The sequence below is a fragment of the Microbulbifer flavimaris genome, from assembly GCF_001641755.2.
In the GTDB taxonomy this organism is placed as follows: domain Bacteria; phylum Pseudomonadota; class Gammaproteobacteria; order Pseudomonadales; family Cellvibrionaceae; genus Microbulbifer; species Microbulbifer flavimaris.
Genome location: NZ_LRFG02000001.1, coordinates 634,388 through 692,058 on the forward strand (window position 1 = coordinate 634,388; position 57,671 = coordinate 692,058).

The following is a 57,671-nucleotide window of genomic DNA, read 5'->3' on the forward strand; positions in this document are numbered from 1 at the left end:
GGGTTAGCATCGCGGCCCTTCACAATGTCCTGAGTCCTGAGCGCCGTGATTGAGTCCCTGGCCGTAACCGCCGCAAGTGAATCCTGGGCGGTTAGCGCACAAACCCTCGCAACTGAACTGTCCCTGCCATACCTGGGCGTTGTGTCAGCGGTCGCTGTTGATGATTATCCGCAGCTTCTCGAGGTCGGGGAGACCCTGAAACTCTGCACGACCGGGCGCAAGGCGCCGGGCCCGGTATGGGTGGATTTCGTTGGCGGAGCTGCGAGCCATCGGCGTAAATTCGGCGGCGGTAAAGGGCAGCAGATTGCCAAGGCAATTGGGATTCGCAGTGGAAGTTATCCGCGGGTAGTCGACGCGACAGCCGGGCTCGGGCGCGACGCTTTCGTGCTGGCGTCACTGGGCTGCGAGGTGCTGATGCTCGAGCGCAACCCGGTCGTGCGCGCATTGCTTGATGACGGGCTGCGACGCCTGCGGGAGGCTGCGGAGGCGGACCCGGAGCTGGCTCCCATTGCTGCGCGCCTCTCGCTGGATGAATCCCGGCTGCCGGCAGCGGAGTGGCTCCGGCAGCAGCCGCCGGAATCGATTCCGGTCGTCTACCTGGACCCGATGTTTCCACAGCGCGAGAAAAGCGCCAAGGTGAAAAAAGAGATGGTGGCATTCCACCGGTTGGTGGGGGCCGATGAGGATGCGGACGGGTTACTCGACCCGGCCTATGCGGCCTGTTACTACCGCACCGTTGTCAAACGACCGCGCCTCGCCCCATTCCTGGCGGGGCGGAAGCCGTCACTCTCACTGGAAGGAAAATCCGGCCGCTTTGATATCTATACACGGCATGGAATGTCTCGCCATGGACCATCCCGCAACGAAAGCCCCGCCAATCAGTGAAACGGCGGGGAAGGGGACCGATCGATAGGGCGGCGTAGGGGCGTCGGGAGAATCCTGCAGGGCCGCGGGTCAGCAGTTCACCGCGTTTACCGCCAGCCCACCGAGTGAGGTTTCCTTGTACTTGCTCTGCATATCGATGCCGGTCTGGCGCATGGTCTCAATGACGCTGTCGAGGGGAACGATATGGGCTCCGTCTCCCCGCAGGGCGAGGCGGGCGCCGTTAATGGCCTTGACCGCGCCCATGGTATTGCGCTCGATGCAGGGCACCTGTACCAGGCCACCGATCGGGTCGCAGGTGAGCCCGAGGTTGTGCTCCATGCCGATTTCAGCGGCGTTTTCGATCTGCTGATTGCTGCCGCCCTGTACTGCTGCGAGTCCGGCCGCGGCCATGGAGCAGGCGACCCCGATTTCCCCCTGGCAGCCCACCTCTGCGGCAGAAATAGAGGCATTGCGCTTGAACAGCATGCCGATGGCGCCGGCGGTGAGCAGGAATTTCACTACCTGCTCGCGCAGCTCGCCGTGTTCGGCGGGGTCATGGACAAAATTCACGTAGTAGGCAATTACGGCGGGAATCACACCGGCGGCACCATTGGTCGGCGCTGTAACGATACGTCCGCGGGCAGCGTTCTCCTCGTTGACGGCCAGTGCGTAGAGGCTCACCCAGTCCAGGATCGAGAGCCCCTGACGGCGCTCCTCCTGGGACTGTTTGCTCAGCTCCCGGTACATTTCTTCCGCCCGACGGCGGACTTTCAGCCCGCCGGGCAGGAGTCCCTGCTGGTGACAGCCGCGCTCGATGGAGGCTTCCATCACCTCCCAGATCTTCCACAGCTCGGATTTGATCTCTTCTTCAGCGCGGAATGCCTTTTCGTTGGCCATTGCCAGTTCGGCGATTGACCAGCCGTGCCGCTCGCAGAGATGCATGAGCTGTTCGCCGCTGGCAAACTCAAACGGCAGCACCGTAGCGATCTGATCCTTGTGCTCGAAGTCTTCCTCCGAGAGCACGAAGCCCCCGCCAATAGAGAAATAGCTGCGCTCGAAGAGCAGGTCAGCGCCGGCAAAGGCCCTGCAGGTCATGCCGTTAGCGTGCTGGGGCAGAAACTCTTCACAATGGAAGACCAGGTCGCGGTCGCGCATAAAGCCGATTTCGTGCACGCCGGCAAGGTTCAGCCGATGCTCTTCCTCGATGATCCGCTGCTTGTGGTCGATGGTATCCACGTCGACAGTGTCCGGCGCTTCACCCAGCAGCCCCATGAGCACCGCCATGTCGGTGCCGTGGCCGACGCCGGTCAGCGCGAGGGACCCGTACAGGTGCACTTCCACCCTGGTAACTTCGCCCAGTCGTGCCTGCGTTTGCAGATCCTGAACAAACTGGCGTGCCGCCACCATGGGCCCCACGGTGTGGGAACTGGATGGGCCGACCCCGATTTTGAACAGCTCGAAAACGCTGATACTCATAGGCAGCTGTGCTCCGCTATTGTGGCAACTTGGCAGTCATTCATGCGGGCAAATTCGCCGATGCGAGGCCCGCAATCAAGGGGATTGCCCCTATTCCACAGAATATTCTACCGTTGGCGTATTTGGCGGAGTTTGTGCATCTGATCGTCGCCACCCCGGGACAAACTATGGTGCATTCGCGACCAGAACGGCCCGTTTGGGCGCGGGGTGACCCTCAATGGTCTTTGCCGGGTCATCGGGGTCGAGGAAGTCCGCCAGAGACTCATAGCGCATCCAGTCGGTGCGCCGTTGCTCGTCGAGGCTGGTGGTGTCCATATCCACGGTGCGGGGATCCCTGAAACCGCACTTTTTCAGCCAGCTCTCCAGGGTGGCGCAACTGGGCAGGAACCAGACGTTGCGCATCTTGGCATAACGGCCTTCGGGTACCAGGCAGTCGCCCAGCCCGCCATCAATCACCAGTGTTTCCAGCACCAGTTGGCCCCCCGGGCGCAGGGTTTCCCGCAGTTCACGCAGGTGGTCCATGGGCGAGCGGCGGTGGTAGAGCACACCCATCGACAGTGTCGTGTCGAAGGCGCGCAGGTTGGCGGGCAGGGCCTCGATACCAAGAGGTAACAGATCTACCCGGCGATCCCATCCCAGGTATTTCTTCATCGCATAAAACTGCGCTACGTATTTCGCCGACGGATCGATGCCGATCACCTGTCGCGCGCCGGCCCCGAGCAGCCGCCAGCAGTGGTAACCATTTCCGCATCCCACATCCAGCACCAGGCGGTTTTCCAGCGGGGCCAGGTGGGGCGCGATGCGATCCCACTTCCAGTCGGAGCGCCATTCGGTATCTATCTGCAGGTCGAACAGTTTCCAGGGCCCTTTGCGCCAGGGGTGCAGGGCGCGCAGCGCACTCTCCAGTTGCGTGAGTTGTTCCGGTGTAATCTCCTCACCGGTGCCGGCGCTGACCTGCTGCGCCAGCTCCACAGAGGAGGGCGAGAGTGCCGGAAGGGCCTCCAGGGCCGCACGCCAGTCCGGCAGGTCGCCCCAGCGATGGGGGCTCAGTCCGGCGGACACCTGCCCGGGCAGAGTGGCGAGCCATCCGCGCAATGCGGGAATGTGCTGAAGGTCAGCGTAGAGGCGGGTGTAATCGATCATCAATGTGGGTTCTTCTGCTGACTGCTCGGCGATCGGTTCAATCGGCTGAACGTGCCTTGATGGCAATCATGGAGGCGAAATTGAAACACTGGAACCAGACATCGACACTGTTGAAGCCCACTCCCTTGAGGCGTTCCCGGTGGCAGTCCAGGGTTTCAGGGATCAGCACGTTTTCCAGTGATGTTCTCTTCTGGGCGATCTCCAGCTCGCTGTAGCCATTGGCGCGCTTGAAGGAGTGGTGCAGGTCGATCATCAGCTGCTCATGATCCGGATCGGTAAAGGCAACTTTTTCGGAGAGAATCAATACCCCACCGGGGCGCAGTCCATCGTGGATTTTACGCAGGATACTTTCCCGCTCCTCCACCGGGATGAACTGCAGGGTGAAATTGAGTACCACCACCGACGCATCCTCGATGGCCACATCCTGCAGGTTGCCGCAGATGAGGTTTACCGGGATCTGGCCGCTATCGGCAGCAAGCACCGCGCGGGCGCGCTCTGTCATGGCAGGGGAGTTGTCCACCGCGATGATCTCACAGCCAGCTGCGGGGATACGGTGGCGCATGGCCAACGTGGCCGCGCAGAGGGAGCTGCCCAGGTCGTAGCAGCGGCTCCCGGCCTGGGCATAGCGCTCTGCAAGGGTTCCGATCATCGCCACGATGGTGGTGTATCCCGGAACCGAGCGTTGGATCATGTCCGGGAATACTTCGACCACTGATTGATCGAAGCGAAACCCGGCCACATCGCCCAGCGGGTTTGCGTAAATGTTGTCGTGTTTACTCATTCGCTGTACCGCCACTCATCGCTCAGAGCTTCTCTTCCTCAAGGCCCAGTTCCAGTCCCGCCTCGCGGCCCTGGGTACCGGTAACCACCGCTGTGCTGGCCAGTTCGGGCTTGAGATAAGTGTTTCCGACTCGCTGCAGGTCATCGAGGGTCACCTCGGTGACACGACGGCGGAACTGCTCGCGGATTTCATGAGTGCGCCCGTATAGCTCGGAGTGGAATGCCTTCTTCGCTTCGCCGGCAGGGGATCCGGGTTTGTCGAGCCCGCCGACGACACCGAGGATTGCCTCTTCCACTTGCGACTCCTGGTGCTTGCCTTCCTGCAACCACTCCAGCGAGGCATCGAAATCCTTGAGCGTTTCCGCCATACGCGGATCGCGATAAGAGAAGAAGCGGAACACACCGATGTTGCTGTCATGGCCGGCGCCGCCGCCGTAGGCGCCACCCTGCTCGCGGATGGTGCGATGCAGGAAACCGTTGCGCAGGAAGCCGCCCAGCACGGCCAGGGGGGCGGCGTCCTCATGCACCATCGGTACCGTCGCGTAGGCTTTGGCGCAGAAGTTGACCTGGCTGTTGGCGAGCCATACCTGGTGGATACGGTGCGGATCAAACGGCGCGCTCGACATGGCTGCCTGCCCCTCCGCAGCGCTGACCAGTGGCATCAGGCCACTGCTGAATTCCGGCAGCTTGTCCTCTTCGCCAATGAGCAGGAAGCGACGTTCAGCACTGCGGATCTTGTCGTGAATTGCCTGGAGCTTCTGTGCCAGTTTTTCCAGCGCGTGCTGGTTGTCGAAACTGCGTGCCAGTGCCTTCAGCTGGCGAAGCCCCAGCAGGCCGCCGGTGGCGTGGCTTTCGAAGGCGGCGCGGTTGTATCCGGCGCTGGCGGCGGCCATCGCCAGGGCGTGGCCGCTGCCAACGACACCCTGCTCGCGACGAGCCAGGGTCTGCATCAGCAGTTCCTTGATGCGCGGCAACTCGTCAAAGCGAACCTCCTCGATGGTGGCCTGCATCAACTCAGTGAGGGCGGCCTGGTTCGGCGCCAGGGCCTTGCCGGAGAGCACGAAATGACCGCTGAGCTTGTGCAGGTCGTCTATGTCGGTGCGGCTGCTGCTGAAGCCGTGCAATGCCCCGGCAACGCGGGTCTGCCACTGTTGCACTTCCAGGTAGTCGCGGTCGCCGAGACCCAGTTCACTGAGCACCTGGCAGTAGTAGGGCAGCAGCTGTTTTTCTTCCTCGGTGAGGTCGGGCAGGGCACAGACCAGTTGCTGGTAAACCAGGCCGTTGGTACCGGCGCTGTAGCGGGTCAGTTTCTGTCGGCCCAGCTCAACGGTTTCGCCTTCCACTCTGGGCATTTCCGGCGGGATGTCCTCGACACCAACCTTGGGCAGGATGGAGGGATCGTCTTCCCGTTGCTGGCGGTCCAGCAGCGCTTTAGCAGTGTCGACGATCTGTTGTTTTTCCTCATCGCTGAGCCGCGATTTGACCTCCGCCAGGCGCGCTTTTTCTGCGGCAGAGCGCCGGTCGGCCAGTTCGTCGTCTGGCGACAGCACCAGCCGCACCCGGTGCTGGTTTTGCAGCAGCAGTTTGCGGGCGGTATCGGCGATAAAGCGCGGGTCCTTGATCTGTTCGCGCAGCTTTTCCAGGGTGGCGTCGATGTTCAGCAGGCCAATGGCGTCGCCGCGGTGGGTTGCACCGGTCAGCGCCGTCAGGATCAGCTGCAGACCGAACGGGAAGCCATCGCCGGTAATTTCGCGCTGCTGCAATTCCAGCTGGTGCAGGCTGGCTGCCACCTGTTCATAGGGGATGCCATTTTCGGCCACATCCTCGAGTACTGCGAGCACCTGTTTCTCGAACTCGTCTGCGCGATCCCGCTCACTGCCCTCGATGCCACAGACGAACACCAGCTCGCGTTGCGAGTCGTCCAGTCCCACCAGTGGCGAGGGAGCGGTCCCCAGGTCGGTGGTCTCGAGCAGTTTCATCAGGGGTGAGGCGCTGTTGTCGAGCAGCACTCCGGCAAGCAGGTGGGCCGTAAGTGCCTCTTCCAGGTCGGTAACATCGCCCAGCAACCAGCCAAGCACAATGTGGGTCTTTTCTTTCAGGCCCTCTTCGTCGCTGAGCGGGTAGTGTTCCTCTACGGCAACCGGGGACAGGTAGCGCTTCTCCCGGCCAACGGCAATGGTCTTGTTGAGCGGGTCGAAGCTGTGCAGTGCCTGTTCTTCAAACGCCGCCTGGTGGTCTGCTGCCGATATGTCCCCATAGGTCATGAAGATGGCATTGCTGGGGTGGTAGTGGGTGCGATAAAAGTTCAGCAGTTGCTCGTAAGTAAGCTCTGGGATATCCGCCGGTTCACCGCCGGAGTTATGGTGGTAGGTGGTGGTCGGGAACAGGTATTTGCTCAGGGTCTGCCAGAGCTGGGAGCTCACGGAGCTCATGGCGCCCTTCATTTCGTTGTAGACAACGCCCTTGTAGACCAGCTCGCTGTCGGGGTTTTCACTTTCGGCGAACTCGAGACGATGCCCTTCCTGGGCGAAGTCTAGCGGGTCCAGCTTGGCGAAAAACACCGCGTCCAGGTACACGTCCAGCAGATTGGCGAAGTCCTTGCGGTTCTGGCTGGCAAACGGGTAGGCAGTCCAGTCAGAACTGGTGAAGGCATTCATGAAAGTGTTGAGTGAACGCCGTATCATCATGAAGAACGGGTCGCGCACCGGATACTTGTCGCTGCCACACAGTGCAGTGTGTTCGAGAATATGGGCTACCCCGGTGGAATCCTGGGGCACGGTGCGCAGGGCGACCAGAAACACGTTCTCCGGGTTGTCAGCGGCAATGTGCAGGTGCTGGGCGCCGGTCTTGCGATGGCGATACTCGAAGACCTCCACGCCGAGGGATTCGATTTCAGCACTGGTAACCAGTTCGAAGGCGGGATGTTCGTTACTCAAGAGACAGCTCCGTGTGACTTTTTCTGCCGGGCGGCGCCTTTTCTGTCGTCGCCATACCCGGTCGGGTGCATTATTCGGTGCCGGGATAACCCCCGGGAGTCCGTTGCAGGGGCGCTATTCTACCGTCGGGAGGCGGCGCAAAAACAGTGTTGACATGGGGGCCGCGGGAGCGAAAACTGCGTCGCAAGCCGGCAGGGTAAATGTAGACGAACACGGAGAGAGAGGTTGACCTGGTTGGATATGGCCAGCTTGGCTGGTTTTTTAGTTACCTGGGCCGGTTACACGGTCTTTGCGCGTAAACGCGCCAAGGTTGCCTGGTGCCTGGCATCCTCGCTGCAGTGGTATCGGGTCGAATGGATGCTGCGTATGCTGGAGCGCGATATGCGCATGCCCGACACCGCGATCATCGGTAACCTGGAGCGTGTGATCGGCTTTTTTGCCTCCACCAGCATCCTGATCCTCGCCGGTCTTGTCACGGCTATGACCGCCAATAAAGCTGCGATAGAAGTGCTGAGCACGCTGCCTTTTGCAGAGCCGACCTCCGTAGCGCAGTTTGAGCTCAAGGTGCTGTTGCTGATCTTCATCTTTATTTTTGCCTTCTTCAACTTCACTTGGTCCCTGCGCCAGTACTCGTTCGCCAATGTCCTGATCGGTGCTGCGCCGGCCCCGGACTCGGAAGAGATGGACCAGGATGAGCGGCGCCGTTTTGCCATCAGTACTGCCAAGGTGATCGATCAGGCCGGGCACAGTTACAACTACGGCCTGCGCTCCTATTACTTCGCCATGGCCGTGATGGGGTGGTTTATTCACCCGCTGCTGTTTATTGCCGGCTATGTGACGGTGGCAATTGTCCTGTATCTGCGCGAATTCCGCTCCCGTACCCTGCAGTCGATCCTGGCCGCGGAGGGCAAAACCCTGAACCCGCCACGGGCCAGCTCGAATGGATAGCCGGCAGATACTGGAGGCATTTGACGAGGTGGCCAAACGGCGCGGTTGGAGCCGACTGCACACGCCCAAGAACCTGTCCATGGCACTTTCGGTTGAGGTGGCGGAGCTCATGCGCCATCTGCAGTGGCGTTCCGACGAAGAGATCCTGCAGTTGTTTGCCTCGGCCGAGGGCTGTACCGCCATTGCAGAGCTGGCGGATATCCAGATGTACCTGCTCAAGCTGGCCGATACGCTGGGTGTGGATATGGAGCAGGCGCTGGCTGAGAAAATCACCGAGAATCGCCGCCGCTGCGCGGCAGCTGAGGACCCGGGCGAAGAGGGCCCCGGGGGACCATCCGGGCGCTCATGAAAGATCGCAACTTCGACGACCTGGCGCACCGGTTTCGCAACCGTATCTACGGCGGCCTGAAGGGCGAAGTCCGGCTGGCGGTGCTCAACCGGGACCTGGCGCCGTTGCTCGGTGAAGGGACGCCGCGCCTGAGGGTGCTGGACGCCGGAGGTGGGCAGGGCCAGTTTGCCCTGGACATGGCCGGGGCGGGGCACCAGGTGACGATCGTCGATATTTCTGCGGCCATGCTCGATCAGGCGCGGGAACGGGCACGAGAGCGGGGCCTGCAGGGCAGGGTGGAGCTGCTCCACCGCTCGTTCCAGGCGCTCGCAGAGAGTGACTCCTGTGGCAGATATGATCTGGTGCTGTGCCACGCGGTGCTGGAGTGGCTGGCGGAGCCACAGGCGGCGATCGGTGCTCTGCGACGGTTATTGGCCCCCGGTGGCCATCTGTCGCTCACCTTTTACAATCGCCGCGCGCTGGAGTTTCGCCTGCTGCAGCGGGGCAGCTTTCGCCAGCTGGATCGAAACGTGGAATCCGGTCACTGGGGTGGGCATCCGGGCAGCCTGACACCACAGAACCCACTGCAATTGGAGTGGGTGCAGGACTGGCTCACCCAGCATGATCTGGCAATTGTCAGTCACAGCGGTATTCGCTGCTTCCATGATTACATGACCCCCACGATTCGCGAGAAGCTACCCGCCAGTGCCATTGTTGAGAAGGAGCTGGAGTACAGCCGCGTAGAGCCCTATCGCCAGCTGGCCCGCTACGTGCACCTGCTCTGTCGCAGCTGATTGGATTTGCGGTGTGGATCAGCGGTTCCGGAGGAGAAATTCTTTGGCCGCATTGATACGGGCCGCCAGGTAGTCATTTCCGCCGCGATCCGGATGCAGCTTCTGAATCAGCCTGCGGTGGGCGGCGATGATCTCATCCCGGGTCGCCCCTTCATTGATATCCAGGATCTTGCAGGCCTCCGCCGTGGTCATCGGCTGGTTCTGCTGCTGGGCATCGCTGTCATGTCTGCCACCCTCGCGATCCTGGCCGCTTTCCTGCTGCTCTTGCTTCTGCCGTTGCCGGGCCTGTGCCCGCTGGGCGATCAGTGGGGCGATCCAGGGGAGGTGACGGCCGAGCCAGCGCAGGGTGGTGCCGAGCACAGGCAGTACCAGCGCCACGGCAGCGCCGACCCAGTGCAGGCGGCCGGTAATTGCCAGCAGCACTGCCAGCAGGGCCACGGCGATCAGGGACCATTGCAGCAGCAGTTTGCGGCGCTGGTGGGGCGGGGTCGCCTCGAACTTGCGCCAGGCAACCAGCGCGAATATGCCGAGAGCAATCAGCAGGATAATTCTGGCCACAGGTTCGGCTTCCTTCTTTGTACACCCGGGCCGTAGGTTATCAGATGTCGACGCGGAAACCGACGGCAATCACGTCGCCGGAAAAAATGCGCCCGATTCTGTTGCTGTCGTCGATGGTGTTTTCCGTGTAGAGGGTCACCCGCTCGTTCCACTGGTATTGGAAGCCCAGGTAGTACTTGCGCAGCCGGAAGGAGTTGGCATCGATCAGGGCCGCCTCAAACTGCGCGTCGTCCGAGCGCAGGTAATTGTGCCCGCCGTAAACCGAGTAACAGTCTTTGGCTCCCCATGTATAGGTAATGATTGACTCGGAACCCTTGGCATTGAAAAAGTTGTCAATGGAGTCTACCAATCCAGGCGGTGCCAGCTGGTTATTATGTGAATGCTGGTAAACGAGGGCGCCGTAAAACCCCTGCTGGTAAGGGCCCTTGCCATAGTTGACACCGGCAACCCAGGCCCAGGCATTGCTGCTGGCGGTGATATGGAAGTCGCTGATAACCAGTTCCGGATTGAGGGGATCGCTGATGTCGAAAACACGGCCGCGTGTACTTTCAATGTCCAGCTTCATCCGGTTATAGGCCGTACCGAATTGCAGGCCGTCGCCCACGTTGGCCCGGTAGGTCATAGAGATGCTGTGGCCAAGCCCGAACTCGCAATCCCCGTCCGGGCAGACAATTTCGGTATTTTCGGGCTCGAGACCCTCGATGCCCAGGTCCACGCCGACGACATTCAGCTCCAGGCTCTGGGTGTGGGCCTGATACTGTAGCCCCAGCTGGAATTCACCGCCGAAGAGATCCCAGCGCCGGCGCCAGCTGATGGCGCTGTCGGCGCGCCCGGTGCCGAGGACGCCGCCGTCGGTGTTCAGTGAATAGGCGCCGCTGGCCAGCCCACCGGAAATTTCATACCAGTCAGTCCAGCCGGCCACGTCGTAGTAGACGGCCCATTGCTTGCCCAGGACGAAGTCGCCCCAGCAGTCGTGCTTGGCGAAGCCGTGACCCTGACGCAGGAACAGGGACAGGTCCCGGTCGCCGAAGGAGGCCTGCTGGTTACCCTGGATCAATAGCGGTGAGGCGGAGGAGATGGCCCGGACACCCCACTCGAGGTTGAAGCCGGTATCCCAGTCTCCGTAAGCGGGCACGTTGAGGCCCAGCCGGAGTCTCGACGCGCCATCGCGCATTTCTGTGTCTCCTCCAGCGTTCACCTGGTTGGCGCTGAAGTAGCCAGACATGTAGAGCGTCACTTCGCCGGATTCATAAATCGGCACAGCGCTGACCTGTGGCGCTGCCGCAATCAGAACTCCAGCCAGGCAGATTCTTAATCTTGCGTGCATTCCCTTGTCCACAATTGCTCTCGTGCTCGGCCTGTGCACGATTTTCCAAGTTGATTTTGGAATTAAAGGTAGACCAAGCCACTGGAAAACGTGTTCACAGGCGATACACTTGCGCCACTTGGCACTGTATTTTGAACCGCAAGCATCGAGGGGGCGTAACAAAGAATGTCGAGTTCGAATCACACGCGGCAATTGTTTGGTTTGACGGTGCGACAGAATGCCCACACAGACATGCGTCGCCTGCGACGGGAAGCCGGGGAGCCCAGTCTCCACGGGAATAAATTCTGGAAAAGTTCCTGCCTGACGATGGACTACCTGAAGAAGCACCCGTTGAAACCGGGGGCGAGGGTACTGGATCTGGGTTGTGGCTGGGGGCTGGGTGGTATCTTCTGTGCCAAACGGTTCGGCGCCCGGGTCACCGGCCTGGATGCGGACCCCAGTGTATTTCCGTTTGTGCACTACCATGCGCAGCTGAATGGCGTATCGGTGGAGACCTGGCGTTGTCGCTATGAACGGGTGAGCAGTGACGATCTGTCCCGTTTTGACGCAGTAATCGGTACCGATATTTGTTTCTGGGACAAGCTGGAGGCGCCACTCTACAATTTGACACGCCGCGCCCTGAAAGCGGGGGTGGGCCGTATCCTGCTGGCAGATCCCGGCCGATCGCCCTTCCGGCGGCTGGCGGAACGTGCGGAAGAAAAGCTGGGAGCAGAGTATCGGGAGTGGGAGGTACGCCAGCCAATGAAGGCCAGTGGATGTCTGATGATTGCCGGCGAGACCGGCGCTAGAGGTTAACAATGCAATACGACAAGTTTCAAATGCCCTGCGCGGACCAGATTTTGCCGGGGCGTCCGGAGCCCATGGACATCACCAATGAACATTTCGTCAATGGCAATCCGCTCAAGGGCCCGTTCCCCGAGGGCATGAAGGCAGCCATCTTCGGCATGGGTTGTTTCTGGGGTGCGGAACGGCTGTTCTGGGAGATGGACGGCGTTTACTCCACTGCCGCCGGGTACTCGGACGGGTGCACGGAAAACCCCAATTACGACGAAGTGTGCAGTGGGCGCACCGGTCACGCGGAGGTAGTGCTGGTGGTTTACGATCCGGCAAAGATCAGTTACGACGACCTCCTGCAGGCATTCTGGGAGAATCACGACCCCACCCAGGGGATGCGCCAGGGCAATGACCTGGGCACCCAGTACCGGTCCTGCATTTTCTGCTTCGATGAAGAGCAGTTGGCTCAGGCCAAGAAAAGCAAAGAGGCTTTCCAGCAGGCCCTGACGGAAAAAGGGCTTGGCGAAATCACCACAGAAATCGCCATGTCCAACCCTTTTTACTATGCCGAGGACTATCACCAGCAATATCTGGCGAAAAACCCGGAGGGCTATTGTGGACTGGCGGGGACCGGTGCCTGCCTGATGCGGTGACAGCGCAAGGCTATCGGCGCGATCGAAGCCCCTGATGCCTCGTTAGACTGGGGCACAGAAGAGTTGATCGATATAAAAAAGCGCGCAGCCTGATTATTGGGCTGCGCGCTTTTTTGTTTGGTGATCGCGAGAGGGGAGCCTACGGCAGGTTATCCGATTCGGCCGGCACAGCGGTGTCGGTCGGCGCCACTTGCTCGGCAAACGGATAGAGGACGTGGGCGCACCAGTCGCTCCAGCTTCCGGGGTAGAGCAGTCCGTCCCGGCGGCCAATCCGGTGCTGAACAAACAGGTTTACACAGGCGGTAACGCCAGAGCCGCAGTAGTGAACCAGCGGTTCCTCGCTGGGCAGGTCGCGCCAGAGGTGCTTGAGTTCTTCGACAGTCTTGAGGCTGCCATCCTCATTGGTGGCAGATTGCCAGGGCTTGTTGACGGCCCCGGGAATATGTCCGGCAATCGGGTCGATCGCCTCCTGGTGACCGGCAAACCGGGCGGGCTCGCGCGCATCCACCAGGCGCCAGGGCGGATTGCCCACCCGGCCATAGACAGAGTCATAGTGCACGGTTGCCATCTCACCGGCCCGGGCAGTGAAATCTCCGGCCCGCGCGGGAAAGTGACCGGCGCCGGATTCCAGCGGCAGGCCGGCACGCTGCCAGGCGGAGAAACCACCGTCGAGTACTGACACTGACTCGTGGCCAAAGTAGCGCAGTAGCCACCAGGCCCGGGCAGCGAAGGCGAGGCGCTGATCGTCATAGACCACCACGTGCGTCTTTTCATCGATGCCCATACGGCGGGCAAAAGCCTGGAAGTGTTCAGGCGAGGGCAGGGGGTGGCGTCCACCGAAGCGCTGCACTGGTCCGGACAGGTCATCATCAAGACCGGCGTAGAGTGCGCCGGGAATATGGCCGGCGGCAAACTGTCGGCTTCCCGCCTCAGGTTCGGCCAGGTCAAAGCGGCAATCCAATAGCACAGGCGGCCGGGCACCTCGAGTGCCAGACGAACGCAGAGCATCGGCCAACTCTGCCACTGAAATCACTGGGTCTCTCGTCATGGGGCGCTGGGCTCCCGTCGCTCTTTTAGTCTTTAGGTGACCCAAATTAAGCGGATTTAGTGCCGGTGTCCAGCGTGGATCGACGGAGGGGAAGGCTGTCTGGGGAGTCGTGTGGCGGGGGCGGGGCGGCCGGTATGCTGTTGTTTCAGCGGCATGACTGCACAGGGGGGGCACACAGCGGGTTGGAGATATCGGCAATGGCTCTCTGCGGACAGATACCATTCCCCGCCGTACTCTTGACCAGCGCTCAAGGTGCGGCATGCGTTCGCTACTCTTCAAGGCCGGAGGGCCAGTGGAGTCCTGCTAGGCCCGATCCGGGCGCCCTGTATCGAGTTGTGCGCCATGGTATCCGCAGGGGGTGCAATACCGCGAGAATAATGGCAAGCCGCCCACAGCAGCTCCGGACCGGCAAGACCATGCAGTGACAGCAAGATTCATGGCCGGGTATCTCAATCCCCTCTCAGAGTGATATCAAACATGTACTTGAAGGAAAGCTGGACGCGGAAGTCATTTGAGCGGAAGCTGTCGCGAGCGTTCTCCCGTTGGGCGTAGATGAGTTCCGGGCCCAGAAGCACGTTGTCTGTCGGGTGGTAGATCAGGTTCACCGAGGCGTATTCACCTTTCTCGAAAGCAGAGTCTAGCTGTCCATCGGTGGTATTGATTTTTAGGGATGAATACCCCACCGATGAAGTCCACTGCTTGTTCCAGTTGACGTCCAGGTAAGCCATCAGGCCTAGCATCGGCAATGCTTCGCCGGTGATGGGGGTAACTGGGTTGTCGAAGTTGTTAACGATGCCAATGTCGGCAGGAGCATCGTTCATATAGTTCTGGACTCCTTCGCCATAAACGACGGCCAGGTGCAGAACCGTGTAATCCATTTTGATGTTGGATGTGACGTTGATTCCCCATCCGGTTTCCTCGCCGCTCAGATCGAATTCATCGACCAGAATATCTTCCCACTCAATGCGGCGCACAATACCTGCCAGCTGCAAATGCCCCCAGGGCGCTTCAGCGCGGTACTGCATGGAGAGATCCGGGTAGCGGAAATGGCCACGTATTCCCTCCAGCTCGATCCGCTCATCGTAAGGGCTCAAGTCACGGCTGGCTCCCGGCCGCTCAAGAGCGAGTGCAAAGTGTGAGCCTCCATCGCGCCATGGTGTCCAGCGTAACTGAATATTGCGGAAAAAGACGATTCCGTTAGGGCCCCAGTACTCGATGGTATTGGGAAAGGTGCTGGCGTCCATGAACAGGCTGTCTGACTGGCCCGCGCCAAATTGGCAGAATTCAGCCCAGGCGTACCTCAGGTGAAACGCGGTTTCGCCTGCATCCGGCCCGAATCCAAACATGTCGTACTCAAAACGCGTTTTGATTTCCCCACATGGGGTCTGCGAGATGCCCTCAAAGCCGATACGGCTCTGGCGAACCCCCGTGTAATACTTTCCATCGGGCTCATATTCGCCATCAAAAGAGGGCAGTTGTGTGGGCCTTACTACATCGAAGGACTGCGGGTTGTTTGTATATTTCTGGTAGCCCATATCCAGCACGATATTGGAGTAGAAGCTGAGTTCCGGTGCGCTGAAAAAAACCGATTCGGTAGCATCGCCAGCCACGGTGGCAATGGGCATCGCGACTGTGAAGAGAGTGGTGAAAAGAGATGGGCGTATGGGCGGCGACATCAAATTGCTTATGCGCGGCTGCTTTTTCCTGGTTGCAGAGATGAGCATGGATACATCCTTGTAGTCGCGCTCTCGCATTCGACTTTCACATCAGGGCGGTGCAGTCTTTCACGGCACTGTAACCAACCATTGCATTGACTGCGCGGGCAGTAGCGAACAAGTTTAGCTTCGTAAGTGCAACATAGGTGCCTACTGGTGCTGAGCGGCGCCCATTCCAATTAATGGATGGCAGAGCCGACTGAATCGATCCGGTCAGTGTCACGCAAGAGTTGGCCATTGCGGCAGGCAGCCGCGGAGGCAGACATTCCCAGCCGGGCGGCCGAGACATGTAGACGGCTCCGGCGAAGGCAGGTGGAGGCCTATTGGAGCGCCGAACCACCTCGGGCAAATCATCGTCGGGATTTGGGGGAGCCTCCGGCAATATGACAGGCGACATACTGGCACCGGCCGGCCGCAGGCGCTGCGAGATTGAAGGGGTAGCCCGATAAGACTGGTGGCTGCGCACTGCGGCTGTTGGACGTTCGCAAAGTCTCGGCGAGCTCTGCTACTGAAACCACTGTATCTCTCGTCATGGGCACCTGTTTCCCGTCACTTTTTTTAGTCTTTACCTGACCCAAATGAAGCGGATTTGGTGCCGGTGTCCAGTGCGGATCGACGGAGGGGAAGGCTGTCCGGGTAGTCGTGCGGCGGAGGTGGGGCGGCCGGTTTGCCCGGCCGCCTGAGTGCTACTGCTTCATTGGCATGACCGCATAGGGGTTGCCGCCCAGGGCGTTGGAGATATCGGCAATTGCCTTCTGCGCACGGACGCTGTTGCCGGCTTCATCCAGGGGCGGAGAGATGACGGCAATGCCGAAGTTGCCCGGGGAAACCGCGATGATGCCGCCACCAACGCCACTCTTGCCGGGGAGGCCGGTGCGCCACAGCCACTTGCCGGAATCATCATAGAGGCCCGCCGTGGCCATGACCGCAAGCAGCTTGGGCACATTGTCTGGTTTCAAGACGGTCTTCTTCGACACCGGGTTCACGCCGCCATTGGCGAGGGTGCCAGCCATGGTGGCGAGATCCTTGGCGTTGACGCTGATAGAGCATTGCTCCGTGTAGATGTCAGTGGCCTGCATCGGGTTATCCTCAATGTAGTTGTAAGCGTACATGAGCATGCCGATGGCCTGGTTGCGCTGGTTGGTGTCCGACTCGGACTTGAAAACCTCTTCATTGACGGACAGCTTGCGACCGGCAAAGTCGGAGTAGTAAGACAGGATGCTGTTAAAGATATCGTCGCGGCTGTTGCCCTTGACCATGCTGGTGGCAGCAATAGCGCCAGGGTTCACCAGCGGATTCATCTCCGGCCCGCCAAATGCCTGCTTGGACATCTCGATCGAGACGATGGAGTTGAAGCGCATACCGGTGGCATCCGCGCCAATGGTGTTGAAGATTTTGTCCGGGCCAGACTCTTCCATGACCTTGGCGGCGGTAAAGACCTTGGAGATGGACTGAATCGAGACCTCGGACTTCACATCCCCGGCGGTGTAAACCTTGCCATCCGGCGTCACCAGTGCGATGCCGTAAATATTGGAATCCACCTCCGCCAGCACGGGAATGTAATCCGCGTTCGCCCCCTCTTTTAGGCCCTTGTATTTCTCGTAGGCGCGATCCAGGGCCGCCTGAATCTGCTTGGGTTCCATGGCGGTCGCGGGGATGCAGAGTAACCCGGCGAAAACAAAGGCCAGCAGCTTCAGGCTAATCAAGCCATGCAGCCTTGAAAGGAACAACCGTGGGTGAATCATCTCAATCTCCTCTCAGGGTCATATCAAACATGTATTTAATGGAAAACTGGACACGGAAATCGTGGGAGCGGAAGCCGTCCCGCGCGTTCTCACGCTCGGCGTACTGTAGTTCCGGGCCGAGGAAGACCTTGTCAGTCGGGTGATACAGCAGGTTGACCAGCGCGTACTCGCCTTTCTCAAAGGCCTCGTCCAGCTGGCCGTCAGTGGTGTTGATGTCGAGGCTGGAATAGCCGATGGTGGAGGTCCATTGTTTGTTCCAGTTCACATCGAGGAAGGCGCTCAGCCCAAGCATTGGTAGCGCCTCACCGGTAATGGGTGTCACGGGGTTGTCCGGCTGCAGTACCGCACCGATGTCCGCCGGTGCGTCATTCATGTAGTTCTGTACACCCTCGCCGTAGACCACTCCCAGCTTCGCCACGGTGTAGCCCATCTTGATGTTGGAGGTGACATTGATACCCCAGCCGGTCTCGTCGCCACTGAGATCGAATTCGTCGTCGAGAATGTCCTCCCACTCGATCCGGCGGACAATACCGGCCACCTGCAGGTAGCCCCAGTCGGCGCCAGCGCGGTAGTGTGCAGCGATATCCGGCCAGCGCAGGTGTGGGCGGATGTTCTGCAGTTCGATGCGGTCTTCATAGGGGGTGAAATCGCGGCTGGCGCCCGGCCGCTCTATCGAAATCGCGAAGCTCGAATCGTCCTCCTGCCACGGCGTCCAGCGCAGCTGTACGTTGCGGAAGAACACCATGCCGCTCGGCCCCCAGTACTCAACGGAGTTGGGGAAGATGTCCGGGTCCATGAACACGCTCCACGTCTGGCCCGCACCCACCTGGCAGAACTCGCCCCAGGCATGGCGGAGGCGGAACGTGGTCTGGCCGGCGTCGTCACCGACGCCAAACATTTCGTACTCGAAATGGGTTTTCACTTCTCCGCAGGGCGTCTGCGATGTGCCCTTGAAACCCATGCGGCTCTGGCGCACACCCTGGAACCACTTGCCATCGGGCTCGTATTCCTCCTCGAAAGCTGGCAGTCGTGTCGGTCGGACGACATCGAACCAGTCGGGATCGTTGGTGTATTTCTGGTAACCGGCATCCAGCATGATATTCGTGTAGAGGTTGACCTCGGGAGGACTGAAGTAACCAGGCGTGCCATCATCACCGGCCAGGCCGACGAGCGGCATCGCGGTTGCGATAAGTGCTGTGATTGCAGTGGGACCTTTACGCGAAGGAGCCAGGTAGCTTCTGCGCGAATGCTTTGGCTTGGTTGCAGAGACGAGCATGGGTACATCCTTGTAATCGAGCTTTCGCTTGCGACTTTCAGTGAAATGCGGCGCTGCTTTTCCCTGCGGCGCCCCCTGATGTCGCAGTGACTTTGCGGGCAATAGCGTGACAAGTGTAGATCTGTAATTGGTGCGTATGTCCCAAAAAGGGCTGGCCGGCGCTCTGTTCAAAATTTTTGAAGGTGGAGCTGACAAAATTGCATGGGCCAGATAGCGGGAAGGTGCCGGGCAGGGGGGGCAAGGGGGAAGGCGCAGGCGCTTAAGCGGCTCTCACTGCATATAACGCCAGGGCACATATGGTGCCCTGGCGCAAAAAATATAATGGCTTCAGGGCGTTTTTTCCCTGGCGGGCGAGGGCACAGATTCCTGGCCCCCCTTGATCACAGGCGGTGGTGAATGTCGCGGGGTGGCTTCGTGCTCCGCTTCACCCTGTGCTTCAGTTGCCTCACCGGCCTGTAGCGCCAGCTCTTCTTTTCGACAGGCAAAGGTCTGTTCCGAGACCTGTGCGGCGGGGTCGTCGAGGAACTTCGCGGCGGCCTCCTCGGCGCAGTTACTTGCGGAAATCACATCGTGTGCCAGCTGTGGGAAAAGCAGCCACTGATGATTGGGCAACGCGGCGCGGGCTTTTTCCGCATCCTCCGCATCGAGCACCGGGTCCAGCGCACCGTGAAGAATCAGCGTTGGGACCTCGGCAGCGATGGCCTCGGCTTCCAGGGGGCCAGCGGGCGGGATGGCCCAGATACGGCATTGCAGTTGCATCAGTTCGAGATCCGCGCGCACCGCACTGCCGAGAATGCCGGTGTCGTCCGCTTTGCGGCGTGCCTCCTCGAAGTCGACAAAGGGAGCCTCCTCGAAGCAGAAATGGCTGATGCCTGCTGCGTCACCAAAATACGGATCGAGAATGATCGCCATGAAATGATTCACTGCGTCCCGCGCCGGTGCGGGATCGCCCTTTTCCAGCCCCTCGATAACCGCCGGCAATTCCGGGTAGAAGCCCTCGTCGTAAAGCGCCTGGAACAACACACGCAACAGCCGCTGGCCGGTCATGGCAAAGGGGAATTCTCCATCGGCATAGGGATGCTCGATGGGCACGGTTACCGGCGCCTCATCCAGCTTCTCCACCAGGCTTTCCAGTCGCTGGCGCAGGTTTGGATAGCGGCTGGCGCAGAGCTTGTCTTCGCTGCAGAAGTTGAGACCGCGGAAATAGGCGGATTGGGAATCCTCAGCCAGTTGCTGGATGTAGGGGATGTCGGGAAATACGGCACTGTTCAGCACCAGCGCTCGTACGGAATCGGGAAAGTCCCGGGCCAGCGTCAGGGCATAGCGGGAAGCGTAAGAGACACCGTACAGGTTCATCTGCTCCACCCCGAGCGCCTTGCGCAGTGCCTCGATGTCTTGCGCGACGGCGCTGCTGTTGTAGTGGGCAAGATCCGCTTTCTCGCTCAGGCGGCTGTAGCAGCGTTCGAGGCTGTGACTGAAAACCCGGGCCTCTTCATCGGCCGTCAGGGGCCTCTGGAATGCGGTCGTCGCATCCTCGATAAACTCGGTACAGGCAAGCCTGGGTTCCGCCATGCCGGTACCACGGGGGTCAATCACGATCAGGTCACGTCCGTTTTCCACGGTCATGGTGGCGTAGTTGATCCACAGCCACTCACTGGCATTTTCCGGTTCCAGGCCCATGCTCGCGCCGGGGCCGCCCGCGCCGAGGTGTAAAAGCGGGAACTTGTCGGGATTTTGGTCGTTGGCCATAAAGCGCACCACCGGGAAGCGGATTTTACGCCCCTGGGGTTTCTCGTGATTCTCTGGCACTTCCATCATGAAGCACTGGGTAATCGGCCAGCTGTTGTCGGCCTCGAACCAGCAGGGCCGCGCCTGCAGCTGTGACTCGGGGTCAGCATCCCCGTCCGCCGGCTCACCGCGGTTACAGGCCGCCAGAACGGGCAGGGTGATGACCAGGAGCAGGGCTTTCAATGGAAGCGGATAATTCACTACGGGATTCCGTGTCCGGCGCGGTTGCGCGCTGTTAACCATGGTTGCCAAACCGGGCGATGGGAGCCGACAGGTTCCATCGCAATGCGGCGAGGCGTATGGATAAAGTTACCAGGATCGCAATGGCGACCACTATCTCGCCCGGCAGTGTACCGCTGGCGTCGAGCAATACCAGTGCCGCGGCGCCGCTCAGGGCGGCAGTGGCGTAGATCTCCCGGCGCAACAGCAGCGGAATGTCCCCGGCGAGAAGATCGCGGATCAGGCCTCCGAAAGTGCCGGTCATGACACCCATCACGATAGCGATGGCAGCGGAATGGCCCAAACCGAGCACCTTCTGGGTGCCGATGACCACAAACACTGCGAGCCCCATGGCGTCGGCGATCTTCAGCAGGCGCATGGGCACCTGCAGATAGCGAATCAGGTAAAAGCTCACCACCCCGGTCGCCGAGGCGAGCCAGAGATAATGGGTGTCCTGCAGCCAGAAGACCGGCACGTTGAGAATCATGTCCCGCAGTGTGCCGCCACCGGTGGCTGTGACGCAGGCCAGAACCACCGCCCCGAACAGGTCCATCTGCTTGTGGCCCGCTGCCAGGACGCCGGAGAAGGCGAAGACCACAATGCCGATCAGGTCGCACCAGAAAAGCAGCTGTTCCATAGGAGCCTGCGGGATCTCGATTTAGGGGTAGGGAGTGTTGGATCGCTGATGGTAGAGGGGGAACCGGCGCCTGTCACCTGCAGGCGCCGGAGGGGCAGGCGGGCCGCTCCACGCGGCCGGCTGCCCGCTGTCGGCGTTTGTTTAGAAGAACGCCTGCAGGCCGGTCTGCGCGCGGCCGAGGATCAGGGCGTGTACGTCGTGGGTGCCCTCATAGGTGTTTACCGCTTCCAGGTTCATTACATGGCGGATCACGTGGAACTCGTCGGCGATACCGTTACCGCCGTGCATGTCGCGGGCGACACGGGCGATATCCAGGGCCTTGCCACAGTTGTTGCGCTTGACCAGGGAAATCATGGTGGGATCGAAGTCTTTCGCCTCGTCCATGATACGCCCGACCCGGAGGGACGCCTGCAGGCCCAGGGTGATCTCTGTCTGCATGTCAGCGAGCTTTTTCTGGAACAGCTGCGTCTGTGCCAGCGGGCGATCGAACTGTTTGCGGTCGAGACCGTACTGGCGCGCGGCGTGCCAGCAGAACTCCGCGGCGCCGATGGCACCCCAGGAAATGCCGTAACGGGCGCGGTTCAGGCAGCCGAACGGCCCACGCAGGCCGCCGATATCGGGGAACTTGTTCTCTTCCGGCACGAATACGTTATCCATGACGATTTCGCCGGTGATGGAGGCACGCAGGGAGAACTTGCCCTCAATCTTGGGCGCGCTCAGGCCTTCCATGCCCTTGTCGAGGATGAAGCCGCGGATGATGCCTTCGTCGTCTTTTGCCCAGACCACGAATACATCAGCGATCGGGCTGTTGGTGATCCACATCTTGGCACCGCTGAGGCGGTAGCCGCCGTCCACCTTCTTGGCGCGGGTCTTCATGCCGCCGGGATCGGAACCGGCATCCGGCTCAGTCAGGCCAAAACAGCCGACCCACTCACCGGTAGCCAGCTTGGGCAGGTATTTCTCTTTCTGCGCTTCGCTGCCGTAGGCAGAGATGGGGTACATGACCAGGCTGGACTGGACGCTCATGGCGGAGCGGTAGCCGGAATCCACGCGTTCTACCTCGCGGGCAACCAGGCCATAGGAAACGTAATTGAGGCCGGCGCAACCGTAGCCTTCGATGGTGGAACCCAGCAGTCCCAGCTCGCCCATTTCGCTCATGATTTCGCGGTGGAACACTTCGTGCCGGTTGGCCTCGAGAATGCGCGGCATAAGCTGCGACTGACAGTATTCACGCGCGGTATCACGGACCATGCGCTCTTCGTCGCTGAGCTGCTGATCCAGCAGCAGGATGTCGTCCCAGTGGGCGAGGGGTTGATGCTTGCTCATTATTCGTCTCGTCTACCTTTGCTGTCAGTGGCAACCGGGGCCTGGGCCCGGGCAATGCATGGTAATCAGTTGCGTCGCGGTGCCAAAGTGCCGCCGGGGTCTCCCGGAGGGATCGGCAGCTGTGGCGTCAAAGTGATCCTGAAATTTGTGATCACTATTTCCGGCGCCGCCATGATACCGAAGTCCGGGCAGAAGGGCACTCCCTCTGTGTCCGTCAGCAGAATGTTCTTTGCTTTGCGTTAACGACGGTTAATTTCCTTGAAGCAATGGGCTTGTGCCCAATACTTTCACAACAACCTTCTTCTTTTTGCCGTCAACGATTTATCCGGTGGTGCCCTTGTCTGCTCTGCGAGCACTGGTCATTGTTCTGCCGCTGCTGGCCGCCTGCGCGGCCCGGCCGCTGCCCCCGGGGTTGCCGCAGGCAGCCCTGGGCTTGCCTGACCAGTTTTCCACATCTGGTCAGGCGACGCCGGATCAGCGTTGGTGGCAGAGCTTCCAGGACCCGCAGATGGATGGCCTGGTGCAGCGGGCCCTGACCGACAGTCCGGACCTGCGGGCGGCGCTATGGCGGCTGGAGCAGGCCGCCGCGGTAGCGCGCGGCGCCAGGTCGGGTCTGTGGCCACAGTTGACAGGCGGCCTGGAGCATACCGAGCAGCGCCGTTCCCGGGACAGCGGCTTTGATTTTTCCGGTGGCGAAAACGAGGGCGGCAGCTGGAGCGGCAGGCTCGCCGCCAGCTATGAAATCGATCTGTGGGGCCGGGTCCGATTCGGCGCGCGCGCCGCAGAGGCGGCCCGCCTGGCCAGCGAGGAGAGTCTGCAGGTGGCCGCGCTCAGCCTTGCCTCCGAGGTCGCCACCACCTGGCTGCAACTGCGCGAACAGTGGGGCCAGCGGGATCTTTTGCATCAACAGCTGGATATCAATCGCAAGACACTGCGTGTACTGGAGCTGCGCTTTGGCGGTGGTATCAGTGCCGCTGCGGACGTATTGCAGCAACGCCAGCTGGTAGAGCAGTCAGAGCAGGAGTTGGTGGAGACTGAATTCAATATCGAGACGCTCAAGGTCCAGCTGGCCACGCTGATCGGTACAACCCCTGCGGTGTTGGACGGCTTGGTCGAGCCGATTTCCGGGTTGCCGTTGTTGCCGGCGCTGCCGAATACCGGGGTTCCGTCCCATCTGCTGCTGCGACGGCCGGATGTGCTGGAGGCCCAGCGCAACCTGCTGGAGGGGCACTACCTGGCGGAGCAGGCGTGGGCCGAGCGCCTGCCAGTGATCAGCCTGTCCGGCTTCTACAGCGGCGGTGGTCCCTCGATCAGCGATATCACCAAGGACTGGCTGCTGACCCTGACCGCCGCAGCCGAGGGGGTGATCTTTGACGGCGGCAGCCTGTCCTCAGAGCGGCAGCGTCAGGAGGCCGCCGAGCAGGAGCGCTGGGCACAGCTGGAGAGCACGGTGCTGACCGCCCTGTCCGAGGTGGAGCGTGCGCTGATCCAGGAGCAAGCCGTGCGCGAGCGTTTGCGATTCCTGCGGGAGCGGGCGCGACTGTCGGACCTGGTTGTCGAGCGCCAGCGGCGGGCCTACACACGCGGGACGGTGGATTTCCTCAATGTACTCACCGCCACCAATGAGCAACAGAGCCTCGAGCGGCAGGTACTGGCAGCCCAACGGGAATTGATCGAGAACCGGGTGGTGCTCTACCGGGCGCTGTCAGGCGGTATTCCCGGTGAGAACCTGCCGGCTGCGCAGCCGGTTGAACTGGAGCGCTATCGGCAGGAGGGCAGCTGATGCTGAAGCGGCTCAACTGGAACTTTGCGCTGCCGGTTGGGCTGCTGGTGGCGGCGGTGCTGATTGCCGGCTGGTTACTGCGGGAAAAGCCCACCATGACACGCGGTGAACGGGCGCCTCCGGCCCCCCTGGTGGAAGTAGTCACAGCCCAGCGGGGCCAGTACCCGGTGACGGTCGAGGCGCTGGGTCGGGTGCGTCCGCGCGAAACCGTGGATCTGGAGCCGCAGGTTGAGGGGCGGGTGGAATGGCTGGATTACGACCTGGACCAGGGTGCAACGGTCCCGGCGGGCCGACTCCTGGCCCGGATCGAACGGGAACCCTATGAGCTGGCACTGAGGACCGCGCGCAGCACCCTGGCTGAACGACGCGCGGAACTGCAACAGGAGCGCGGCCAGCAGCTGGTGGCAAAGGAGGAGTACGAGCTGCTGGGCAGATCGCTGCCTGAGGCGGACCGCGCCCTGGTGTTGCGGGAGCCACAACTGGCGGCGGCCGAGGCTCGGGTCGATGCCGCCGAAGCTTCGGTGCGGCTCGCGGAGCGGGATCTGCGCCTGACCGAAGTCCGGGCGCCGTTCAATGCGCTGTTGGTTGATCGCAGTGTCGATATCGGGGACCGGGTAGGACCGGGCAGCGTGCTCTACCGGTTGGCCGGCGCGGATCTGTTCCAGGTGGAAGTGGAGATTCCTGCGGTCCAGCTCTCGCGCCTGCGCAGGGACGGGGCGGAGGTGCGTATCCGTGGCAGCCAGTGGCCAGAGGGCAGCTACCGGCGCGGGCAGTTCGTGCGCTTGATTCCCGTCCTCGAGGAGCAGGGCCGACTCGCGCGGGTGCTGGTCGAGTTGGAGGACCCGCTGTCCCAGGAGCTGGTGTCCGAGCCCAGGCTGCTGCTCAACGACCTGGCCCGGGTGATCATCGTCAGCCCGTCCGAGCGGGAGCGAGTCCGTATTCCGCTGACTGCCCTCCAGGACGGTGAGCAGGTCTGGGTGGTGCGGGATGGCAGGATTGGGGTGCAACCGGTCGAGCTGGCCTATCTGAGCGGTGATTACGCCGTATTGGAAGCCGGCCTCAACGGCGGTGAGCAGCTAATCACGACACGCCTGACCGCAGTCACCGACGGAATGCGGGTACGCGTGAGCGAGGCTCCAACCGGTGGAGCCGCGTACGAAGGTAATGCCGCGCCCGATGGTAATGCGGCGCCCGGGGTACAGCGGGGCAGCCCGGCCACCGGAGATGGTGAGGAGGCTTCTCCTCCCGCAGCGGCCGACGATGCCTCTCCTCCAGAGGCTGGAGAGCGCGGATGAGCGGGCTGGACACCGGCAAAAAGCTGCCGCGGGAACCGGTCAACCTTCACGGCGGGCCGATCGCGTGGATGGCGCACAATCACGTTACCGCCAACCTGCTGATGCTGGTGCTGATTCTCGGCGGCCTGGTTTTCGCAACGCTGGTAAAAAAAGAAGTGTTTCCGGATTTCAGCCTGGACATGGTCACGGTGCAGATTTCCTACCCCGGTGCCAGTCCCGAGGAGGTGGAGAGAGGGGTGCTGGTGGCTGCGGAGCAGGCGGTGCAGGGCATTCCCGGCATCCGGGAGATGCGCGGCACCGCCAACGAGGGCAGTGCCACCCTCAGCCTCGAACTGGACGAGGATGCCGAGGGCAATAAGGTTTACCAAGACATCCAGCAGGCCATCGACCGTGTCACAACATTCCCTGATGATATTGAACGACCCCAGGTGAGCCTCGCTGATCACCAGCGCGATGTCCTCGACCTGGTGGTTCATGGTGATATCGATATTCACGCCCTGCGCGGAATCACCATGCTGCTTTATGAGCAACTGGAGGCGCATCCCGAGATTACCGCGCTGGAGACCTATGGTGTGCGCGACTTCGAGGTGGCCGTGGAGGTCAAGGGCGAGAGCTTGCGCCGCTATGGGCTGTCCCTGCCGCAGGTGGCGCAACTGGTCCGGGACGCAGCAGTGGATGTACCGGCTGGCGCGGTGAAAACCGAGGCGGGCGAAATACTGGTGCGGGTGACCGAACGCCGCGACTGGGCGCGGGAGTTTGGTGAAGTCGTAGTGGTGCAGGCGGCGGGTGGCGGGATCGTGCGGCTCAAGGACATTGCGACTGTTCGGGATGCGTTGGTGGAAGAGCCGCGTAACATGAACTTCAACGGCCAGCCGGCCATGGGCATCGACGTGTTTCGTGTCGGTGACCAGACGCCGATGAGTGTCAGCCTGGCGACCCGGGAGGTACTGGCCGAGGTGGTGCCGACACTACCGGACGGTGTGGAGGTCAGTATTCGCGATGATGATTCAGAAATCTTCCGCGAGAGATTATCCCTGCTGCTGAAGAACGGCTTTATCGGCTTGATGCTGGTTTTTATTGTGCTCGGCGCCTTCCTCGAGCTGCGACTGGCATTCTGGGTAACGCTCGGTATTCCCACCAGTTTTCTCGGTGCGCTGCTGTTCCTGCCCGCGTTGGATATTTCCATCAATATGGTGAGCATGTTCGCTTTCATCATCGCGCTGGGGATCGTGGTCGATGATGCAATCATCGCCGGCGAAAATATTTATGAGTGGCGCCGCCTGGGTTACAGCAATCTGGAGGCCGCCATCGCCGGCGCGCGGCAGGTAGCGGTTCCCCTCACTTTTGCCATCCTCACCAATATTGTTGCCTTTGTGCCCCTGATGCACCTGCCCGGATTTATGGGCAAGATTTTCGGCATCATCCCCCTGGTGGTGGGATCTGTGTTCGTGATTTCGTGGGTGGAGGCGCTCTTTATTCTTCCCGCGCACCTGGCGTACTCGCGCCGGGGTTACCGCAATGCCCGGGCACGGCGCTTTGCAGCGCGACAGAAGATGATCGCCCGCAGCCTGGATCGTTTTGTGGAGAAGCGCTTCAAGCCGTTTCTGGACCTCTGTATTCGCCACCGCTACACCACGATCGCCCTGGCAGTGGCCATTCTCATGGTCGTGACCGGCTATGCAGCCAGCGGCCGCATGGGGTTTACCCTCTTGCCGCGGGTGGAGCGGGATTCGGGCCGGGTTCAGGTCACATTTCCCGCGGGCACGGCAGAGCGGCAACTGGAGCGTGCACGGAGCCAGATTACCGGGGCTGCGGACCGGGCGCTGGAGAAAATGGGCCGTGAGGGTGTTTTTCTGGGCATGCGCGGCCTGGTTCGCGATAACACGGTGCAGGTGGATGTCTACCTGGTGCCCGCAGACCAGCGACCGTTTACCACCGGGGAATTTGTTCGCACCTGGCGGCAGGAGGTGGGTGAGGTGCCAGGTGCCCTGAGTTCCAGTTTCGCCGCTGACCGCGGCGGTCCAGGCGCCGGCCCCGCACTCACAGTCGAGCTCCGACACACCGACACCCGCACGCTGGAAGAAGTGGCCCTGCGGCTTGCGTCAGCGCTGGCGGAGTTCCCCAATGTCAGCGATATCGATCCCGGCATCTCGCTTGGCAAGCAGCAGCTGGACCTCACGCTGACGGACACCGCCAAGAGCCTGGGCCTCACCGCCGAAGAAATCGGACGGCAGCTGCGAGCCTCGATCTATGGCGCCGAAGCAATGCGTCAGCAGCGGGGGCGGGACCAGGTTAAAGTCATGGTGCGGCTGCCGGAGGCGCAACGCGGATCGCTGGAGGATGTCTCCAGCATCATGGTGCAGGCGCCCGGCAATATCTGGCTGCCGTTACCGGACCTTGTGGTTATCGACCAGGGCCGGGCCTACTCGGGGATCAACCGCCGTGAAGGCCGACGAGTGATGACTGTCACCGCCAACGTCGAGCCCGCGGATCAAGCGACCCTGGTGATCAACGAATTGGACCGGAGTATGGTGCCGCAACTGAAGGCGGAATACGCGGGACTGGGGATCTCCTACGAGGGGCGCCAGGCCGAAGAGCGGGAGGGGCTGACGTCCCTGGGGCTCACCTTCACCCTGACCATGGCCGCACTCTACCTGCTGCTGGCCATTCCCCTGAAGAGCTACATACAGCCACTGACGGTGATGGTGGCGATTCCATTCGGGGTGATCGGCGCGCTGCTGGGCCACCTGATTATGGGTTACGGCCTGAGCATGATCAGCCTGCTGGGTATGGTGGCCCTGGCCGGTGTCGTGATCAACGATACCCTGGTGATGATCGAATACGGTAATCGCCTGCGGGAGCAGGGTGTTGAAGTCACTGATGCGATCAAGCAGGCCGCGGCGCGGCGCTTTCGCCCGATTATTCTCACCACGGTGACCACGTTTTGCGGGCTGACGCCGATGATCTTTGAGACCTCGGTACAGGCGCGATTCCTGATCCCCATGGCCATTTCCCTGGGCTATGGGATTCTCGCCGCGACCACGATCTCACTGCTGCTGGTGCCCTGTCTCTACCTGATGTTTGCCCGCGATATTCCGCTGTTGTTTGGCCTGCGCAACCGCAGCGGGCTCGCAAACAGCTGAAATCAACGGTTGCTAATCCCTACGCAACTCGTCCTTGATGGCGATGGGGTTGGGGAAATTCATCACCACGATGTAGGACGATACCAGGAAGGTGAGGATTGCGGTTGCCTGGATCAGGTGTGATGCGCCGCTGCCAATCAGTTGCTGGCTGGTGGCGAGGAACGCAATCAACAGGGAGAACTCGCTGATCTGGCCAAGGCGGAAACCGAGATCCCATGCCAGCACTTTCTGCCCGCTCTGGCTGCCCAGTAAAAAGCGGAAAACCAGTGGCTTCACCACCAGGACCGCGGCCGCGGTAATGAGCGCCGGCAGGGCGATTTCGGGCACCATCGAGAGCTTGAACTGGGCGCCAATACTGAAGAAAAACAGGATGAGGAAAAAGTCCCTCAGCGGCTTCAGGCTGAGCGCGATGTACTGAGAGATACGGCTGGTGGCCAGGGTAATACCGGCGATGAAAGCACCGATCTCCCGCGACAGGCCGAGAATTTCCGCCAGTTCCGCAAGCCCCATACACCATCCCAGTGCCAGCAGAAAAATATATTCGTGGAAGCGGTCGAAGCGGGTAAACAGCGGCAGCAAAACATATTTCACGGCCACCCAGGCCACCAGGACCAGCAGGGGCAGGGCGGCAAACGAAATACCCAGCTGGGCAAAATCCACCTGGCCGGTGCTGCCGCTCAAAAGAATCATCAGGCAGGCGATGGCGACGAAATCCTGGAACAGCAGTAAGCCCACCATCAACTCGCCCAGGTGTTTGTGGTGCAGCACCGTGGTAGGCAGCAACTTGATGCCGATGATGGTACTGGAAAACATCATCGCCATGCCGATCACCCAGGATTCCACAGTGGTAAAGCCGAACAGGCGACCGAGACCGTAGCCCAGCCCCAGGAATACGGCGCAGCTGACAATGCCGACGAATGTGGCCTTGCGGATAACCGACATCAGTGCCTGGGGCTGCATGTCGAGCCCCAGCAGGAACAGCAGGAAAATAATGCCCACGGTGGACATGTCTGCGAGCAGCTGCACATTGTTCACCACCCCGAATACGGAGGGGCCAAGCAACACGCCGAGGGCAATATAGGCCACCAGCAGAGGCTGCCGGCCATAGAGCGCCAGGGTGGCAAGCAGGGCGGCGCCACTGAAAATCAGGAAGAAAGATTGAAAGAGTGAGGTCTCCGCCACAGCACATCCTTGTTCGCCGGCTTTATTCCATTATCCATACATGATGGCACGGCTGGAACCACCCCGGCAGGCGCGATGGTTCCTTTTGGTTGCATGGACGGCGCGCTCAGAGGTTGAACCAGCGCAGGTCTTCGGCTTGGGGCGAGAGGATCGGTTGCGCACAGACTTCTCCCCTGGGCGCCGCGAGGATGTCACGGGCCTGATGGATAAAGTCCGCCAGCCGCGTCGGTACCGGTTCCGGTGGTTGGACCCGGGAGCCCTCCAGTGACAGTGCCAGCGGAGGCTCCGCGTGTTCACCCTGGTAGCGCCAGACGCCTGCAGCGGCGTCGTACTGGTAGTAGGGCAGCAAGCGGTGGCCCTGTTCGGCGATCAACTCCACCGCCTCGATGAGGTAATCCACCGTTTCCATATCGAGGAAATAGTTGAAGTTCAGGCGCACCCAGCCGGGCTTGAGCAGGCTCTCGCCCTCGGCCACCACCGTTTCCAGCGCTTCGCTCTGCTCCGGTGTCAGGTGTAACAGGGCATGCCCGTAAGGACCGGCACAGGAGCAGCCGCCGCGCACCTGGATGCCGAAAAGATCATTCAGCAGTGCGACGATGAAGCCGTGGTGCAGGGGCTTTCCATTCTTGAGGATATGCAGTGAGACAATGCTGACCCGCTCTGCTTCGGTGCCGCCCAGTATTTCGATATTGGGGTTGTCCCGCCAGCGGGCGAAGGCACGCTGGAGCCAGTCTGCCTCCCGCCGCTCGATTTCCTCGGCACCAACGGTGTCCTTGAGCTGGAACACCAGCCCGGCCCGTACAGACTCTACGATGGCCGGGGTACCGGCCTCTTCACGCCGTTCCCCGGCTGGCAGGTAGGTGTGCTTTTCCGGCCCGACCCAGGAGACGGTACCACCACCGGGCACCGCCGGTTGGTCGGTCGGTAGCAGCTCGCGGTCGATCACCAGCACACCGGGGGTGCCGGGACCGCCGACAAACTTGTGCGGCGAGATGAACAGGGCATCGATACGGGTGCCATCGCCGTCGCCAGCGGCATCGACACGCACGTAGGGGCCCGCTGCCGCGTAATCCCAGCAGGAAAGGGCGCCGTGGCGGTGCAACAGTGCGGTGACCGCCGCGACATCGGTACGTATGCCAGTGACATTGGAGGCGGCAGAGAAGCTGCCCACTTTCAACGGCCGCTCCCGGTACCGCAGAAGCGCGGCCTCCAGTGCCTTCAGGTCCACGCCGCCGCCCGGGCATTGCGGGATGGTCACCACCTGGGCCAGTGACTCCCGCCACGGCAGGTCATTGGAATGATGCTCGTAGGGGCCGATGAATACTACCGGGCGAAGGTGTTCCGGTATTTCCTGCGCAATTCCCTGGAAACGCTCGGTGGCGGGCTTCCGCAGCCCCAGGCTGTCCACCAGGCGGTTGATGGCCGCCGTCGCGCCGGAGCCACAGAAGATAACCGCATGCCCATCATCTGCGTTCACGGATCGCCGCACCGAGGCCCGGGCCTGCTCGCGAAAGGCGGTGGTCTGTCGCCCGGTAGCGGATGTTTCGGTATGGGTATTTGCGTACCAGGGGAGCACCTGGTTGCGGATGGCATCTTCGATAAACGTCAGCCCGCGGCCTGAGGCGGTGTAATCCGCGTAAATGAGAGGGCGGGTCCCGAACGGGGTGGAAAGGGGCATGCGCTCGCCGATCACGGCATCGCGGATACGGGCCAGAAGTGCTTCGCAGTCGGCCATGGTTACCTCTAACTCAGTTGAGGTCGCTGTGCCCGAAAGCGCGCGACCGATTATTGTAAGGCGATCGCGCTTGCATAAACGGTCAGGCGCGTCACCAGTTTATTCTTTGTCTCCCGACGGGATGGGAAGCTCGGTCGTGCTCTTGATCTGCTCCATGGCGAAATTGGACACGATATCGCTGATGCCCACGTGCCGGATCAACTCTTTGTAGAAGCGGTCGTACGCTGCGATATCACTGACCACGACCCGGAGCAGGTAGTCGTAGTCACCGGCCATGCGGTAACAGTCCACCACTTCGGGAAGTTTATTGATATGACTCGCAAAGGCGTCCGCCCACTCGGGCGTGTGCTCGTCGGTTTTGACCTGGGCGAACACCGATACCGGCAACCCCAGGATTTCCGCGTTGAGCAGCGCAACCTTGCGGCGGATGATGCCGCTTTTCTCCAGCTTCTGCACCCGGCGCCAGCAAGGAGTCTTGGTTAACCCCACGCGGTCCGCCAGCTCCTCGATGGAGAGGCTAACATCTGATTGCAATATGGCAAGAAGTTGTCTATCGATCGCATCAAGTGAGGACATGATTCTAGAAGCCTCCCAAAAAAGCGGAGATAATATCTCCTGAAGATGCTTTCGCTGCGGTCCGTGGTAAAAAATACCCTGACCGTTTTGCGGTCTGCGCCGGTGTCCGAGGTAAGCGGGAATTGGTTGACTAAGACGCCAGCAGATGCGGTAACGATAGTCTCCAAAAAACGGGGATGGTAGTTGAATTTTTCGCCACACCCGCAGGGCGCGGGTGCGGCGGGCCGCAGGGCTCAGGCGGCGTCTTTGGGCGGGAAGCGGGGCTCGAACAGGCCCAGTTCGATGGCCTGGCGCACCTTGGCCATCAGGTCGATTTCGGTCAGTTGCTGCAGCTGCTGCAGGTCGTTCAGCACATAGTAGATGGGCTGCACGATGTCGATCCGGTAGGGGGTGCGAAGCGCATCGAGAGCATCGAACTCGAAGCGCTCTGGTTCATTGCTGAGGGCAAAGAGGGTCTCTTTCGGGGAGGACAAAATACCGCCACCGTAGATCCGCAGTCCTTCATCTGTCTGCAGTAGGCCGAACTCGACAGTGAACCAGTACAGCCGCGCCAGGTAGGCACGTTCCTTTGGCGATGCTGCGAGGCCCAGCTCGCCATACTTCTGGGTGAAATTGGCAAAGGCGGGATTGGTCAGCATGGCGCAGTGACCAAAAATCTCGTGGAAAATGTCCGGCTCCTGCAGGTAGTCGAACTCTTCCGGCGTGCGGATGAAAGTGGCGACCGGGAATTTACGGTCTGCCAGCAGGCCGAAGAAGGTCTCAAAACCGATCAGGGCTGGCACGCGAGCGACTTCCCAGCCGGTCTCCCGGCGCAGCACATCACTGATCTCGTGCAGCTGGGGAATGCGCTCGCTGGGCAGGTCCAGCAGTTCGAGACCGCGCAGATACTCGTCGCAGGCACGTCCGGGAACCACCTCGCGCTGCCGCTCGATCAGCCGCTTCCAAGTGTCGTGTTCCACGTCACTGTAGTGAATGATGCCATTGGCGTCCGGCTCGCGGGCGGTGTACTTGCTGCCTTTCTTGCCGCTGCTTTTGCTCTCACTTTTCATTCCGCTGCTCCTCTGAGGTCCCGATGTCCGACTACGGGAAGGCTCAAGTCTTCTTATTTGTTTGGACATCTATTCTTAGGCGCTGGTGCACTGAACCGGGAGAGTGAGAGCCCGCAGATTGTGTTGGGATAGGGGCCGCGGCTACACTTTCCGTAAATAAAACTTTACAGGTGCACCGTGCGGATCGAAATTACCTGTGCCAATCGTGTCGGTATCCTTCAGGAAATTATGCACATATTCACGGATTTTAGAGTGAATGTGGTTTCTGGAGAGCTGGGTGGAGACAGTGGCGATAAGGTTTACCTCCATATCCCCGGGCTGCTTCTGGCCCAATACCGGGCGATTGAGCAGGCCCTGCTGGGCGTTACCGGCATCCGCCGGGTGCGCCGTATCGGGCTAATTCCCTCGGAGCGGCGCCACTTTGAGCTGGATACCCTGTTGCGACATGTGGCCGACCCTGTCCTCTCGGTCGATCGGGAGGGGCGGATCGTGGCGGGGAATCTCGCTGCGGCGCGGGCATTTGGTGTCAGCCTGGATCGCGTCCCCGGGCTGCAATTGCAGCGCTTCCTGCCCGACTTGCAGCTCGGCGAGTTGTTGCGGGACCTGACTGCGCCGCGCTACGGCGTCCCCGTCTCCGTTCGGGGGCGAGCCTTTCTGCTGGAATGGACGCCGATACCGGTGGAGGACAGCCCCGGCGCCATCGATTCCCTGGCAGGTGCGGTCATTACCCTGACTGAGGACAGAGCCAATAGCGAGGCGGAAACCCTGAGCGAGCTCTCGATCCTGTGGGACTTCGGCAAGCGGAGAGATCCCTGTCTGCAGCTGCAGGAGATGGCGCCCCTCCAGGCCCCTGTGCTGATCAGCGGGGAGCCCGGTACCGGCAAGACAACTTTTGCCGGGGCTGTGCACTTTCTCTCGCCGCTGGCGGCCGAGGGCCGCTGTGTACGCTGGCAGTGTACGGCGGGTTCGACCCCGTCCGCCGACAGGCTGCCGACTCGAGGGACCCTGATACTCGATGACCTGAATGCTTTGCGGGATACGGATGTGGGCCCGCTGTTACGACTGCTGCGGGGGCGCTCACAGGAACTGCGACTGGTGGGCACCTGTCGCGATCCCGGAAGCCTGCCGCCGGGCCTGGCACAGCTGTTCTCTTCGCTCACCTTGCACCTGCCGCCACTGCGCCAACTCCGGCAGTCACTACCGCGCTTTGCCCGGGCGGTGCTGGGTGAACTGGAGGCGGGACCTCGCGAGCTGTCGGAGGACTGCCTGCCCCTGTTGAGGCAGCACGACTGGCCGGGGAACCTGGGCGAGCTGCGGGATCACCTGGCCGCCGCCGCCAATCGCTGTCGACGCAGGCAAGCGGACACGCCCGGTGAAAGGGCGGCAAGCCTGATTGAACTGGAGGATCTGCCCGGACTTGAGCCTGTGTCTCGGACACCCTGGCGGGACTGGGGGGAGGGCATGACCTATCGGGAAATTATGCGGGGGGTAGAGAGGCAGCTACTGCAGGAGATGCTGGGCCGCTATCCCAGCACCCGTGAGCTGGGAGCGCGCCTGGGACTCTCCCACACCGCGGTGGCCAATAAGCTGCGCGAGCACGGTCTGGCCGGGCGGGGCAAATGAATTGCCCTGGCCCGCGTCGGGAGCGGACGATCGGCCGCCCTTTGCTGTCAGCGGTCGATGCGGCCGATCAGCATGTCCTTGAACATCACGAAATCGCCCCACAGGCTGTAAAACGGATGTTTGAATGTCGCCGGCCGGTTGTGCTCGAAAAAGAAATGTCCCACCCAGGCGAATCCGTATCCGGCAAAGGGTACCGCGACCAGCCACATCAGATTGCCACTGACAATGGCTGTGATCACCAGCGCGATCACCAGGGCTGTGCCGGCAAAATGCAGCCGGCGGCAGGTGAGGTTGCGGTGTTCGTTCAGGTAGAAGGGATAGAACTCCCGAAAGGATTCAAACTTGTTCTCTCTGGATTCGCTGGTCGCGGCCATGTTTCCGGTCCTGTTGTTGTTATCGGGTGGCGTTATCGGAGGCGGTATCAGTTTACGGCCAATCCCGGGAGTGTCAAAAGCCGCTCTCAATTCGCCTTCAAGCGAACCTGCCGGTACGCGCGGACATGGCCCGAAATTTAGTCTGAACAGGCTCGGGGGGAATCTGGTAGTCTGCGGGCCAGAATAATAGAGATGCCAAGCAAGAGGAGTGTATGTCTGGCCCCCTTTCCCATCTGAAAGTACTGGATCTCAGCCGCATTCTGGCCGGCCCCTGGGCGGGCCAGGTGTTTGCCGACTTCGGTGCGGAAGTCATAAAAGTAGAGCGCCCCGAAAAAGGTGATGACACCCGTCACTGGGGCCCTCCCTACCTGAAGGATTCTGAAGGTAACGATACCGTCGATGCCGCCTACTACCTGAGTGCCAACCGCGGCAAGAAATCCATCACCGTCGATATTACCCGGCCGGAGGGGCAGGAGCTGATCCGCTCGCTGGCGCGGGAATGCGATATTGTGCTGGAGAATTACAAGGTTGGCGGGCTGGCCAAGTACGGCCTGGACTACGACTCCATCAAAACCATCAACCCCGGCATTATCTACTGCTCCATCACTGGATTCGGACAGACAGGCCCGTACTGCAATCGGGCCGGCTACGATGCCATGATCCAGGGCATGGGTGGCCTGATGAGTATTACCGGCGTGCCGGAGGGGCAGCCCGGTGCCGGACCGCAGAAAGTGGGCGTGGCGGTGGCGGACCTGATGACCGGCATGTACGCAGTCTCTTCGGTGCTGGCGGCGGTTGTGCACAGGGATCATACGGGAGTCGGGCAGTATATTGACCTGGCGCTGCTGGACACTCAGGTGGCCTGGCTGGCCAACCAGGCCCAGAATTATCTGACCTCCGGCAAGAGCCCGGAGCGCCAGGGCACAGGTCACCCCAATATCGTGCCCTACCAGGCGGTGCCGTCGAAAGATGGATACTTCATGCTGGCGGTGGGTAATGATGAGCAATTCAAGCGCTTCTGTGCCATTGCCGGTCTCGACGATCTGCCTGAGCAAGCGGCCTTTGCGACGAATTCCGCCCGGGTCATGGCCCGTGAGCAGCTGGTTCCCCTGATAGAGTCGGCAACCCGGGAGCACGAGTCCGACTGGTGGCTGGAGCGACTCAGCGAGGCTCATGTTCCCTGCGGCCCAATCAATAACCTGGACCAGGTGTTTGCCGATCCCCAGGTGCAGGCCCGCGGCATGGTGATCGAGCAGGAACACCCGGTTGCCGGCAAGGTCCGCACGGTGCGCAATCCCGCGCTGTTCTCGGCGTCGCCGCTCGAGTATGAGCAGGGGCCGCCGGTTCTGGGTGAGCACACGGAACCGGTATTGCGTGACACCCTGGGCAAATCTGCAGAGGAGATTGCAGCACTGAGGGAGTCGGGGGTCGTCTAGAGTTTTTCTGGCGAATCGTGGGCGGTGTGGCGAGTACTGTCACCGACCATTCCGGTGCCGTTTCATGGCTGCGCTGTCAAAGCGTGAACGCGTGGTGCCGGTCGCTGGCTGTTTCCCCTTGCCCTGCAACCTGTGGCCGTGAGGTTTCGGCACCGAATTGATCGCGCGCCCCACTAGACTGGGTGAGGGCGCAAGTAGGCAGCGCGGAGCCGGAACCAAATGAGAAACCTGATCAAAAGCAGCGATGGCACTCTGTATATGCAGTTGTGGGAGAACCGCATTCGTGTCACTGATATCGAGTCCGGCAAGATCTTTGATGAGGTGCCATTGGTCGCGATCCGCAAGGGAAAGCGCCGCAGTAAAAGGGTGGCAATCGGCAGCCGCGCCTCGTCAGCCGCCAGCAGTGAAGTGGAGGTGATCAACCCGTTCTCTCATCCGCGCAGCCTGCTGGCACACTTCAAGGCTGCAGAGCTGTTGCTGGAGGGGATCTTTCAAAAGCTGAGTGGCGACGGGTTGTTCTCCTCCCCAGCCAATCTGGTGCTGCAGCCCATGGAGAAGAATCGTGGCGGGTTGACGGAGGTAGAGGTCAGCGCCTTTCAGGCGCTGGGTTTGAGTGCCGGTGCGCGGCGGGTCTATGTCTACCAGGGACCTCAGCTCACTCGCCACACGCTGGACCTGGATAAAGTTCGCGATGCCAGCGCCCCGGTCGCCGCCTCCGGAGCCGATGAACCCCGCAGCTGGACCCAGTGGATCTGGATTGCCATCTGGTTCATTCTCATTGCCGCGATGACCATTTTCCAGCAGTTCTGAGCGCGATGGCGTTGGGCCGCTGTTGCACTGTGTCCACTAGAGAAATTGTCGCGGTACGGTGCGTTCCCAGAGCTGGGTATAAACCCGGTATTCCCCCTCCCAGGCATCCAGCTCGGCGCGAATATAGAAGTTGTCCGCATCGGCTGTGAGTACGGTGCGGGTGGTGGTGCGCACCTTCCAGTCACCCCGTGCGAAGGTGCGTTCGGTACGGGTTTCTGCCTTTAACGAGTTGAAGTCGTTTTCCTGAAACGTGTACCAGTTCCAGGTCCGGCTGGCGAACTCGAGGTCGATTTCATCGATGCGAATCAGACCATCGTCCTTGATCACCTCCAGGGTCGAGATATCTTCCGCAAGATCCTGATGCACCAGCCAGTTGTTATGGGCTGGCTCCACATAATGCAATTGGACCGGTTCCGTGCCCTCGGCGGGGGCGAAGTGGATGTCGCTGTCCTCAGCGCGGCCCCGCCGCAGTGGCAGCACCAGGTTGCTGGTGTCGCAGTAGATCTCCAGTTTCACCGGCCTCGGTGGTGGCCAGGCCAGCGCCCAGTAGGAAGTGGAGACACTGATGCGCAAGCGGTGGCCGCGGGGAAACACCTGGGCGACATAGTTCATATCCACCTGGACACGGTACTTGCGCCCGGGCACCAGCTCCTCCGGCTTGTCGTGGCCGTGGCGGTGGGTGAGGTTGAAGAGGCCGTAGGTCACGCGGGTGGCCGCGCCGTCGGTGCCCACGTCGGAGAGGCGAACCGCGATCATCGCCACCGGCCGGTTCGACGTCAATTCGACCTCCAGGCGCGGAGAGCCGAGTATTTCCAGATCGTCGTCGAGCGGCGCGCTCTGGAATACCAGGGCGCCGCCATCTTCCTGGCGCTGGTCATGGGGCAGGTCGGGTGCGGCGGTGTAGGAACACCACTTGCCGGCAAAGAGCCCCACGCTGAGCGGCGATTGCACCGACAGTACATTTTCCATGACGCAGGGCGGTTCATTGCCGAACAGGATGCGATAGGGAGACAGCTCATAGACCCGCTCGACGATATTGTCTGAGGGCCAGCTGTCCTCTCCCACCCAGCGCCCGGGGCGCTGGTGGTAGTAAGTGGTCGGCGGCACACTGTCCTGCATCCAGGCCCGCAGCATGGGTTCGCTCATGATCCCCGTATCCCGGTCTTTCAACCAGTGATCCCACCAGCGCAGGGATTCCTGCAGGAAGCCGATCGCCGGGCCTGGGATACCTTGGTGCGGGTACTTGTGGCCCCAGGGGCCAATCAGGGCCAGGCGCGGCACCCGCAGGTGCTGGAGCAAGCGGAAAATAGCGTTGGTGTAACCGTCGGCCCAGCCGCCAACCAGCATCGCCGGACAGCGGATCGCATCGTACTGTTCGCTCACGGAACCGTGTTCCCAGTAACTGTCCCGGTATTGGTGGCGGAGCCAGATATCCAGCCAGAGTCCGCTCTCCCGCAGTCGCTCGAGCCACATTGCGCGCCACTTTTCTCCCACCAGTTGCGGATCCGGTGGGCAGGTGTTGATGGAAAACATGGTGGTGGCTTCGGACAGGTTGTCTGTCAGCAGGCAGCCACCCATGTAATGCATATTGTCCTTGTACAGGTCGTCCGTCGAGCAACAGGAGATGATCGCCTTCAGTTCCGCGGGCGCCCGGGCAGCCACCTGCAGGGCGTTGAAACCGCCCCAGGAGATACCTTGCATGCCGACACTGCCATTGCACCATCGCTGTCGGGCAATCCAGCGAATCGCCTCAACGCCGTCACTCAGTTCCTGCTCCCGGTACTGGTCCCGCATGATGCCGCTGGATTCGCCACTGCCGCGCAGATCCACCCGCACGTAGGCATAGCCGTGACCAGCCAGGTACGGATGCATGATGGAATCGCGAAAGCGGGTCTTGTCCCTTTTTCGATAGGGAATGTACTCCATGATTGCCGGGACCGGGTTGGTTACCGCATCCTCCGGCATCCAGATACGCGCGGCCAGCCAGCCACCATCCGGCAGTGGGATTTCAATATGCTCAATCGCCGTTACCCGGTTGGGGAGGTTGCTCACATGGCGCATGTAGAATCAGTACCGCACGCTCTTGAACTGGAAGGGCTCAAACCCGCGACCGTCGGAGAACTCGAAGTGCAGGGCGGCGGCCAGGTCCCGATAACTGGACAGCATCTCTTCCTGGCTTTGCCCGCCCAGACAGATATTGGCCACTTCGAAGCTGTAACTATCCTGGCTGGACAGGTCCGATAGGCGGGTTCCTTCATCCACAAGGATGGAAATCTTGCAGCCGGGGATGCTTTCCTGCAGAGCCTCAATTTCGCTGGCCGTCGGTATGCGGGTAACGGTGGTGTCCTCGTAGCGACGCAGCATAAATTTGGCAGCGCACTGGTAGTCACCGCGCATGTTGGAAAAGTCCGTGTGGCGGTTGAGGGGAATGTCCAGCGCCGCCTCGTGATTGGACACACCGTGCACCTTGATGAACTGGTCGCTGTGGGATTGGGAAATCCGTGTATTGATCTCGAGCACCTTGAAATCGTCGGTCTCCTCATCCCAGAAGAACTCGATACCAAAGGCGGAGTTATCGAAGCCGATCTGGCGCAACAGGGCTTCGCCGGCGTCGCAGATTTTCTGCTGGGCGTATTCCGGCCAAACCGATGGATATTCGTAGCGGGTGAAGCTCAGGTTGCGGCTGTCCTTGACGGTGTCCACGATACCGTGGACATAGTAATTGCCATTAACCACAGTGCCCTCGATACCGCACTGCTTGCCTTTCAACAACCCTTCGGCGATGCACCAGTTACCATCCACCTCACCGACTTCAGTGGGAACCGATACCCGTTCCAGGGCGGTATTGAGAAGCTCGCCCAAGCGTCTTACGTCACCGCGGATCACCTTGAGTGCCTGTATCAATTCCCGCTCATTCTCGATGCGGAACCCCAATTGCGACGAGTGGCTGACGACGGGCTTCAGCCAGAAGGGAAAGTCGATGGTGACCTGAGAGAGGGGATCTTTTGCAAAGGGGTCGATAGCGCAGAAATCCGGAATCCACTCGGGCAGTGCCTTTTTCTGTTCCAGGCGACTCCAGTATTTGTGTTCACACTTGAGCACTGCTTCCGGGCTCGCTGAGCGGAGGCCAAATTGCCGGCACAAAAACGGATGCAGCGCGCTGGAGGGGAAATCCCAGTGGTTGATAATCCCGGCGAGTTCGCCATTGCACTGGGCGACGGTCTGCTCCGCTTCCGAGAGCAGTTCTCTCATCGGCCGGTCTGGATACCAGACGATTTCGTCATCCGAGAAGAGTTTGCGCCACTGGTACTGCTCGGCTCCATGTACTGCGTTCAGGTACTCGCAGTGCAGGGGCGCGAGCCCGAATACGAAGAACTGCCTCGTCATGCCTTACTTCCCGGACGTGCTTTATGGTGGGCTCTCCAAGCAGTCTAGCAGTGGAGTGAGTTTCGCAAGCGGGGCTGGAGCGGCACTGCCGGATAAGAACATCCGGTGTCATTGCGTCGGGCGATAAGGGTGGGGCCTGGACGCCGGTGTCGGCTGCGGTCCGCAGGCAATACTGCCAATACCGGGTGTGGGTAAGGCATGGCACGTCGGGGATGCCGCCGTCCACGGCAGCAGTTCGCAACACGCCCTGCGGGGCCGGTTACTGTGGCTCGGTCCGGCCGGCCTGCAGGGATGGCAGTTCCTTGATGTAGACATCAGATTTGGCGTAGGGGATCTCGACCCTGTGTGCCGCCAGGCTCTTGTAGATTGCCAATAGAAGCTCGTGGCGGATCCGCCCCCGGTCCTCGGGGAGCTCGATCCAGACCAGCAATTCGAAGTCCAGGCTCGATGCGCCGAAGCCCCGCATGCGCACTCTTGGCTCCGGTGACGCGACCAGCTCCGTGTGCTCCAGGGCCACATTCAGGAGGATGTCGCAAACCTCGTCGACGTCAGAACCGTAGGCAACACCAACAGGGATGGTGACCCGGATCGCTGCACTCGGGCCACCGCTTTCATTGATGATCTTGCCATTGGCGATCAGGGAATTGGGGAGCGTGATTTCTACATCGTCGCGGGTCATCAGCCGGGTGCTGCGCAGGCCAATCTGGGTGACCCGGCCGCGCTCGCCGCTGTCTAGGTTGACGTAGTCACCGACCTTGTACGGAGCATCGGCGAGGATAAAAAAGCCGGAGAACAGGTTGGCCAGGGTGTCTTTGGCCGCGAAACCCACGGCGATACCGATAACTCCCGCAGAAGCCAGCCAGCCCAGGGGATTGATACCCCAAATCAGCAGCAGCGCATAACTGCCAAACAGGATGACCAGCAACTTGCAGGAGAGGTCGAGCAGGGGAATCGCCCGCTGGTCGATCAGGGAAAAGCGGGCGGACTTTTTACTGATCACCTGCAGCAGTGTCCCGCACTGCAGGAAAAGCATGCGTATCCAGCTGACCAGTATGACTGTGGACAATAGGCTCGAGACAACCCCGACACCGCCGTCGGCGGTCAGCAGCTTGTGGGCTGCGATCAGGCCCAGGCAGAGAATGGTGGTGAAGACCGGGCGCTGCAGCTGGACGAGTAGCGTTGCGCCGGGACCGGTACGGTCCGATGGCAGCCACCGCCGCAATTGCCTGAATACGACAAACCGGCAGATCAGGGCAATGATGAGAGTGATGAGCAGAATCGCTGCAGCCCCGAGGAGGGGATACTGCTGAAGCAAGTCCGCGATGGGTTGCAGGCGCTCAGGGAGAATCGCTTGCCATCCCCCGGCCTGTGCTTCCGCATTGTCGCTGTTCATCGAATGCCGAATTCCTTTTCAGCCGGCTCAAAAGCCGAGCGTACCACGAGAGTACTTCAGGCACGGGCCGGAGTAATGTCCGGCCCGCTGACCTGGTGTGACCTTAAAATGCCACGTTTTTCGGGGTGCGGGGGAATGGAATCACATCGCGGATGTTGCCCATGCCAGTGACATAGGAAACGATGCGATCAAAGCCCAGCCCGAAGCCGGCGTGGGGGACGGTGCCATAGCGGCGCAGGTCCCGGTACCAGTCCAGGTGCTCTTTGGGGATGTCCATCTCGTCCATCCGCGCATCCAGCTTGTCCAGCCGCTCTTCCCGCTGGGAGCCACCGATGATCTCGCCGATGCCCGGGGCCAGCACGTCCATGGCCGCTACGGTATTGCCGTCATCGTTCATGCGCATATAGAAGGCCTTGATGTCCTTCGGGTAGTTCATGACGATCACCGGCTTCTTGAAGTGTTTCTCGGCCAGATAGCGTTCGTGCTCGGACGCCAGGTCGATTCCCCAGGAAACCGGGAATTCGAATTTCTCCTTGCACTTCTCCAGGATCTCGATGGCCTCGGAGTAATTGATGCGGGCGAAGTCGTTGTCAATGATGTTCTCGAGACGGCTGATCGCCTCCTTATCGATGCGCTGGGCAAAGAACGCCATGTCATCCGGGCGCTCCTCCAGTACTGCCTTGAAGACGTACTTGAGCATCTTTTCGGAAAGGTTGGCGACATCCGCGAGATCGGCGAAAGCGATCTCCGGTTCCACCATCCAGAACTCCGCCAGGTGGCGGGTGGTATTGGAGTTCTCGGCGCGGAAGGTGGGGCCAAAGGTGTACACCTTGGACATGGCCAGGCAGTAGCTCTCGACGTTCAGCTGGCCGGATACGGTCAGGAAGGTTTCCTCACCGAAGAAATCCTTGTTGAAGTCGATTTCGCCCTTGTCAGTGCGCGGCAGGTTTTCGAGATCCAGGGTGCTTACCCGGAACATCTCGCCTGCACCCTCACAGTCCGAAGCAGTGATGATCGGCGTGTGCACATACAGGAAACCGTTTTCATGGAAGAAGCGGTGAATTGCCTGGGCGATGCAGTTGCGCACGCGGGCGACGGCACCACTGACATTGGTGCGCGGGCGCAGGTGGGCGTGCTCGCGCAGGTGCTCCATGGTGTGGCGCTTGGGGGACATGGGGTAGGTGTCCGGGTCCTCGACCCAGCCAACGACATGCACTTCACTGGCCAGCAGCTCGATGGCCTGGCCCTTGCCCTCGGATTGCTTCAGGGTGCCGACGATATCCACGGCACAGCCGGTGGTCAGTCTCAACACCTCGGTTTCATAGTTGCTGATATTGGCTTCGACGACCACCTGGATCGGGTCGAAGCAGCTGCCGTCGTGCACGGCGAGAAAGGACAGGCCGGCCTTGGAGTCGCGTCGGGTTCGGATCCAGCCCTGAATGCGGGCCTCAGAGCCCTCACGGCCGGAGGATTTCAAAAGGGAATCTACGGATTCAACTTGCATTGTTCTCGCTTACCTGAATTCACGGCGGATTGCTCAGTTTATACGCAAGCCGCTGTCGGTGAATGACGCGGGCATATTGACGTTTTGAGCAGCGGAAATCCAGCCCCGGAGAGCAGTCGAGAGGGGGTAAGAGCGGGGTCGGGGGTGCCCCGGTCAGAAAGGGAAGGGGATCCGGCCCCGGGGGGACCGGATCAGGTCCGGCTCAGGCCAGTCCGCGTCGGCGGAACAGGGGCTCTGGCTGGTCCACGGCAGCCTGATAGCTCTGGCTGAAGTCCCGCAGTGACTTCAGCAGTTCCTCCAGAGACTGATCCCCCTGGTAGGCAAAGGCGTTGAACCCGCAGCGGCTCAGGTAGCTGAGCTGGTCGCGCATAAAATTACCGATGGCACGCAGTTCACCGGCAAATCCGTAGCGCTCACGCAGCAGTCGGCCGGTGGTGAAGCCGCGCCCGTCCGCGAACGCGGGAAAGTGCACGGCTATCAGCGGCAACTCACAGGCAGCTTCACCGAGCAGGTCTGCGGTCTCATCGCTGTCGAGCCACACACCGATCTCGCTCTTGCGGTCGGTCAGCTCACCCCGCAGTTCCTGCCATACCGCCAGGGGCAGCATGAGCCTGCCGCTTGCCAGTGTGGCGGCGCTCAGGTCCGCTGCACTCTCATCACTGGGTATCAGGTGCCACTCGTTGTTCACCACCGCGCCGTCGAGGATCAGCTGTTGCGGGTTTTCCGGCTGCGGCGCCTGGGCTTTAGCTGGCTTTGGCATAGACTTTTTCCTTAAACGGCTGCAGGCCGATGCGGTGATAGGTGTCGACGAACAATTCGTCGGGGTGGCGCAGCTCCACGTACAGGTCCAGGATCCTGCCGATTACATCCGGAACCTCGGCGCGAGAGAAGCTGGGGCCCAGGACTTTGGCCAGGCTGGCGCTCTCGCTAGAGCTGCCGCCCAGCTGGATCTGGTAGAACTCCTCGCCTTTTTTGTCCACGCCGAGAATACCGATATGGCCCACATGGTGGTGACCGCAGGCATTCATGCAGCCGGAGATGTTGAGGTTCAGGTCGCCCAGGTCGTACAGGTAATCCATGTCGTCAAAGCGACGCTGGATGGCCTCGGCCACCGGGATGGACTTGGCGTTGGCCAGAGAGCAGTAGTCGCCCCCGGGGCAGCAGATCATATCGGTGAGCGTGCCGATATTGGGCGTGGCAAAGCCGTGCTTGCGTGCTGCCTGCCAGAGCGCTTTCAGGTTCCCCTGTTCCACATCTGCCAAGACAGCGTTCTGGTCGTGGGTGATGCGCGCTTCGCCAAAGCTGAACTCGTCGGCCAGGTCGGCGATCGCCTCCAGTTGCCGGTCGGTGACGTCGCCCGGCGGGACACCGGTCGGCTTGGTGGAGAGCTTGACCGCTCGGTAGCCGGGTACCCGGTGACGGAACGTGTTGCGCTCCAGCCAGCGGGCGAATGCTTTGTCTTCGCTGGCCTCGGCTGCCAGTGCGGCGTCGCTGTCAGTGCTGTCGAGCACCTTGTACTCCGGGGCGGTAAAAAAGGACTTGGCCCAGGTGAGCGCCTCCGGCGTCAGTCGGTCGACCCCGTCCCTGATCTGCTCCCACTCCCGCTCCACGCGTGCGGCAAACTCTTCCGCACCCAGCGCTTTCACCAGGATCTTGATTCGCGCCTTGTACTTGTTGTCGCGGCGTCCCAGCTGGTTGTAAACCCGAACGATGGCTTCCAGGTAGGACAGCAGGTCTTCCTCGGGCAGGAACTCGCGAATTCGCTCGGCGATGACGGGTGTACGGCCCTGGCCGCCACCAACGTAGATGGCGAAGCCGATCTCTCCGTCCTGCTCCACAATCTGCACGCCGATATCGTGCACGCGAATGGCGGCGCGATCGGCCTGGGCACCATTGACGGCGATTTTGAATTTGCGCGGCAGGAACGCGAATTCAGGGTGAAAGGTGGACCACTGGCGGATCAGTTCACAGTAGGGACGCGGGTCTGCGATTTCGTCCCGGGCCACGCCGGCGTAGGGGTCGGAGGTCGTGTTGCGGATACAGTTGCCGCTGGTCTGCACTGCATGCATTTCCACCTCGGCCAGCTCGGCGAGGATTGCCGGCACGTCTTCCAGTTGCGGCCAGTTGAACTGCAGGTTCTGCCGGGTGGTGAAATGGGCATAGCCCTTGTCGTAGTCGCGGCTGATGCGGGCCAGGCGGCGCAGTTGGGCGCTATTCAGCAAGCCGTAGGGGATCGCGACGCGCAGCATCGGGGCAAGGCGCTGGATGTAGAGGCCGTTCTGCAGGCGCAGGGGCAGAAATTCTTCCTCGCTGAGTTCACCGGCCAGGTAGCGGGCCGTCTGGTCGCGGAACTGTGCCACCCGCTCGCTGATGATGGTGCGGTCCCGGTCGTCGTATCGGTACATAACAGCTTGATTCCATTGCTTTTTGCGCGGATCCCCAGCGCCGGCTAATAGTGCTGCGGATTCTCCAGTGGCGCCTAACATACCAGTGGGCTTATGCAAAAAATAACAATATTTTTTGCTAAGTTAGAAACCAATGGTTATAAGAAAGTTGTGCGTGAGTGATAGGGGCGCTTGCGTGGTTTTGGGGGATTTGCTCTACTTGATTGACCGTTTCACGACGGCCAACTACACACCATAAGAATAATCGGCAATCGGAGTCTTTCGATGAATGAGAAGGTAGTTGTATCCACTGAAAGTGATAACGCGGCAGACGCCTTTGCCGCCGTGGCCCTGGTGGCCATTTTTGTCGTCACCTGTGTTTACTGGGTCGCCAGCCAGTAAGACAGACCGGCGCCCGGAGCAAAGTCGTCCCGGGCAAAGCCGTATCCAGGCTCTCCCCTCAGCCCATTCTCTCCAGCACGGTCCTCACAACCAGCACCAGTGTCAGCACGAACAGTGTGGTGAATATGAGGCCTGCGGCAATGTAGGCTTTGATACTGCCGCTTTTGAAATCCCGCTCCCGGTTTTTGTTGCTCTGCACACCGATGGCCGCAGCCAGTGTGCTGAACACCACATGTAAGAACCCGGGCCGGCCAGGTTCCTGCTCGCGCTGTTTATCGTTATTCATGCTCGCATCCCTGTGGCGATGCACCCTAAAAATGGTGGGGTGCAGCCATCTCTGTCTCTGATCTCAGTCTTCCAGGTTGGGCCGCAGCCACCGCGCCAGCTCATCCACGCCGAGCCCCTTGCGCTGCGCAAGGCTCTCCAGCTGGTCGCGGCCGATTTTACCCACGTTGAAGTACCTTGCCTCCGGGTGGGCGAAGTACCAGCCGCTGACCGATGCGGCCGGCATCATGGCAAAGTGGGAGGTCAGGTTGATGCCCGCGTTCTCCTCGGCCCCCAGGAGCTTGAACAGGGTGGCTTTTTCCGTGTGGTCCGGGCACGCCGGGTACCCGGGGGCAGGGCGGATGCCCTGGTATTTCTCCCGGATAAGGTCGTCGTTGGAAAGCGTCTCTTCCGGGGCATAGCCCCAGTAATCGGTGCGCACCTGCCTGTGCAGGTACTCGGCCAGGGATTCCGCCAGACGGTCCGCCAGCGCCTTCACCATGATGGCGTTGTAGTCGTCGTGTGCGGCCTCGTACTTTGCCGCCAGCTCGTCGGCACCAATACCGGTGGTGACTGCGAAGCCGCCGACATAGTCACCAATGCCAGAGTGCGCTGGTGCCACGAAGTCTGCCAGCGAGCGACACAGGCCATCACCGCCGAGTTTCTGTACCTGCTGGCGCATCTGGTGCAGGCGGGCAAGCTCTTCGGTGCGGCCTTCGTCTGCGTAGACGACGATATCGTCGCCCTCGCTGTTGGCGGGCCACAGGCCGATCACCGCCCGCGCCCTGAGCAGTTTCTTGTCGATGATCTCCTGCAGCATCAGCTGCGCGTTCTTGAACAGATCGGTGGCCGCTTCGCCGACCACATCATCATTGAGGATGGCGGGGTATTTGCCGGCCAAATCCCAGGAGATGAAGAATGGCGTCCAGTCGATGGTGTCCACCAGTTTCTCCAGGGGGAAGTCATCAATGACGGTGACCCCCACTTTGCGGGGCATCGGTGGCTCGTAATTCTGCCAGTCGAACTCGGGCGCTGCGGCAAAAGCTTCCTCGTAGCTGAGGCGTTTGTCATTGCGCCTGCGGTTCGCCGTGCGGTGACGGACCTTCTCGTATTCTTCCTGCAGGCTGGCGACAAATGCCGGGCGGTGATCGTCGGAAAGCAGGTTGCTGGCTACACCCACCGCCCGTGAGGCATCCGCCACGTACACTACCTGGTTGCGGCGATATTCCGGGTCGATTTTTACTGCGGTATGGGCCTTGGAAGTGGTCGCGCCGCCGATCAGCAGGGGGATATCGAAGCCCTGCCGCTCCATCTCCGCAGCCACATGAACCATCTCGTCCAGTGAGGGGGTGATAAGACCGGAGAGACCGATAATGTCGCAGTCGCGCTCTCTGGCCGTCTGCAGAATCTTTTCCGCCGGTACCATCACACCCAGGTCGATCACCTCGAAATTATTGCAGGCGAGAACCACGCCGACGATGTTCTTGCCGATGTCATGCACGTCACCCTTGACGGTGGCCATCAGGATGCGGCCATTGGGTTTGCTGTCGACGGTCTTCTCTGCCTCGATGTAGGGCTGCAGGTACGCCACCGCCTGCTTCATGACCCGCGCTGACTTGACCACCTGGGGCAGGAACATCTTGCCCTCTCCGAACAGGTCGCCCACCACGTTCATGCCATCCATCAGGGGCCCTTCGATCACGTCCAGCGGACGCGATGCCTGCTCACGGGCCTGCTCGGTGTCGTCCTCGATGTAGGTGGTGATGCCCTTGACCAGAGCGTGCTCCAGGCGCTTGTTGACCGGCCACTCGCGCCAGCTGAGATCTTCCTTGCGAGCCTGGCCGCCGCCGTCGCCGCGGTACTTGTCGGCGATTTCCAGCAGGCGCTCGGTACCGTCGAGGCGCTTGTTCAGAATCACATCCTCGACCCGCTCGCGCAGCTCATCCGGCAGGTCGTCGTAGACCGCCAGCTGGCCGGCGTTGACGATACCCATATTCAGCCCGGACTTGATGGCGTGGTAAAGGAAGACGGAATGAATGGCCTCCCGTACGGGATTGTTGCCGCGGAATGAGAAAGACACATTCGAGACGCCGCCACTCACCTGCGCTCCCGGCAGGTTCTCGCGGATCCAGCGGGTGGCCTCGATGAAGTCCACCGCGTAGTTGTTATGCTCATCGATACCGGTGGCGACCGCGAAGATATTCGGATCGAAAATGATATCGCTGGGGTTGAAGCCAACCTTGTCCACCAGAACGCGGTAGCTGCGCTCACAGATTTCACGCTTGCGGGCGAAGGTGTCCGCCTGGCCGTCCTCATCGAAAGCCATGACCACCACGGCCGCACCGTAGCGCAGGCACAAACGTGCCTTGTCGATGAAGTCCTCTTCACCCTCCTTGAGACTGATGGAGTTGACGATGGGTTTGCCCTGGATACATTGCAGGCCGGCCTCGATCACCTCCCACTTGGACGAGTCCACCATGAAAGGGACTTTGGCGATTTCCGGTTCAGTGGCGGCCAGGTTAAGGAAGCGGCGCATGGCGGCGACCGAGTCGAGCATCGCTTCGTCCATGTTGAAGTCGATCACCTGGGCACCGTCTTCCACCTGCTGGGCGGCGACTTCGAGGGCAGTGTCGTAGTCTTCCTCGAGGATCAGGCGCTTGAAGCGGGCCGAACCAGTGACGTTGCAGCGTTCGCCCACGTTGACGAACAGGGAGTTCTCATCGGCAACGAACGGTTCCAGGCCCGACAGGCGCAGGGCAGGTTTGATGTCCGGCGTTTTGCGCGGTGACACGTCGGCAACCGCGCGGGCGATGGCGTCAATGTGTTCCGGGGTAGTGCCACAGCAGCCGCCGAGAATATTGATAAAGCCGCTGCGGGCAAATTCCGCCACGATCGCTGCGGTCTCTTCCGGTGTCTCGTCGTATTCACCGAACTCGTTTGGCAGCCCCGCATTGGGGTGGGCAGAGACATGCTCGGCGCAGACACCGGAGAGCGCCTCAATGTAGGGGCGCAGCTCAGTGGCGCCCAGGGCGCAGTTCAGGCCGACACTCAGGGGCTTGGCGTGCGCGACGGAATAGTAAAAGGCCTCGGTGGTCTGGCCGGACAGGGTGCGGCCGGAGGCGTCGGTAATGGTGCCGGAAATCATGATCGGCAACTCGAAACCCAGCTCCTCGAACAACTGCTGCAGGGCGTAGATGGCAGCCTTGGCGTTCAGGGTATCGAAGATGGTCTCGATCAGGATCAGGTCACAGCCGCCCTCGACCAAAGCGCGTCCTGCCTCCACATAGTTGTCCACCAGCTGCTGGAAGGTCACATTGCGTGCCCCCGGATCGTTGACATCCGGAGAGATGCTGGCGGTGCGGGAGGTTGGGCCAACCACTCCCGCAACCCAGCGCGGTTTGTCCGGCGTTGCCGCTGCATCGGCCGCGCGACGTGCCACCTCGGCGGCGGCCCGGTTCAGTTCCGGTACCAGGTCCTCCAGGTCGTAGTCCGCCTGGGAGAGTCGGGTCGAGTTGAAGGTATTGGTCTCGATGATGTCGGCACCCGCCTCCAGGTATTCCCGATGCAGTCGCTCGATCAGTTCGGGCTTTGTGATGCTGAGGAGGTCGTTGTTGCCCTTCAGGTCGCTTGGAAAATCGCCAAAGCGGTCGCCGCGGTAATCCGCTTCCTGCAGTTTCTGCCGCTGAATCATGGTTCCCATACCACCATCCAGGATCAGGATACGGTCGGCGAGGGCGGCATGAAGCTGCTGGAGGCGTTCGCTGCGGGACTGCTGGGACATGGGCGATTCCTTAAGCCATTTATTGCTGTTCGTTTAATTCGAATGGTTGGGTTCGAGAGGGCGGCTATCTTATCACTCCACAGGGGTTCCGTGGGCTCAGTGAACTTCAGCCGCAAAGTCGTTGCAAAACGACAATACAGGTTTTTTGCAAAGGATTTAGCGTGATTTTCGTCCCAATAAAGCCCTTATTGGCGAAAATGCAGCTTTTGCCGTGCCCGTTCCACCTCCGGGCCTGGTTATCTTCCAGGAGTATGGGCAGCTGGGATAGGGGAGCATAGGGGAGGGTGGTTTAACTTGCCTGCAAGTCGGAGTAAAATACCCGACAAAGAAACTCGGTTATTTGAGAAGCGATATGTCTGAGCAGTCTTCCGAACTGAACGTCACCATCACTGAGTCCGCGCAGGAGTATCTGCGGGAGCTGCTGGAGAAGCAGGATTGCGAGGGGATCGCGATCCGCATGTTTGTGTCCAGCCCCGGCACTCCCAACGCTGAAACCTGCATTGCCTACTGCCGTCCCGGCGAGGAGCAGGAAGGCGACGTCGAAATGGAGCTCAACGGCTTCAAGGCGTACTTCGAGGGTCGCTCCGTGCCCTACCTCGATGAGGCCCGGGTCGACTACTCATCCGACAAGATGGGTGGCCAGCTGACCATTCGCGCACCCAATTCGCGCATGCCCAAGATTACCGATGACAGTCCCATCGAAGACCGCATCAATTATGTCCTCTACAACGAGATCAACCCGGGCCTCGCCGCCCACGGCGGCCAGGTGAGCCTGGTGGAGTTCACCGAAGACAACTACGCGGTATTGAAATTCGGCGGTGGTTGCCAGGGCTGCGGCATGGTCGACATGACCCTGAAAGAGGGCGTGGAGAAGACTTTGAAAGAGAAGGTACCGGAAGTGGCTGGGGTGAAGGACATCACGGACCATACCGATAAGTCCCAGGCGTATTACTGATCTTTCGAGATCAGGAATAGAAGGGCGAGCCAATGGCTCGCCTTTTTTATTGCCCATACGGCAAGGCGTTTTTGGCAGCTGCAGTGACAGTAGGGTGCTGGCCGTTGTATCGGACTTATGAGCGCCTCTGCTTGTGGACGTGCATGAAGTGACAGGCAAGCACCGGGGATGTCGAAGTCGGGGGTCATAGAATCTCGAACTCATTGCCCACGTGCCAGCAGTATCTCGGTGAAGACGATAAACAGGCTGGTGGCTGTGACGGTAAGCAGGAAATAGGGGATGTTGGCTGCTTCCTTTGGCGGTATTTCTTCCCGTATCGCGGTGATGATAATTCCCCCCACAACAAACAGGGTTGAAAACTTGAAGACCGGCCCGAGCTGATCTGAAAGGAAGGCCGCAAGCCAGCCCAGCATCAGGCACAGGGAAAAAATCCCACGGAAGTAGCGGCAATAGCGTCTGGGGTAATGCTTCCAGAGGTGGTAATTGATACCGATGAAATGCATCCCAAAGGCAAATGTCAGCCCAAAATAGCCGAGCAGCGAGGCGAACGGCCAGTCACCCAGGAGGAATCCGATCTGTGCGTTGTACAGACCGAAGACACTGGCGACCAACAGTGTGGTGCCAGACGGTTTCTGTCCCAAGCCCAGACGATCCTCAGCGAGATCTTTCTTGGCAACAAGCAGAAAAACCACGAATCCCGCCAGGGCAGCAAGGTAGACATGTAGCCCGGCAGGTAAGAGCGGATCGGTGCCTGAGTCCAGATCGATAGCCGACTGGATTTCGGCCAGCTTTGGTAGCAAAACTAAAAAAACATAGGAGATGCCCACTCCCGCGGAAACGCTCAAGATAGGGGGGTGTACCTTCTCCCGAAAAATCTTCCAGCGCGGGAGCGTCCATGTAACCAGGCACAGGAGAAGCACGCTCAGAAAGGATAAGTAATGATTCATGGGGTTGGAGCCTTCCCCGAATTATTCATCTTGGCCGGAGCCCTTGCGGATAAATTGGCGGGCCGCCCGATTGGCTATCAAAGCCCCTCGAAATACTCAAACTCGTCGATATGGTCCAGATACACACCGTCAAAGCCGGCGTCGATTATCCGGTCGACGTAGTCCCCGGTCTCACCAAACAGGATATCCCGCCACGGCTGCAGCCAGTAACGGACATGGTAGTTCCCGGGCGAGCCGGAAACTTCGTCCAGCAGCCAGTTGGGAGGGTTGCCGGGCCAGAAGCTCTGCCAGTAAAAGCGGTCGCTTTCCGCCTGGCCGAGGCTCAGGTAAGCCAGTAACAATCTCCGGCCGCCATTCGCCTTGAAACGCAGTTGCCGGATCTGCTCGTTGGTAAATGCCTCGCCGTTGAAGAAGAAATCCAGAATTACCACGTCGTAGTCTGTTTCTGCGATCCCATCGACGAACTCCTGTGCGGTTGAAAACAGCTGTGGGTTGGTCAAATGAAGGAAGTTGCGGGCGAAGTTCAGGTCCTCGATATCGGCACGATTGGTATTCGGGATTTCCGGGGGATAATCCGGAATGGTATCCAGCGTCACTTGCGGGGCTGCAAAGCCCAGGTAGCCGGCCTCTGCATTCAGCAGGATCGAATCGTCGACGTTGCGCTGGCTGCTGGCAAAGTCGGTTACGAAGACCCTCACGCCACCCTGGTCCCGGGCGATGTCGAGCAGTGCGCGCAGGCGGTCGGATTCTGTGTTTGGGGTGGGCTGGTCCGCTATCTCGAGGCCGAAGAAAACGCCCTGTTGGCCGATGCCGTCAAGGGCTGCCAGATACTCTGTTTCCACCGTGCCGCTGATCCGGCCACTGCCAGTGACGAGTTCCACACCGTTCTGGGGCACGACAATGAAATCCCGGTCCCGACCCTTGGCGTAGCGGCTGAGGTCCTGAACCAGCTCCCGCATCTCCAGGCGATAGTTGGTAACCGTGGACTCAGGCACGAAGCTTGGAACGTCATCCAGGTCACAGGCGAGCAGCAGCAGTGGTAACAGCAGAATGGTAATGCGCTGGAGCAAGATCCCTCCCTCAGGCTCTTCTGGAGCTTTCCCTGGCTGACTTCCAAGCCTAGCTGTTTCGTTGCTTGCGGTCACGCTTCTGAACCGCGAACTTGCCCGAGTTTTGGTTCGAAGTGGAAGCAGAGTGCCAATGAAAAAGGCGGACTGCCTGAGCTCCAGCTTTGCCCGGGCGGGCACTCAGCTAGCGGGCCTGCATTCGTTTCTTGGTGGTGCTGGTCGCCTGTGCAGAGGCGGGATCATCTGGCCAGTAGTGCTTCTGGTACTTGATCCGCAATTCCTTGCGCACCTCCTGATAGGTGTTGGCCCAGAAGCTGGCCAGGTCCCGGGTCACCTGTACCGGCCTCCGTGCGGGGGAGAGCAGGTGCACCATCAGTGGGTATTGTCCACTCAGAATGGCTGGTGTTTTTTGCTGTCCGAACATTTCCTGCAGGCGCACCGGCAGTATCGGGATCTCCTCCGAGTAGTCGATGGCGATCCGAGAACCGCTGGGCACGCTCAGGTGACTGGGTGCCAGCGCGTCGAGCTTCTGTTGCAGCGGCCAGTCCAGCTGCCCCTGCAGGATCCGCAACAGGTCCAGTTGTTTGAGCTGTTCCAGCCTGTTCATGCCGGCCAGGTGGGGCAGCAACCACTCCTCAAGGGTGCTGGCCAGTGCCTCACCAGACCAGTCGGGTATTGCCAGGTCGCCCAGCAGTTTCGGATAGTCCCCGGCAACTCTGTGAAGAAACTGTACCCGGTCCCGCAGTGCGTCTGCCTCCTTGCTCCAGGGGAGCGTTTGCAAGCCCTTCTGGAGGACGGCGTCCAGCAGGGCGCGGCTCAGCAGTGTCGGGGAGATGTCCCGGGCGGGCCGCTCTGCCAGCACGAGTTGTCCGAGGCGAGTGCGCTCACTGGCGACGGCCCTGCCTGCTGCATCGTCCCAGCGAACGGCGGTTTCCTGCACAATCAGCTCTGGGAATGCCCGCTCCAGGGCCTGTTCGGAAACGTGGGCTGCCAACTGAATGCGGGCATCGCGCCCCTGGCCATCGAGCTCAGCAATGACCAGGTAATCTTCCTGTGCCAGGTCGTCGTCGTGGCTGAAGTGTGCCCCGCGGCCTCCTGATAAAAGAAAACGGTGCTCCCGATCGCGGCGGCTTTTGGCGATGCGATCCGGATAGGCCAGGCCCAGCAGTACGCCAATCTGGTCCTGTTTGTCGATGGTGTCATTGCCCGCTGGCTGCGAGAGTTTTTCCACCTGTTTTTGCCAGGTCCTGGCCTGCTGACGTATGCGTTGCACGGCGCCGCGATCGAAGCTGGATGCCCTGAATCGGCCCTGGAGCAGATCGACGCGTTTTTGGATATCGCGATCCCAGCGGGCCTCACCACGAAAGATATCCCGTTCCGAGAGCAGGGCTGCCAGCAGACAGGCTTCTTCTGCCAGATTCCAGACGAGGCTGCGGATCATCATATGGGCCAGTCGAGGGTGGGTACCCAGCGCCAGCATGGCAGAGCCATGAGCCGTGATGCGGTGATCGCTGTCGATCGCACCTAGTTGCTCCAGTAAGTCCTGGGCCTGGGAGACGGCTCCGGGCGGGGGCAGGTCGAGCCAGCGCAATTCCTCCACTTGCCGTACGCCCCATTGCGCCAGCTCCAACATCAACGGCGCCAGGTCACTGAGCAGGATTTCCGGCGTATTTTTTGCCGGGAGTGCATCCTGCTGCGACTCACTCCAGAGACGCACGCTGACGCCTTCACTCACTCGGCCGGCGCGCCCGCTGCGCTGGGTAGCAGAGGCGCGGGAGATTTGCGCGGTTACCAGGCGGTTCATGCCGGTGTTCGGGTCGAAGCGGGACTCCCGCATCAAGCCGGAGTCGACGACGATGCGGATGCCCTCGATGGTAAGGCTGGTCTCGGCCACATTGGTGGCCAGGACGATCTTGCGCCTGCCAGGCGGTGCCGGGGCAATGGCGGCATCCTGCCTTTCCCTGGTGAGGTCGCTGTAGAGGGGGGCGATGATGATTTCATCCTGCGCCGCGAGCTGTTCCCGCAGTAGTGTCTCTACTTTCCTGATCTCACCGACGCCGGGAAGGAAAGCCAGCAGGCTACCACTCTCCCGCTCCATCCATGCGAGGACCTGACTGGTCATCAGTGCTGGCATCTGGCGGTCGTCTTGCGGCACCTGCCGGTGAGGCAGGTAATGGATGTGCACCGGATAGCTGCGCCCCTCGCTGGTCACGACGGGCGCGCTGCCCAGCAACCCCGCGACGGCATCCGTTTCCAGCGTCGCAGACATGATCAGGAGCTTGAGATCATCCCGAAGGTATTCCTGCGATTGCAGGCAAAGGGCCAGCGACAGGTCCCCCTGCAAGTTACGTTCATGGAATTCGTCAAAGATGACCAGCGCTGTATCGGCCAGCTCGGGATCTGATTGCAGCAGGCGGGTGAGAATGCCCTCCGTTACTACCAGAATACGAGTGTTGCCGCTGGCTTTGCGCTCGGCGCGAATCTGGTAGCCCACGGTCTGGCCAACCGACTCGCTCAGTAGCCCGGCCATGCGCACCGCGGCGCTTCGGGCTGCGAGCCGACGGGGCTCGAGCATGATGATTTTTCTGTCCTGCAGCCAGTCACAATCCAGCAGGGCCAGCGGCACCGCTGTGGTTTTACCGGCGCCGGGCGGGGCCTGCAGGACCACGTTACTGTGCGTGCTCAGCTTCTCAAGTAGCTCGGGGAGAACGTGGGTGATCGGTAGTTCTGACATGAGCGCGATTATAACGGCTCACGGCCAGAGATCAGATGCCAGAGTGAAGGCTGAGGAGCGGTGAAAAGCTGGTGGTGGATGCTAGACAGCCTGCGTTGAGGCGAGCTGCTGATGCAGCCACTGTTGAAACTGCGGCTTGGGCAGGGCCCCTGAGAGGCGTGCCAGCTCCCGACCGCGGTGGAAGATCATCAGCGTTGGGATGGAGCGTATCTGGTACTGGGCCGCGGCCTGCTGGTTGGCCTGGGTATCCACTTTCACGAAAACAGCATTTGTCGCCATTTCGCCGGAGACCTGACTGAAAACCGGTGCAAACTGCTGACAGGGTCCGCACCAGGTCGCCCAGAAGTCCACGACAACGGGCAGGTCAGATTTTTCGATGAAACGGCTGAAGTTCTGATCGGTGGCGTTGACAGGGTGGCCGCCCAGCAGCGGGCTCCGGCACTTGCCGCAAACGGGGCGATCACCCAGTCGGTGGCCCGGCACACGGTTTACGGCGTTACAGGCGGGGCAAACGATCTGCAGAGGGGCAGAGTCTGTCATCGTGGGATCTCGCTGGTTATACAGGGAGAAATATTGGTCCCGCAGCCGGGAATTTCAAGCTACGGGTACCCTAGCCTCATGTGGCGGGGCGGCGCAGTAGCCACACGTGCTGCTCTGCCGGAACCAGCCCCTTGAGTCCGTCGGGAATCGCTTTGCTTTCAAGCAGGCGGAGCTGGTAATGCTCCTGGTAGCGGCAATTTACTTCGTCATCGTCTATCGAAAACGGCGGACCCGCCATCAGGGCCTGATCGTAGACAAAGGTCACCAGAAGCTGAGGTGCATGCCGAGTCACGTCCACCAATTGCGATACATAGCGGTGGCGCATCTGTTGCGGTAGTGCGACCAGGGCGGCGCGATCGAAAGTGGCGTCCACTGGTCCCAGTATGTCTGAGCTCAGCTCAAAGATGTCACCACAGAAAATATCCAGGTTCGGGGCGCGATAGTGTTTCAGCTTCCCCAGGTCGGAGACCTCCGGGCTGACTCCGAGCTCTTCAAACAGTTGTTCTACCGCCAGCTGGCTCAACTCGGCGCCCGCCACCTGGAAGCCTCGCCCCAGCAGCCAGCCAATATCAAGGGTTTTGCCGCACAGCGGCAAGAAAAAACGGGAGCCCTTGTGCTGGCCGAGTAGTTCAAGGTTGCGAACCAGGGCTGGGTTGGCCCTGGGTTCGTGAAAGCCGATTTCATTGTCCTGCCAACGCCGGTGCCAGAATTCTGGATCCATATCTGTTCCGTTTCTGTTTATGGCTCTATTGCCCTGCCACGCTGCAGCCCTTGGGGGTTATTCCGTTACGGTAACGCCCTTCCAGAAAGCAACCATTCCCTTGATGTTGTCCGCCTTCTCCTTGGGAGCTGGATAAAACCAGGCGGCGTCTGCATTGGTCACACCGTCGACTTCGAGTGAATAGTAGTGAGCCTCGCCCTTCCATGAGCAGTGAGTGGAGGTGGTGCTCGGTCTGAAAAACTCTTTTCGCA

General features: G+C 60.8%; 46 protein-coding genes (2 of these 46 running past the window's edge). 14 read left to right on the plus strand and 32 right to left on the minus strand.

Annotated elements, in window-relative coordinates; genetic code table 11:
- Positions 1-7, plus strand: partial view of a SpoIIAA family protein gene (locus AWR36_RS02885; RefSeq protein ID WP_067080623.1) — the 3' portion only. 362 nt of this gene lie to the left of the window's left edge; only the last 7 of its 369 coding nucleotides appear in the window; its start codon lies beyond the left edge, outside the window; it ends in the stop codon at positions 5-7.
- A 38-nt stretch (positions 8-45) separates the two neighbouring features.
- Positions 46-885 carry a class I SAM-dependent methyltransferase gene (locus tag AWR36_RS02890; RefSeq protein WP_096866607.1) on the plus strand — a complete coding sequence of 280 codons (840 nt, stop codon included), beginning with the start codon at positions 46-48 and terminating at the stop codon, positions 883-885.
- A 69-nt stretch (positions 886-954) separates the two neighbouring features.
- Here AWR36_RS02890 and AWR36_RS02895 read toward each other — a convergent pair whose 3' ends face one another.
- The 4 genes from AWR36_RS02895 to AWR36_RS02910 form a co-directional block, all read right to left on the minus strand.
- Positions 955-2,340, minus strand: coding sequence for an L-serine ammonia-lyase (locus tag AWR36_RS02895; RefSeq protein WP_067080627.1), 1,386 nt, complete (start codon positions 2,338-2,340; stop codon positions 955-957).
- A gap of 165 nt (positions 2,341-2,505) precedes the next feature.
- Positions 2,506-3,483 (minus strand): tRNA 5-methoxyuridine(34)/uridine 5-oxyacetic acid(34) synthase CmoB, encoded by a 978-nt coding sequence (cmoB, locus tag AWR36_RS02900; protein ID WP_067080631.1) that lies wholly within the window; start codon positions 3,481-3,483, stop codon positions 2,506-2,508.
- A 37-nt stretch (positions 3,484-3,520) separates the two neighbouring features.
- The gene (gene cmoA, locus AWR36_RS02905; protein ID WP_067080634.1) at positions 3,521-4,264 is read right to left on the minus strand and encodes a carboxy-S-adenosyl-L-methionine synthase CmoA; all 744 of its coding nucleotides are present in this window, start codon (positions 4,262-4,264) and stop codon (positions 3,521-3,523) included.
- Between the two features lie 22 nt (positions 4,265-4,286).
- Entirely contained in the window at positions 4,287-7,199 is a 2,913-nt protein-coding gene (locus tag AWR36_RS02910) for an insulinase family protein (RefSeq protein ID WP_067080638.1), read from the minus strand.
- Between the two features lie 225 nt (positions 7,200-7,424).
- Here AWR36_RS02910 and AWR36_RS02915 point away from each other — a divergent pair, with 225 nt between their 5' ends.
- Genes AWR36_RS02915 through AWR36_RS02925 form a run of 3 tightly spaced genes read left to right on the plus strand, consistent with a single transcriptional unit; the run spans position 7,425 to position 9,269 of the window.
- Entirely contained in the window at positions 7,425-8,147 is a 723-nt protein-coding gene (locus AWR36_RS02915) for a DUF599 domain-containing protein (RefSeq protein WP_231745222.1), read from the plus strand.
- Positions 8,140-8,496, plus strand: coding sequence for a nucleotide pyrophosphohydrolase (locus tag AWR36_RS02920; protein WP_067080641.1), 357 nt, complete (start codon positions 8,140-8,142; stop codon positions 8,494-8,496). Before AWR36_RS02915 ends, AWR36_RS02920 begins: the two co-directional genes overlap by 8 nt.
- On the plus strand, positions 8,493-9,269 hold the full coding sequence (locus AWR36_RS02925) for a methyltransferase domain-containing protein (protein WP_067080645.1): 777 nt from the start codon (positions 8,493-8,495) through the stop codon (positions 9,267-9,269). The genes AWR36_RS02920 and AWR36_RS02925 overlap by 4 nt, the downstream gene beginning before the upstream one ends.
- A gap of 18 nt (positions 9,270-9,287) precedes the next feature.
- On the opposite strand, the gene AWR36_RS02930 is transcribed toward AWR36_RS02925, so the two are convergent.
- Positions 9,288-9,827 carry a DnaJ domain-containing protein gene (locus AWR36_RS02930; protein WP_067080649.1) on the minus strand — a complete coding sequence of 180 codons (540 nt, stop codon included), beginning with the start codon at positions 9,825-9,827 and terminating at the stop codon, positions 9,288-9,290.
- Positions 9,828-9,867: 40 nt separating this feature from the next.
- Complete coding sequence (locus AWR36_RS02935) at positions 9,868-11,154, minus strand: porin (protein WP_082679349.1); 1,287 nt, start codon at positions 11,152-11,154, stop codon at positions 9,868-9,870.
- A 165-nt stretch (positions 11,155-11,319) separates the two neighbouring features.
- Between AWR36_RS02935 and AWR36_RS02940 the strand changes: the two genes are divergently transcribed.
- Entirely contained in the window at positions 11,320-11,949 is a 630-nt protein-coding gene (locus tag AWR36_RS02940; protein ID WP_067080655.1) for a class I SAM-dependent methyltransferase, read from the plus strand.
- A 2-nt stretch (positions 11,950-11,951) separates the two neighbouring features.
- Positions 11,952-12,581: a peptide-methionine (S)-S-oxide reductase MsrA gene (gene msrA / locus AWR36_RS02945; RefSeq protein WP_067080659.1), complete on the plus strand. Its 630-nt coding sequence runs from the start codon at positions 11,952-11,954 to the stop codon at positions 12,579-12,581.
- Positions 12,582-12,720: 139 nt separating this feature from the next.
- Here the strand turns inward: msrA and AWR36_RS02950 are convergent, their stop codons facing one another.
- The 7 genes from AWR36_RS02950 to AWR36_RS02980 form a co-directional block, all read right to left on the minus strand.
- Positions 12,721-13,629, minus strand: a complete 909-nt coding sequence (locus tag AWR36_RS02950; RefSeq protein WP_082679350.1) for a sulfurtransferase — start codon at positions 13,627-13,629, stop codon at positions 12,721-12,723.
- A 449-nt stretch (positions 13,630-14,078) separates the two neighbouring features.
- The gene (locus AWR36_RS02955) at positions 14,079-15,353 is read right to left on the minus strand and encodes a DcaP family trimeric outer membrane transporter (RefSeq protein WP_141398461.1); all 1,275 of its coding nucleotides are present in this window, start codon (positions 15,351-15,353) and stop codon (positions 14,079-14,081) included.
- Between the two features lie 677 nt (positions 15,354-16,030).
- A complete protein-coding gene (gene glsA, locus AWR36_RS02960; protein WP_067080665.1) occupies positions 16,031-17,089 on the minus strand; it encodes a glutaminase A in 1,059 nt (352 codons plus the stop codon).
- A gap of 1 nt (position 17,090) precedes the next feature.
- A complete protein-coding gene (locus tag AWR36_RS02965) occupies positions 17,091-18,266 on the minus strand; it encodes a DcaP family trimeric outer membrane transporter (protein ID WP_067080668.1) in 1,176 nt (391 codons plus the stop codon).
- Between the two features lie 426 nt (positions 18,267-18,692).
- Positions 18,693-20,354: an alpha/beta hydrolase gene (locus AWR36_RS02970; RefSeq protein WP_231745223.1), complete on the minus strand. Its 1,662-nt coding sequence runs from the start codon at positions 20,352-20,354 to the stop codon at positions 18,693-18,695.
- Positions 20,355-20,388: 34 nt separating this feature from the next.
- The gene (locus tag AWR36_RS02975; protein WP_067080674.1) at positions 20,389-21,009 is read right to left on the minus strand and encodes a trimeric intracellular cation channel family protein; all 621 of its coding nucleotides are present in this window, start codon (positions 21,007-21,009) and stop codon (positions 20,389-20,391) included.
- 141 nt (positions 21,010-21,150) lie between these two features.
- The gene (locus AWR36_RS02980; protein ID WP_067080678.1) at positions 21,151-22,335 is read right to left on the minus strand and encodes an acyl-CoA dehydrogenase; all 1,185 of its coding nucleotides are present in this window, start codon (positions 22,333-22,335) and stop codon (positions 21,151-21,153) included.
- A gap of 331 nt (positions 22,336-22,666) precedes the next feature.
- Between AWR36_RS02980 and AWR36_RS02990 the strand changes: the two genes are divergently transcribed.
- From AWR36_RS02990 to AWR36_RS03000, 3 genes are read left to right on the plus strand one after another with little or no spacing between them, the layout of a single operon-like run.
- Positions 22,667-24,118, plus strand: a complete 1,452-nt coding sequence (locus tag AWR36_RS02990; RefSeq protein ID WP_231745249.1) for an efflux transporter outer membrane subunit — start codon at positions 22,667-22,669, stop codon at positions 24,116-24,118.
- Entirely contained in the window at positions 24,118-25,413 is a 1,296-nt protein-coding gene (locus AWR36_RS02995) for an efflux RND transporter periplasmic adaptor subunit (RefSeq protein ID WP_067080684.1), read from the plus strand. Before AWR36_RS02990 ends, AWR36_RS02995 begins: the two co-directional genes overlap by 1 nt.
- Positions 25,410-28,556, plus strand: a complete 3,147-nt coding sequence (locus AWR36_RS03000; RefSeq protein ID WP_067080687.1) for an efflux RND transporter permease subunit — start codon at positions 25,410-25,412, stop codon at positions 28,554-28,556. Before AWR36_RS02995 ends, AWR36_RS03000 begins: the two co-directional genes overlap by 4 nt.
- 12 nt (positions 28,557-28,568) lie before the next feature.
- On the opposite strand, the gene AWR36_RS03005 is transcribed toward AWR36_RS03000, so the two are convergent.
- The 4 genes from AWR36_RS03005 to phhA form a co-directional block, all read right to left on the minus strand.
- The gene (locus tag AWR36_RS03005; RefSeq protein WP_067080690.1) at positions 28,569-29,738 is read right to left on the minus strand and encodes a cation:proton antiporter domain-containing protein; all 1,170 of its coding nucleotides are present in this window, start codon (positions 29,736-29,738) and stop codon (positions 28,569-28,571) included.
- Between the two features lie 106 nt (positions 29,739-29,844).
- On the minus strand, positions 29,845-31,473 hold the full coding sequence (locus tag AWR36_RS03010) for an aminotransferase class V-fold PLP-dependent enzyme (protein WP_067080693.1): 1,629 nt from the start codon (positions 31,471-31,473) through the stop codon (positions 29,845-29,847).
- A 99-nt stretch (positions 31,474-31,572) separates the two neighbouring features.
- Positions 31,573-32,049, minus strand: a complete 477-nt coding sequence (locus tag AWR36_RS03015) for an Lrp/AsnC family transcriptional regulator (RefSeq protein ID WP_067080696.1) — start codon at positions 32,047-32,049, stop codon at positions 31,573-31,575.
- A 233-nt stretch (positions 32,050-32,282) separates the two neighbouring features.
- A complete protein-coding gene (gene phhA / locus AWR36_RS03020) occupies positions 32,283-33,098 on the minus strand; it encodes a phenylalanine 4-monooxygenase (RefSeq protein ID WP_067080698.1) in 816 nt (271 codons plus the stop codon).
- 252 nt (positions 33,099-33,350) lie between these two features.
- Between phhA and AWR36_RS03025 the strand changes: the two genes are divergently transcribed.
- Positions 33,351-34,721 carry a TyrR/PhhR family helix-turn-helix DNA-binding protein gene (locus AWR36_RS03025; RefSeq protein ID WP_176491086.1) on the plus strand — a complete coding sequence of 457 codons (1,371 nt, stop codon included), beginning with the start codon at positions 33,351-33,353 and terminating at the stop codon, positions 34,719-34,721.
- A gap of 47 nt (positions 34,722-34,768) precedes the next feature.
- Here the strand turns inward: AWR36_RS03025 and AWR36_RS03030 are convergent, their stop codons facing one another.
- A complete protein-coding gene (locus AWR36_RS03030) occupies positions 34,769-35,095 on the minus strand; it encodes a DUF962 domain-containing protein (RefSeq protein ID WP_067080705.1) in 327 nt (108 codons plus the stop codon).
- A 212-nt stretch (positions 35,096-35,307) separates the two neighbouring features.
- Between AWR36_RS03030 and AWR36_RS03035 the strand changes: the two genes are divergently transcribed.
- The gene (locus AWR36_RS03035) at positions 35,308-36,531 is read left to right on the plus strand and encodes a CaiB/BaiF CoA transferase family protein (RefSeq protein ID WP_067080709.1); all 1,224 of its coding nucleotides are present in this window, start codon (positions 35,308-35,310) and stop codon (positions 36,529-36,531) included.
- A gap of 219 nt (positions 36,532-36,750) precedes the next feature.
- Positions 36,751-37,341 carry a rod shape-determining protein gene (locus AWR36_RS03040; protein WP_067080712.1) on the plus strand — a complete coding sequence of 197 codons (591 nt, stop codon included), beginning with the start codon at positions 36,751-36,753 and terminating at the stop codon, positions 37,339-37,341.
- A 36-nt stretch (positions 37,342-37,377) separates the two neighbouring features.
- Here AWR36_RS03040 and AWR36_RS03045 read toward each other — a convergent pair whose 3' ends face one another.
- The 8 genes from AWR36_RS03045 to metH form a co-directional block, all read right to left on the minus strand.
- The gene (locus tag AWR36_RS03045; protein WP_067080715.1) at positions 37,378-39,402 is read right to left on the minus strand and encodes a CocE/NonD family hydrolase; all 2,025 of its coding nucleotides are present in this window, start codon (positions 39,400-39,402) and stop codon (positions 37,378-37,380) included.
- A gap of 6 nt (positions 39,403-39,408) precedes the next feature.
- Positions 39,409-40,728, minus strand: coding sequence for an ATP-grasp domain-containing protein (locus tag AWR36_RS03050; protein WP_067080718.1), 1,320 nt, complete (start codon positions 40,726-40,728; stop codon positions 39,409-39,411).
- A 259-nt stretch (positions 40,729-40,987) separates the two neighbouring features.
- The gene (locus AWR36_RS03055) at positions 40,988-42,121 is read right to left on the minus strand and encodes a mechanosensitive ion channel family protein (protein WP_067080721.1); all 1,134 of its coding nucleotides are present in this window, start codon (positions 42,119-42,121) and stop codon (positions 40,988-40,990) included.
- Between the two features lie 103 nt (positions 42,122-42,224).
- Positions 42,225-43,625 carry an asparagine--tRNA ligase gene (asnS, locus tag AWR36_RS03060; protein ID WP_067080724.1) on the minus strand — a complete coding sequence of 467 codons (1,401 nt, stop codon included), beginning with the start codon at positions 43,623-43,625 and terminating at the stop codon, positions 42,225-42,227.
- A 202-nt stretch (positions 43,626-43,827) separates the two neighbouring features.
- Positions 43,828-44,385: a DUF934 domain-containing protein gene (locus AWR36_RS03065; protein ID WP_067080727.1), complete on the minus strand. Its 558-nt coding sequence runs from the start codon at positions 44,383-44,385 to the stop codon at positions 43,828-43,830.
- Positions 44,369-46,030 carry a nitrite/sulfite reductase gene (locus tag AWR36_RS03070; RefSeq protein WP_067080731.1) on the minus strand — a complete coding sequence of 554 codons (1,662 nt, stop codon included), beginning with the start codon at positions 46,028-46,030 and terminating at the stop codon, positions 44,369-44,371. The genes AWR36_RS03065 and AWR36_RS03070 overlap by 17 nt, the downstream gene beginning before the upstream one ends.
- A 439-nt stretch (positions 46,031-46,469) precedes the next feature.
- On the minus strand, positions 46,470-46,697 hold the full coding sequence (locus AWR36_RS03075; RefSeq protein WP_067080735.1) for a DUF2970 domain-containing protein: 228 nt from the start codon (positions 46,695-46,697) through the stop codon (positions 46,470-46,472).
- A gap of 63 nt (positions 46,698-46,760) precedes the next feature.
- On the minus strand, positions 46,761-50,456 hold the full coding sequence (gene metH / locus AWR36_RS03080; protein ID WP_067080738.1) for a methionine synthase: 3,696 nt from the start codon (positions 50,454-50,456) through the stop codon (positions 46,761-46,763).
- Positions 50,457-50,808: 352 nt separating this feature from the next.
- On the opposite strand from metH, the gene nfuA reads away from it, so the two are divergent.
- On the plus strand, positions 50,809-51,411 hold the full coding sequence (gene nfuA, locus AWR36_RS03085; protein WP_067080741.1) for a Fe-S biogenesis protein NfuA: 603 nt from the start codon (positions 50,809-50,811) through the stop codon (positions 51,409-51,411).
- Between the two features lie 200 nt (positions 51,412-51,611).
- On the opposite strand, the gene AWR36_RS03090 is transcribed toward nfuA, so the two are convergent.
- The 6 genes from AWR36_RS03090 to AWR36_RS03115 all read right to left on the minus strand — a co-directional run.
- Entirely contained in the window at positions 51,612-52,358 is a 747-nt protein-coding gene (locus AWR36_RS03090; RefSeq protein WP_141398462.1) for a hypothetical protein, read from the minus strand.
- A 77-nt stretch (positions 52,359-52,435) separates the two neighbouring features.
- Positions 52,436-53,428 (minus strand): endo alpha-1,4 polygalactosaminidase, encoded by a 993-nt coding sequence (locus AWR36_RS03095; protein ID WP_067080747.1) that lies wholly within the window; start codon positions 53,426-53,428, stop codon positions 52,436-52,438.
- Between the two features lie 181 nt (positions 53,429-53,609).
- Entirely contained in the window at positions 53,610-56,159 is a 2,550-nt protein-coding gene (gene hrpB, locus AWR36_RS03100; protein WP_067080751.1) for an ATP-dependent helicase HrpB, read from the minus strand.
- Positions 56,160-56,240: 81 nt separating this feature from the next.
- Positions 56,241-56,699: a thioredoxin TrxC gene (gene trxC, locus AWR36_RS03105; RefSeq protein ID WP_067080754.1), complete on the minus strand. Its 459-nt coding sequence runs from the start codon at positions 56,697-56,699 to the stop codon at positions 56,241-56,243.
- A gap of 76 nt (positions 56,700-56,775) precedes the next feature.
- Positions 56,776-57,420 carry a thiopurine S-methyltransferase gene (tmpT, locus tag AWR36_RS03110; RefSeq protein ID WP_067080757.1) on the minus strand — a complete coding sequence of 215 codons (645 nt, stop codon included), beginning with the start codon at positions 57,418-57,420 and terminating at the stop codon, positions 56,776-56,778.
- 57 nt (positions 57,421-57,477) lie between these two features.
- A protein-coding gene (locus AWR36_RS03115) for a DUF427 domain-containing protein (RefSeq protein WP_067080761.1) crosses the window boundary here: on the minus strand, positions 57,478-57,671 show its 3' portion. It continues 88 nt past the right edge of the window; the window shows 194 of its 282 coding nt (coding positions 89-282); the start codon falls outside the window, past its right edge; it ends in the stop codon at positions 57,478-57,480.

Bases quoted from the DNA above. Each gene is read 5' to 3' on its own strand.
- AWR36_RS02950 (WP_082679350.1), bottom strand. From the start codon at position 13,629: ATGACGAGAGACCCAGTGATTTCAGTGGCAGAGTTGGCCGATGCTCTG.
- nfuA (WP_067080741.1), top strand. From the start codon at position 50,809: ATGTCTGAGCAGTCTTCCGAACTGAACGTCACCATCACTGAGTCCGCG.
- trxC (WP_067080754.1), bottom strand. From the start codon at position 56,699: ATGACAGACTCTGCCCCTCTGCAGATCGTTTGCCCCGCCTGTAACGCC.
- tmpT (WP_067080757.1), bottom strand. From the start codon at position 57,420: ATGGATCCAGAATTCTGGCACCGGCGTTGGCAGGACAATGAAATCGGC.
- asnS (WP_067080724.1), bottom strand. From the start codon at position 43,625: ATGCAAGTTGAATCCGTAGATTCCCTTTTGAAATCCTCCGGCCGTGAG.
- AWR36_RS03030 (WP_067080705.1), bottom strand. From the start codon at position 35,095: ATGGCCGCGACCAGCGAATCCAGAGAGAACAAGTTTGAATCCTTTCGG.
- AWR36_RS03090 (WP_141398462.1), bottom strand. From the start codon at position 52,358: ATGAATCATTACTTATCCTTTCTGAGCGTGCTTCTCCTGTGCCTGGTT.
- AWR36_RS03055 (WP_067080721.1), bottom strand. From the start codon at position 42,121: ATGAACAGCGACAATGCGGAAGCACAGGCCGGGGGATGGCAAGCGATT.
- cmoA (WP_067080634.1), bottom strand. From the start codon at position 4,264: ATGAGTAAACACGACAACATTTACGCAAACCCGCTGGGCGATGTGGCC.
- AWR36_RS03000 (WP_067080687.1), top strand. From the start codon at position 25,410: ATGAGCGGGCTGGACACCGGCAAAAAGCTGCCGCGGGAACCGGTCAAC.
- AWR36_RS02965 (WP_067080668.1), bottom strand. From the start codon at position 18,266: ATGCCGCTCGTCGGCCTGGCCGGTGATGATGGCACGCCTGGTTACTTC.
- AWR36_RS03075 (WP_067080735.1), bottom strand. From the start codon at position 46,697: ATGAATAACGATAAACAGCGCGAGCAGGAACCTGGCCGGCCCGGGTTC.
- AWR36_RS03045 (WP_067080715.1), bottom strand. From the start codon at position 39,402: ATGCGCCATGTGAGCAACCTCCCCAACCGGGTAACGGCGATTGAGCAT.
- phhA (WP_067080698.1), bottom strand. From the start codon at position 33,098: ATGAAAAGTGAGAGCAAAAGCAGCGGCAAGAAAGGCAGCAAGTACACC.
- AWR36_RS02940 (WP_067080655.1), top strand. From the start codon at position 11,320: ATGTCGAGTTCGAATCACACGCGGCAATTGTTTGGTTTGACGGTGCGA.
- AWR36_RS02955 (WP_141398461.1), bottom strand. From the start codon at position 15,353: ATGCTCATCTCTGCAACCAGGAAAAAGCAGCCGCGCATAAGCAATTTG.
- metH (WP_067080738.1), bottom strand. From the start codon at position 50,456: ATGTCCCAGCAGTCCCGCAGCGAACGCCTCCAGCAGCTTCATGCCGCC.
- AWR36_RS02920 (WP_067080641.1), top strand. From the start codon at position 8,140: ATGGATAGCCGGCAGATACTGGAGGCATTTGACGAGGTGGCCAAACGG.
- glsA (WP_067080665.1), bottom strand. From the start codon at position 17,089: ATGATTCACCCACGGTTGTTCCTTTCAAGGCTGCATGGCTTGATTAGC.
- AWR36_RS02895 (WP_067080627.1), bottom strand. From the start codon at position 2,340: ATGAGTATCAGCGTTTTCGAGCTGTTCAAAATCGGGGTCGGCCCATCC.
- hrpB (WP_067080751.1), bottom strand. From the start codon at position 56,159: ATGTCAGAACTACCGATCACCCACGTTCTCCCCGAGCTACTTGAGAAG.
- AWR36_RS03050 (WP_067080718.1), bottom strand. From the start codon at position 40,728: ATGACGAGGCAGTTCTTCGTATTCGGGCTCGCGCCCCTGCACTGCGAG.
- AWR36_RS03010 (WP_067080693.1), bottom strand. From the start codon at position 31,473: ATGGCCGACTGCGAAGCACTTCTGGCCCGTATCCGCGATGCCGTGATC.
- AWR36_RS03035 (WP_067080709.1), top strand. From the start codon at position 35,308: ATGTCTGGCCCCCTTTCCCATCTGAAAGTACTGGATCTCAGCCGCATT.
- AWR36_RS02925 (WP_067080645.1), top strand. From the start codon at position 8,493: ATGAAAGATCGCAACTTCGACGACCTGGCGCACCGGTTTCGCAACCGT.
- cmoB (WP_067080631.1), bottom strand. From the start codon at position 3,483: ATGATCGATTACACCCGCCTCTACGCTGACCTTCAGCACATTCCCGCA.
- AWR36_RS03070 (WP_067080731.1), bottom strand. From the start codon at position 46,030: ATGTACCGATACGACGACCGGGACCGCACCATCATCAGCGAGCGGGTG.
- AWR36_RS02975 (WP_067080674.1), bottom strand. From the start codon at position 21,009: ATGGAACAGCTGCTTTTCTGGTGCGACCTGATCGGCATTGTGGTCTTC.
- AWR36_RS02935 (WP_082679349.1), bottom strand. From the start codon at position 11,154: ATGCACGCAAGATTAAGAATCTGCCTGGCTGGAGTTCTGATTGCGGCA.
- AWR36_RS03015 (WP_067080696.1), bottom strand. From the start codon at position 32,049: ATGTCCTCACTTGATGCGATCGATAGACAACTTCTTGCCATATTGCAA.
- AWR36_RS02980 (WP_067080678.1), bottom strand. From the start codon at position 22,335: ATGAGCAAGCATCAACCCCTCGCCCACTGGGACGACATCCTGCTGCTG.
- msrA (WP_067080659.1), top strand. From the start codon at position 11,952: ATGCAATACGACAAGTTTCAAATGCCCTGCGCGGACCAGATTTTGCCG.
- AWR36_RS02995 (WP_067080684.1), top strand. From the start codon at position 24,118: ATGCTGAAGCGGCTCAACTGGAACTTTGCGCTGCCGGTTGGGCTGCTG.
- AWR36_RS03065 (WP_067080727.1), bottom strand. From the start codon at position 44,385: ATGCCAAAGCCAGCTAAAGCCCAGGCGCCGCAGCCGGAAAACCCGCAA.
- AWR36_RS03040 (WP_067080712.1), top strand. From the start codon at position 36,751: ATGAGAAACCTGATCAAAAGCAGCGATGGCACTCTGTATATGCAGTTG.